The sequence below is a fragment of the Streptomyces sp. NPDC044003 genome (assembly GCF_056435185.1).
The window spans coordinates 737366-795036 of record NZ_JBWKFA010000003.1 but is presented as its reverse complement, the minus strand read 5'-3'; the positions used below and the strand labels follow the sequence as shown (position 1 = coordinate 795036).

Sequence of the window (57671 nt, the reverse complement as noted above, 5' to 3'; positions counted from 1 at the left end):
GGGGCTTCCGACCTGTTCGTCGAGGCACTGGGCGAGCGAGGCAGGCACGCCCGCTCCGCCGTCGGCGTCGCCGCACTGCCGATGCGGGCCCCGGTCGAGATCGAGGCCGTCATCTCCCTCGCCTGACACGACCCGCGCGCCCGTGGCCTGGCCACGGGCGTCAGCCGCCGCAGTACGCCCACACGGCAATCCCGTACCTGGATGCGCCCCTTCGTCAGAGCAACACCCCCTTCGTTCAAGGGAGTAGTGACATGACCGCAGGCACCGCGAAGGACTACGAGAGAGAAGATCTCAAGCGGGATCTCAAGAGTCGGCACATCCAGATGATCGCCATCGGCGGCGCCATCGGAACCGGCCTGTTCTACGGCTCCGGGTGGGCGGTCGCGACCGCCGGCCCCTCCATCATCGCGACGTACGCCGTCGCCTCCGTGGCGATCTACTTCATCATGCGGGCCCTGGGCGAGATGTCGGTCGAAGAACCGGTGTCCGGCGCCTACATCTCCTACGCGAACCGCTACATCCACCGATTCGCCGGCTTCCTCAACGGGTGGAACGCGTTCATCTTCCTCCTCGCCACCACCGCGGCGGAGCTCAACGTACTGGGCCACTACGTCCAGTACTGGTTCCCCCACGTGCCGATCTGGGCGACCGCAGCAGTAGCGGTCGCGGTGATGTTCACCGTCAACGTGATCGGGGTGAAGTTCTACGGCGAAGCGGAGTTCTGGTTCGCCATCGTCAAGGTGGCGGCGATCGTCGCCCTGATCGTCTTCGGCTTCGCCATGATCTTCTTCGGAGTCGGCAACGGCGGTGAGGCCGTCGGCTTCGGCAATCTCCACGATCACGGCGGCTTCTTCCCCAACGGAGTCAGCGCCGCCTTCCTCGCCATCGTCATGGTCGCCTTCTCCTTCGGCGGCGTGGAGAACCTGGGCATCGCCGCGGGGGAGGCAAAAAACGTCGGCACAACGATGCCCAAGGCCGTCAACGCGACCTTCTGGCGACTCATGATCTTCTACGTCGGCGCCATCACCGTGCTCGTCACCCTCTTCCCGTGGACCTCGCTGACTGGGTCGGGAAGCCCCTTCGTGACGGTGTTCACCAGGATCGGGATTCCGGCCGCGGCGACGGTCATGAACGTCGTCGTCATCACCGCCGTCCTGTCAGCGGTGAACTCAGCCGTCTTCACCAACAGCCGCACCTTCTACAACCTGTCCCTCCAGGGCAACGCGCCGAAGTTCCTCTCCACCGTCAACAACCGGAACGTGCCGTCCAGGGCGGTCATGGCGGTCTTCGTGACGATGGCCGCCGGAGTACTGCTCAACATCCTGATGCCCGATCAGGTCTTCACGGTCTTCTCCTCCGTCACCGTCTTCGGCCTGATATGCGCCTGGGGATCGATCCTGATCAGCCACCTCAGGTTCCGGAAGGCCAAGAGGCGCAACGGCCAGGAGGACCAGATCCGCTACAAGATGCCGCTCCACCCCTACAGCAACTACCTCGCCCTGGCGTTCGTCGCCGCGGTCCTGGTCTGCATCGCCCTCCTGCCTGAGACCCGCATATCACTGCTCGTCTCAGGCGCCTGGGTCCTGGTGGTGTTCGCCGCCTACACCTTCTACACCAGGACCCAGAAGCGGCGTTCCGATGCAGACTCCCCAGTGCGGCAGCCGAACGGCCCCGGAGAGGCCGACCCGCTCAGCCACACCGTCCCTGGCGTGTAGCGACCGGATGCGGGGGCCCCGCGCCGGCTTCGGACCTCGTAACTGGAGCCGGCGCGGGGCCGAAGGGGCTGCCACCCAGCTCCCAGCCCCCGGCGAGCCCACTGCACCCCGTCGGACGCCACCCGCAGATCGCCCTTACCCACGAACAACTCGCCGCCCTCACCGGCACCTCCCGCGAGACCTGCACCAAGGCGCTACGTGAATACGCCGACCACGGCCTCCTCCGCCTCCCCTGCGGACGCATCACCGTCCTCGAACCCGGACGGCTCCAAGACGCCGCCGCCTGAACCCGCCCGAGCCGCCGCAGTGGCGCTCGGCACTCGAGAGGATGGAATGGCGCGCCGGCTACCCAGATCACGGACATGTCCACTATGTTCAACCGCAGGTGAACGTCACCGTGAACATTCTCACGGCTGGAAACTCGACTGTTTTCGACACCGTTCTGGAGAAGCTGCGGGTGTCTCGGGTCGGCGCCGGACGGCCCCGCCGCAGGCCTGGCGCGGACAGACCCACCAGCGTTCGACCACGAGCTCTACAAGGCCCACGACGTGATCGAGCCCTGCTTCGGCCGCCTGAAACAGTTCCGTGCGATCGCCACCCGCTTCGACGAACTCGCCGCCCGACACACGGCCGCTATCAGCCTCGCCGCATTCATCCCCTGGCTCCGCGAGCGCCTCCAATTTCCTTTGCCAGAATGCGGCCCGAACACCGACGGATGCTCAGGGGCGACGATAGAACAGGTACAGCTTGTCCCTGAAGGTCGCCAAGGCGGGGTCACTGCCCACCGCACCTCCGCCGGGAAGCGGCACTTCGGACCGCGACCGCATCCTGTAACACGCCGTCAAGTCGACATGCTCCTCTTCGCCCAGTTCATCCCACCCATATCCCAATCCCGACCAGCAGTTCCGGGCCATACACGGACCGGCTTGCGGCTCAGCCCTTGAGGCTGCTGTCCGCCGGGGCCCGCGGCGAGGAGTCCGGTTACGTCCTGGGGCTGCGGGCGTGTAGGACGTAGGCCGACGGTGAGTTCCGCCAGACGGTGCGACCGGGCACGACTTCTTCGATGGTCAGTAAGCGACCCACGCCGCTCTGACGGTCAGCGCGCGCCGCGCTTCGGCCCCCGGCGTCCCGGGGATCAGCGGTTGATCAGCAGGGCCGCACCGATGTCGGCGAGCCGGTCGGCGACGTCGGGTCGGGCGGCGAGCCGGCCGGTGCGGGCGACATTGTCAATCACGGTGAATGCGGCGCGGACCCGGAGCTTGGACTCCATGGGGTCCAAGCCGGGCACGGCCTGGACGAGGATCTTCTGCCAGAGGTCGAGATAGTCGCGCTGCGCCTGCACACTCTGCTTGCGGGCTCCTCGGGCAGCTGGTCCAGCTCACTGATCAGCAGTCCGATGAGGTGGCTGTTCTCGAGCGCGAAGGCCGGGCGCCCCTACGCTCTCGGCCGCGCCATGGACGAATCGGCTGCCATCATCCAGGCCTTCTTCCCTGGGGAGGAAGGAACGGCCGCAATCGCCTCCGTACTCAGCGGACGGACCGACCCCAGCGGACGGCTGCCCGTGAGCGTCCCCCGACACCCTGGCGCCCAGCCGTCCACCTACCTCGCTGCTCGCCTCGGTCACGCCAGCGACGTATCGACCATCGATCCGACCCCTGCGTTCGGCTTCGGGCACGGACTGACTTACACCACCTTCACTTGGAGCGACCTCGCCGTCGACCAAGCCGAGGCGACCACGAACGGCGAGTTCCGGCTCTCCCTCACCGTCCGGAACACCGGCGGGCGCACGGGCAGCGAACTGGTGCAGCTCTATCTGCACGACCCTGTCGCATCGGTGGTCCAGCCCGTGCAGAGGCTCATCGGCTACTACCGCCTCGACCTGGCCGCCGGCGAAAAGACGCGGGTCGCGGTGACCGTTCCCCCGGACCTCGCGTCGTTCACCGGGCGGGACGGGACACGCAGGGTCGAACCGGGAGAGCTCGAACTGAGGCTCAGCTCATCGAGTACCGAGCCCCGGCTGACGGCGCGGGTGGCTCTCACCGGCCCGGTGCGGCTGCTGGACCATCATCGGCGCCTGCACGCCGACTTCACGGAGATCCCCTACTCCGTGCAGAGTGATCTGGGATGAGAGCCAGTTCGATCACCCCGGCCCGGCGGTCCCGCATGCGCACCGGCACCTTCCCGACAGAAGCGAGGGATTCCGGGCCGCGCAACCGGGGTCGCGGGCTTCGCAGATGCCCGCGTGCGCGTGCGCATACAGCGGGTACGGCCGCCCCTTAAAAGCAGGGAGGCCGTACCCGTTGTGGTTCAGCTGTACCGTGATCACGCCCAGCGGCCAGCCGCGCTGGTCGGTGGATCATGATCGGAGCGTCCGCTTCCACGGCGTCCCGCGCGTCGTTGCCCGCCGCCACCTGCGAGGGGCTGCTGGGCTTGCCGGCGTTGACGAGGGCCGCCGCGATCACGAACGCAAGGGCGAGGAAGGCCGTTGCCCACCAGAAGGCGGTGGTGTAGCCGTGGGTCATGCTCGCGAGGGCCACCGCTTCCCGCCCGCCGGTGAGGTGGCCGGCCGCGTACGCGGCCGTGGCGGAGGCCGCGACCGTGTTCAGCAGGGCGGCGCCCACCGCGCCACCGATCTGCTGCGAGGCGTTGACGGTGGCCGAGGCCACGCCCGCGTCCGTGGGCTCGACGCCGTGGGTGCCCATCTGAATGGACGTCATGATGGCCGTGCCCAGTCCGAAGCCGAGCAGGATCAGCGCGGGCAGTACGTGGGTGGCGTAGCCACTGTCGGTGTCGAGCAGGGCGAGCAGCACCATGCCGACGGTGGCGGCGATCAGGCCGGGCAGGATCAGCGTGCGGGGCCGTACGTACGGCAGCAGGCGTGCGGAGATCTGCGTCGAGCTGACCATCAGGCCGACGAGCATAGGGAAGATGGCGAAGCCGGTCAGCATCGGCGAGTAGCCCTTGACGGACTGCAGGAAGTACGTCAGGAACAGGAAGACGCTGAGCATCGCGCTACCGGCGAGGGCGACGACGAGGTAGGCGCCGGCGCGGTTGCGTTCGGTGACGACTCGGAGGGGGAGCAGAGGAGCCTGCTTCTTCGCCTGGACCAGGACGAACACGGCGAGCAGCACGGCCGCGGCGACGAACATGCCGACCGTGACGGAGTCCGACCAGCCAGCGGTCTCGGCGTGGCTGAAGCCGTACACGAGGGCGATCAGGCCGGTGGTGGCCAGGATCGTGCCGGGGATGTCGAGTCGGGCGCTGTTGCGGGACTCGGCCGGCTCGCGGATGGTGGCCGCGCCGCCTATGGCGCCGACGACGGCGAAGGGGACGATGACGAAGAACGTCCAGCGCCAGTTCATGTACTCGGTGAGCACGCCGCCGAGCAGCAGACCGACGCCGCCGCCGGCACCGGCGATGGCGGCGAAGATGCCGAACGCCTTGGCGCGTTCCTTGGCGTCGGTGAACATCACCGTGAGCAGGGACATCGCGGAGGGAGCGAGCAGAGCGGCGAACAGACCCTGCAGGGCCCGGCCGGCGAACAGCATCGTCTCGTTGACGGCGGCGCCACCGAGTACAGAGGCCACCGCGAAGCCGGCCAGACCGATGACGAACGTCGGCTTGCGGCCCCACAGGTCGGCGAGACGACCGCACAAGAGCAGCAGGCCGCCGAAGGCAAGGGCGTAGGCGGTGATCACCCAGTGCCGGTTGGCGACGGATATGCCCAGGTCGTCCTGAAGTGAGGGCAGCGCGATGTTGGTGATGGTCACATCCAGGACCACCAGCAGCTGCGCGAGCGAGATGAAGATCAGAGCCTTCCACCGACGTGGATCGGGCAGGCTGACAGGGAGTGACATGGTGGGGAGACCTTGGTTCTCTCATGGGGACGGCAGGCGCCTTCCGACGCCTCGACCGCGCCGGTGACGACCCTGAATTCCGTGGGCGGCCGGAGGCGGTTACGTCAACGACCCTCGCACCTGCTTCGAGCGGGGTGAAGAGAAGAGATCTTCCCGGGAGTGAGGGTCCAGGGAGGGCTGTGCAGGGGTGCGGCACACCCCCTCACGGCTGACACTGCTCCACTGTGGACAGGCCGTGACCTGCACGAAAGGCGGCTGAGGGGCCCTGCCACACCCCTGAACGACGCTCCCTGGCACAGCGCGGCCTGCCGCTGGAGGCCAACGTGCCCGGACAGTGGAGATGGCGGAACTCGCGGATTCCGGCACTCGGCCTTCTTCCCGCTCCCGCCTCCCCCTCCCGAATGGAGTCACCACCATGCAGCACATCAAGCTCGGCGAGCTGGACGTCTCCCGCATCGGTCTGGGCGCGATGCCCATGAACGCGTTCTACACCGGCAAGGACACCGATGAAGCGGAGGGCATCCGCACCATCCATCGGGCGATCGACCTGGGTATCACCCACATCGACACCGCCGAGGTGTACGGGCCCTTCACCAACGAGGAGCTGGTCGGCAAGGCGCTCCGGGGCCGCCGCGACCAGGTGGTGCTTGCGTCGAAGTTCGGCTTCGTCTCGCACACCGGCCGAGAGGACGGCCTCGACAGCAGCCCCGCCAGCATCCGTGTCGCCGTCGAGGGCTCTCTGAAGCGGCTGGGCACGGACTACATCGACCTGTACTACCAGCACCGCGTCGACCCGCGGACCCCGATCGAGGAGACCGTGGGCGCGCTGGCCGAGCTGGTGGCCGAAGGCAAGATCCGGTACATCGGCCTGTCGGAGGCCGCGCCGGCCACGATCCGCAGGGCGCACGCCGTCCACCCGATCACCGCTCTCCAGACGGAGTACTCGCTGTGGTCGCGCGACCCCGAGGCCGAGATCCTTCCGACGACCCGGGAACTGGGCATCGGATTCGTGCCCTGGTCGCCGCTCGGCCATGGCTTCCTGACCGGCGCGATCCGCTCGACCGACTGGTTCGACGACGACGACTTCCGCAAGAACAACCCCCGCTTCCTGCCGGGCAACTTCGAGCAGAACCTCCGCATCGCCGACGAGGTCAAGGCCGTCGCCGACGAGGCCGGCGCCAGCCCGGCTCAGGTGGCCCTGGCCTGGCTGATGGCCCAGGGCGACGACATCGCCCCGATCCCCGGCACCAAGCGGGTCGTCCACCTGGAGGACAATGCGGCCGCCGACGCCGTCGAGCTGACCTCGGAACAGATCGAGAAGCTGAACAGCCTCACCCCGGCTACCGGAGAGCGCCTCGACGAGGCGGCCATGCAGCTGTCCAACCGCTGACCCCGAGGCCGTGCCAGGGGCCGACCACGCCGCGCTGATGGTCGGCCCCCGGCATTCAGTCATCCCCAGCGCACCTGAGGAATCCCCATGAGCACTCCCCTGCTGAAGCTCAACAACGGTGTCGAGATACCCTCCCTCGGGCTCGGCGTCTACCAGAGCAGTCCTGAGGAGACTGTCCCCGCTGTCGCGACCGCTCTCGAGTCCGGCTACCGCCTCATCGACACGGCCGCCGCCTACGGCAATGAGAAGGAGGTGGGCGAGGGTATCCGTCGCTCCGGCATCGACCGCGCGGACGTCTTCGTGACGACCAAGCTGTGGCTCACCGATTACGGCTACGACTCCGCCCTGCGCGCCTTCGACACCAGCCTCGCCAACCTGGGCCTGGAGTACCTCGATCTGTACCTGCTGCACCAGCCGGTCCCGCTGGAGCCGGAACCGTGGGTCGCCGCGTACAGGGCTGCCGAGAAGCTGCTCGCCGACGGCCGAGTGCGGGCGATCGGGGTCTCCAACCACACGCCCGGACTGCTGCGCACGCTGATGGACCGTACGGACGTCGTTCCGGCGGTCAACCAGGTCGAGCTGCATCCGTACTTCGTCCAGCGCGAGCTGCGGGCGATGCACCAGGAGTTCGGCATCGTCACCGAGTCCTGGTCGCCGATCGGCGGGATCACCCGCTACTGGCCGCACGCCCCGAACGGCGGCCGGAGCACTCTGGAGGAGCCGCTGGTCGTCGAACTCGCCGCGAAGTACGGCAGGACGCCCGCCCAGATCGTGCTGCGCTGGCACATCGAGCACGGCCTGTGCGCGATCCCCAAGTCGGTCACGCCCCATCGCATCAAGGAGAACCTCGGCGTCTTCGACTTCTCCCTGACCCCGGAGGAGGTCGCTGCCGTCGACGCGCTCGACACGGGGCTCCGCAGCGGGCCCGACCCCGAGAGCCTGCGCCTGGATTCGTTCAGTCGCCGCTGAGCCGGCCACTGACCGTTGTGTCCTGAGGGCTCGTCATGTCCAGGAGAACCAGCTTGTCGTGGTCGGTGGTGCCCGGTTCGGCGTAGTAGGCGATGAAGCGCTGGCCCGGAGTGCCCTCGATCTGCATGGACTGGTAGCCCGGGGTGATGTCACCGACCTCCGGGTGGTGGAAGGTCTTGCTGCCGTGGGTGTGCCAGCGCACGTCGTACCGCTCCCACAGATCGGTGAACTCCGGGCTCTTGGCATGGAGTTCACCGACCAGCCGAGTCAGGTCCGGGGCCTCGGGACGGATGCCGGCCAAGGCGCGCAGGCGGCCCACGCAGGCGCGGATCTGGTCGTCCCAGTCGTCGAAGAGGTCACGGGCCTGCGGGTGGAGGAAGACGTAACGCACCACGTTGCGCCCGTCCTCGGGCCAGTCGGCCATGCCCGCGAACAGCCGCAGCCCGCTCGGGTTGCAGGCGATGACGTCCATCGTCCGGCTGACCACGTACGCGGGGCAGGGACGCAGGTTGTCCAGCAACAGCTGCACCCCGGGTCGGACGGTTTCGTCGAGCTCGCCCGGGGGTTGCGGCACGAGGCTGCGGCCGGCACGGGCGACGAGCTCGCGCAGGTGCGCGTACTCCGCCTCGTCCAGCATCAGGGCCCGGGCCAGGGCGTCGACCACGGACGCGCTGGGGTTCGTCTCCTTGCCGCGCTCCAGGCGGGTGTAGTAGTCGATGCTGACGCCGGCGAGGGTGGCCAGTTCCTCCCGGCGCAGTCCTGGCGTGCGCCGCAGGCCGGAGCCGACCGGCAGCCCCGCCGCCTCAGGTGTCACACGAGCCCGGTGGGCGCGCAGGAAGCGCCCCAGTTCCGTGCCGCTACTGCCGCCCTGCTGCTCACGTGCCATGACTCCAGTGTGACAGGCTCCCTGCCTTACGTCTCTGACCAGCACGAATGCAGCATAGGGGTCCTGTCACACCCCGGAACACCGCTCCCTGGCACAGCCCGCCCTGCCACGCGAGGCTCGCGGCGAGCAGGCTGGATGTCGCTGGGAACCCCCCCCCATCCGCAGGAGAGAAACCGTGTCCAGTCCCCTCGCCTCCACCCGGCGCACAGCCGGCCTGGACATGGACCGCGCAGGCGGTACCGGTGCCCGCTGGGCACTGGCGGCCGCGCTGCTCGGCTTCTTCGTGATGACGCTCGACGCCCTGATCGTCAACGTCGCGCTCCCCGAGATCGGCCGCGGCTTCGACACGGGCATCACCGGTCTGCAGTGGGTGGTGGACGGCTACACCCTGATGTTCGCCGCGCTGCTTCTGTCCGCCGGGTCGATCGCCGACCGCATCGGAGCCCGGCAGGCGTTCGGCAGCGGGCTGGCCCTGTTCACCGCGGCCTCGGTGATCTGTGGTCTCGCCCCGAACCTGGGCGTGCTCGTCGGGGCGCGTCTGGTGCAGGGCGCGGGTGCCGCGGTGATCGTGCCGGCCTCGCTGGCGCTGATCCGCGAGGCGTTCCCGGACTCCGCCCAGCGGGCGCGGGCGATCTCGCTGTGGGCGCTGGGCGGCTCGGTGGGCTCGGCCGCCGGTCCTGTGGCCGGTGGCGTTCTGAGCCTGGTCAGCTGGCGGATGATCTTCTTCGTCAACCTGCCGGTGGGTCTCCTCGCGCTGTATCTGCTCACTCGGGCGCCCCGCTCCCCGCGACGCGCGGACACTCCGTTCGACTGGACCGGGCAGATCGCCGCCGTGGCCGCCATGGGCGGTCTGACGTTCGCGGCGATCGAGGCCGGCGCCCTCGGCCTCACGGCCCCTCGGGTCCTGCTCGCGCTGGCCGTCGCCGTGATCGCGGGCACGGTGTTCGTGGCCGCCCAGGCACGCGGCCGGCATCCGATGGTGCCGCTGTCACTGCTGCGCGAGCGCACGATGGCGGTCTCCGCGTCGGTCGGCTTCGCCCTGAACGTCGGTTTCTACGGCATGATCTTCCTCCTCAGCCTCTACCTCCAGCAGGAGCACGGGCTGTCACCGCTGGCCACCGGACTCGCGTTCCTGCCGATGACCCTGCTGACTGCCGTCGCCAGCCCCACGGCCGCCTGGTGCGCCCAGAGGTTCGGCCCGCGCATGCCCATCATCACCGGGCAGCTCGCCATGGCCGCCGGCCTCGTACTTCTGTGCATCCCGCACGCATCGGCACCCGCCTGGCTGATCGTGCTGCTGATGGTCCCGGTCGGGACCGGCGGGGCCCTCGCCGTCCCGGCGCTCACCTCGCTGCTGCTCGACCGCGTGCCGGCCGAGCGGGCGGGCACCGCCAGCGGCGTCCTGAACACCTCACGCCAGGTCGGCGGGGCCCTCGCCGTAGCCATCTTCGGTGCCCTGGTGGCCCAGCACACCACCTTCCTCCACGGGCTGCGCACCAGCCTCCTGACCGCGGCCCTCCTGGTCCTGCTCACCGCCGCCGCGAGCCTGCTGCTCAGGCCCGCCCCACAGCGCTGACCGACCGCACAGCACCCCTGCAAGGAGCACCACCCATGACCACCACGACCACCTGGACGGACGACGAGCTCGACACCATCGAGCACGCCGAGGAACTCGACGTCGCCTCCCTGCGCCGCGACGGTGCACTGAGCAGCCCGCGGACCATCTGGGTCGTCCTCGTCGATGACGACATCTACGTCCGTTCCGTGTACGGCCCCGGATCCGACTGGTACCGCGGCACCCGCGCCCTCCAAGAGGGACACGTCGAGGCCGACGGCGTGACCAAGGACGTCACCTTCGTCGACGCCGACGAGGAGATCAACGACGCCGTCGACGGCGCCTATCGCGCCAAGTACGGGCACTACGCCGCGTACATCGTCCAGGCCATCACCAGCGAAGAGGCGAGCTCGACGACCATGCGACTCGATCCCCGCTGACCCCACCTCTGCTCTCCCAGACCATGGCGGCCAGCCACCGGCCGCCAGCCATCCCCCACACGATCACCAGGAGTACGGTGCTCACCGCACGCGCCTACGCAGCCACATCCGCGACCGAACCGCTCTCACCGATGACGATCGAGCGCCGCGAGGTCGGCCCGCGTGACGTCCTCATCGACATCAAGTACTGCGGCATCTGCCACTCCGACATCCACCACGCCCGCAGCGAGTGGGCCGACCAGACCTACCCCGTCGTGCCCGGCCACGAGATCGCCGGCGTCGTCGCCGAGGTCGGCTCCGAAGTCACCAAGTACGCCGTCGGCGACAAGGTCGGAGTCGGGTGCCTGGTCGACTCCTGCCGCGAGTGTGACTACTGCAAGGCCGGCCGTGAGCAGTACTGCGTCCAGGGCGGCGGCACCCTCACTTTCGGCTCCGTCGACAAGTACGGCCAGTTCACCCAGGGCGGCTACTCCACCGGCGTCACCGTGGACGAGGGCTTCGTCCTCAGGCTGCCGGAGAGCATCGACCTGGCGAGCGCCGCCCCGCTGCTGTGCGCGGGCATCACCACGTACTCGCCACTCAAGCGCTTCGGCGCGGGCCCCGGCAAAAAGGTCGCCGTCATCGGCTTCGGCGGTCTCGGTCACATGGCCGTCAAGTTCGCCCACGCCATGGGCGCCGAAGTCACCGTGCTGTCGCAGTCACTGAAGAAGCAGGAGGACGGCAGGAAGCTCGGAGCCGACCACTACCACGCCACCAGCGACCCCGAGACATTCGAGAAGCTGGCCGACACCTTCGACCTGATCATCAACACGGTAAGCGCCAAACTCGATCTGGACGCCTTCCTCGGCCTGCTGGCGGTCGACGGCGCCCTGGTCAACGTCGGAGCCCCGGCCGAGCCACTGTCCGTCAACGTCTTCTCGCTCCTCATGAAGGGCCGCGCGTTCGCCGGCTCGCTCATCGGTGGCCTGCCGGAGACCCAGGAGATGCTCGACTTCGCCGGCGAACACGGCGTCGGCGCAGAGGTAGAGGTCATCCCGGCTGAGAAGATCAACGAGGCATACGACCGCGTCCTCGCCTCTGACGTGCGCTACCGATTCGTCATCGACACCACGACGCTGGCCTGACCAGGCCCGTTCCTGAAAGCACCCCGTACGGGGGCGTCTCCCCCATGACACCCCCGTACGGGGCACCAGTACCAGTTGATTCCAGACCCGACGGGAGACTCCACATGCTCGGCCTTGAACTCGTCGTGGTCCTCGGCCTGGCTCTCCTCCTCGGGGAGGGCATCGGACACCGCCTGAGGGTGGCACCGCCCGTACTGCTGCTCGTCATCGGTGCGCTGCTGGGCTTCATCCCCGCACTCCGGGCGGTCCACCTGCCGCCGGAGGCCATGCTGCTGCTGTTCCTCCCCGCGCTGCTGTACTGGGAGAGCCTGAACACCTCGCTGCGGGAGATCCGCCGCGACCTGCGCGGCATCATTCTGCTGAGCACGACCCTGGTGATCGCCACCGCCGGAGCGGTCGCCGTCGTGGCCCACGCATTGGGGCTCGGCTGGGGCCCGGCCTGGGTGCTTGGCGCGGCCGTCGCCCCGACCGACGCCACCGCCGTCGGCGTCCTCGCCAAGGCACTCCCGCGCCGCAATGTCACGCTGCTGCGCGCCGAGAGCCTCATCAATGACGGCACCGCCCTGGTCATCTACGGTCTCGCCGTGGGCATCACGGTCGGCGAGGAGCACTTCACCGTCCCGCACGTCAGCTGGTTGTTCCTGGTCTCGTACGTCGGCGGCGCCGCGGCCGGCGCGCTCACGGCATGGCTCGGCATCCGCATCCGTCGCGTGTTCGGCAACCCCCTGCTGGGGAACGTGGCCGCGCTCATGACGCCCTTCACGGCGTTCCTCCTCGCCGAACTGATCCACGCCTCCGGCGTGCTCGCCGTCGTGGTGGCCGGGCTGATCATGAGTCAGGCAGGGCCTCGCCTGGTCGGAGCGGCGACCCGACGCCAGGGCGAGGAATTCTGGTCGCTGGCCACGTTCGTACTCAACGGAGCCCTCTTCGTCCTCGTCGGCCTGGAGGCGCAGTCGGCCGCGCGAGACCTGAACGGCACTGACCTCACCCACGCGCTGATCGCGGTCGGAGCGATCTCCGCGGTGGTCGTCGCGGCGCGCTTCGTCTTCCTCTTCGCCGTCGTGTACCTGATCCGCCTGGTGGACCGCCGCCCGCAGCAGCGGCTGCGCCGGATGGACTACCGCGCCCGTGTGGTCAGCGCCCTGTCCGGCTTCCGTGGGGCCGTATCGCTGGCGGTCGCCCTGTCCGTACCGACCATGCTGGACTCGGGCGCGCCCTTCCCGGACCGCGACACGATCATCTTCGTCACCTCGGGGGTCATCGTCGTGACCCTCGTCGTACAGGGTCTGCTCCTGCCGCGCGTGGTCCGCTGGGCACGTATGCCCCACGACACCTCGGTGGAGGAGGAGCGCCTCCTCGCCGAGACGACGGCCACCGAAGAAGCCCTCGACGCGCTTCCGCGGGTCGCCGCCGATCTCGGCACCGACCCGGCGGTCGTGGACCGCCTGCGCCAGGAGTACGAGATCCGCCTGCAGTTCCTGCGGGCGAGCGGCGGCGAGGCCGACGACGAGGACGTGCTGCGCCATGACCAGCACTACACGGCGCTGCGTCTGGAGCTCCTGGCCCGCAAGCGGGCCACGGTGGTGCGGCTGCGCGACGAGCACGCGATCGACGACACCGTTCTGCGTCAGGTGCAGCGGCGCCTCGACATCGAAGAGGTCCGCCTGTCCCGTCGCCAGCCGGCCGAGTAACTCCATCGGCTCACCCGGCCGATCGCCTTCCCGGTTCTCACCTTCGAGGCCGGTCAGACTGTGCTCGCAACGGCGCGACAGGAAGGGTGTCATCAGTGGTGGACGCAGGAAGCGCGGACCGGCGATCGAAACACGAGCCCACGACGGGTGGCCACGCCCTGGTACTGGGTAGTCGCGTGACCACGTTCGAGCTCTTCTTCGACCTCGTCTACGTCATCACGCTCACCCAGGTCACCGCCTTCATGGCCCGCGAGCACAGCGGTATCGGCATCCTCCACGGGGTGCTGCTGCTCGCCCTGGTGTGGTTCTCCTGGTCCGCCTACGCGTGGCTGGGCAACCAGGCCCAGGCCGACCTGGGCTCCGTGCGCCTGGGCATGACGGTGGCCATGGCCGGCGTCTTCGTCGTGGCGCTGACCGTCCCCGAGGCTTGGGACGACACCCCCGGCGGGCTCTACGGGCCGCTGGTCCTGCCCTGCGCCTATCTGGTGGTGCGCTGCGTGCACCTCGTGATCTACGCGCACCTGGCACGGGGCGACCGGGGTCTCCTGCGTCAGATCGCGGTGTCCTGGCCTCCGGTGCTGGGCGGCTCGGCCCTCCTGATCGTAGGCGCGATCATCGGCGGACGGTGACAGACGGCGCTGTACGCGGCGGCCATCGTGGTGGACTGGGGCGGTGTCTACCTCACCTCGCGCAGAGGCAGCTGGCGCATCCACAGCGCCGCCTACTTCACCGAACGCCACCAGCTGTTCGTGATCATCGCGATCGGCGAGTCGCTCATCGCGATGGGGCTCGGCGCCGTGGACCGCCCGGTCAGTACCGCGTTGCTGGCCGCTGCCGTCATGGGGCTCGCCGCCGCGGGGCTGTGGTGGCTGTACTTCGACGTGGTGAGCCTGCTCGTGGAACACCGGCTCTACCAGACCCGGGGTCAGGCCCGCCTCACTCTGGCGGTCAACGCGTACGGCTACGCCCACTTCCCCATCGTCGCGGGCATCGTCATGACCGCTCTCGGCGTCGAGGGTGTCGTGGCGTACGCCGACAGCGGCAAGGGCCTGGGCGGCTTCTACGCCGGCGCGCTGTGTGGCGGCGCCGCGACCTACCTGGCCGGCCTGTTGCTCTTCGGCCGCCTGTCCGCAGGTGTGTGGGGGCCGTTCCGGCTGGCCGCCGTGTGCCTGCTTCTCGCTTGGATCCCGGCAGCCATCGTGCTGCCGCCGCTGGCCTCGCTGGCGGGGTCGTCGTCGTGCTCGGAGCCGTGGCCGCCGTTGAGACCCGGTGGTACGCGGAACTGCGCCGGAGCGTGCAGCCGGAGCCGAAGTGACTCCCTCCGTGACCTGCGGTTGATCAGGAAGAGCCGCCCCGGGTCGGACCGTCATGGGCGGCCTTGTCGTGGGGCTGCAGGTCACCGGCCGACCAGGACGCGAGCAGGCGCAGTCCATCGTGGGAGGGAGTGCCGACCTCGGCGGTCCAGACAACCAGCTGCTGGTCGGGGTCGATACTGGCCGTGAGAGTGTCCCAGTCGAGAGTGAGTTCACCCACGACAGGGTGGTGCAGGGTCTTGGTGCCCACGTTGAGGGCGGCTACGTGGTGGGCTGCCCACCACGTGCGGAAGTCCTCATCGCGTACCGATAGCTCCCCGACCAGGGTGGTGAGCTGCGAAGGTTTCGCCCTCGGCGCGGCAGTCGCGGTCGTGTCTTGGCGCCAGACCCGCCCGCGCCCGCAGCCCGAACAACGGAGCGGCGGATGCGGATGTGCAGGATCGTTGCCCGCCAGCCGAGCGGGACATGCGCCAGTCGGCGCAGCAAGCTGTCGCCCGGCACCCCCAGACAGCCGCAGGCATGGCACCAGTCATCCGGGTCGACCACTCGACAGAGCCACACCGATGATCGTCCGGTGGCGGTTGGTCGATCAAGCGCGGTCGTGGAGCGTGACCTGGTAGCCGTCGGGGTCGGCGAAGGTGCAGGTCCGACCGAAGGGGCCGTCGATCGGTGCGGAGACGATGGTGTGACCGTCGGCGACGAGCGCATCGTGGATGGCTTGGACGCCGGTGGCGTGGAGCCAGATCGCGACACCGATGCCGGGCTGGGCGACGGATGCGAGGTCGGTGCCGGGAACGACGTCGCGGAGTGCGAACGCGATCGGCTTCGTCTCGAAGACGACGGCGTGCGGAGGTCCGGCCGGTGAGCGGACGAGTCCCAGGTACTGCTCGTAGAACGCCTGCGAAGCGTCGAGGTCTCGCACTTGGAGCGAGATGAAGTCGGGGCCGGTGGCGGGCATGGTGACGCTCCTTGGTTTCGTGTCAGCTTTCTGACACGCTCAACCTATGTCAGAATACTGACATGAGTCAAGAAGGTGTCGGCGTCGACCTGAAGACGTCACTGGGCTACCTGCTCAAGGAAACGTCGAGCGCCCTCCGCGCGGCCATGGAAGAAGTACTGCGGCCGCTCGGGATGAGCGTGACCCACTACTCCTGCCTCGAGCTGCTGGCACAACGACCGGGCTTGTCGAACTCCGAGCTCGCGCGGGGCGCGTTCGTGACACGGCAGACGATGAACGTGCTACTCCAGGCCCTGGAACGAGACGGCTACGTGACCAGGCCCGCGGAGGCACGCGTCGGGAAGGTGCTTCCCGCGCGGCTCACGCCTCTCGGCCGACGAAGCCTCGAGGAGGCGAGCGCAGCCGTCCGGTCCGTCGAGGCCAGAATGCTGGCCGGCCTGACCAAGAGCGAGCAGTCAGACGCGTTCCGGATCCTGCAGAGCATGATCCATTCCCTGCGCGACGACAACAAGGGTGTATAGCTCGTTCCGCTGCGCACGTCTCGTCGCGCTCGGACAGAAGTGCAGCCCTCTACTGCGATTGAGCCTCTTAAGCCCAGGGCGGCATCTCCTTGTTCGGCACTTCGAACGCCGCGGTGTCTCCGGCGTGAATTCACCGGGCAGTTCGTTCCGTTGTGTGTCGCGCTCGTGATTGCGAACACGTTCGACCATACGGTCCGCTGTGATCACCAGAGGCTGCCGAGGAGGTGTGGCGTGAACGAACAGTGCTGGAGGGAAGCGTGGGGATGATCCGGAATCCGGTCCTGGCGGCCTCGCACCCGGATGCGTCGATCCTGCGGGTCGGATCCGACTACAAGCCGACCACCTCGACGGTCGAGTGGTCGCCGGGGTACGACTGCGCCACTCGACGGACCTGGCTCACTGGCGGCCGCTCGGCGGCGCCCTCGCGGAGAAGCGGCTGCTGGACCTGTCCGGGTATCCGGACTCGGGCGGGTCATGGGCACCCAACGTCTGCAACGCTGACGGCCTCTTCCCTCTCATCTACAGCAATGTGTCCGCGTACAGGGACGGTTTCACCGACTGCCCCAACTACGTCGTCACGGCACCGTCGATCCACGGTCACCGTGCGGTCCGACGATCACGCCCAGCAGGTCGACGACGGTCTGATCAACGCACTGGGATTCACTCGCACCTTCCTCGGGCTGTGGGTCTGGAACCAGAGCGGAGACGGTCGGCCCACCGACTTCGACGAAGCGACCTACCGCGCGATGCGGTGACAATCGCCGCTCGTCCGTATCGATCACCAGGTTGTCGCCACGGCCCTCAGCGCGGTCCAGATGTCACCCTCGCGGACGTAGTCCATGGTCAGCCGCAGTCGCCAGTCGGCGTGCGTGCCGTAGACCGTCGCGTCGGTGACGATCCGGCCGACGAGGTGGATGGTGTCGCCTTCGGCGCGGACGGTCAGACCCCTCTCGTCGATGTCGTGATAGACGAATCGTCCGCCACGCATCTGCGCGAGCCACTCGGCCTTCGGCTGCTCGTAGCCGGTGATGTGTGTGAGGGTGAATCCGTCATCGAGCAGGTCGTCGAGGACGGCCGTGTCGCCGTCGGCCATCGCCTGAAGGAAGGCGTGGTAGGCCGTGACGACGTGGTCGAGGTCAGCTGGGGCGTCGGGTATGGGCACGGGTTTCTCCGTGAATGGGGTGAAGGCCCGGGACGGTGTCCTCGGGAGTCAGGAGGAGGATGCCGGGGCGTCGTCCTGAGCAGTGGCCGACGCTCTGGTCCGCGTCCCCTCAACGGGTGACGGCTGGGATCCAAGCATGTCCAGCAGGACGAGGGCGTCGTACTCGGGTGTGCCCTGCTCCGCGTAGTACGTGATCAGACGGTGGCCGGGCGTACCCTCCAGCTCCATCGACTGGTAGCCGAGGGTGAGGTCGCCGACCTCGGGGTGGTGGAAGGTCTTGCGGCCGTGACTGCGGCCCTTGACGTCGTAGCGCTCCCACAGTCGGGCGAAGTCCGGGCTCTTGACAAGGAGTTCGCCGGCCAGCCGGGTCAAGTCGGGGGCGTCCGGATCGGTACCCGCGAGCGCCCTGAGCCGTGCAACGCATCCGCGGACTTGGTTGCTCCAGTCGTCGAACAGGTCACGCGCGCCGGGGTGGAGGAAGACGTAGCGGGCGACGTTGCGTTCCTTGGCCGACCAGTCCTCCATCCCCACGAGCAGACGCAGCCCTCCCGGGTTGTACGCGAGTACGTCGGTGGTGCGGCTGACCACATGGGCGGGGAACGGGCGGAGGCCCTCCAGAAGCAGCTTCACTCCGGGCCGCACCGTCCGCGACGGGGCCGCCGGCTGCTCGGGCACACTGCGGGCGGCACGCGCGGCCAGGGTGCGCAGGTGCTCGTGTTCGTCGTCCTCCAGCTGAAGGGCTCGGGCCAGAGAGTCGACGACGGACGCGCTCGGGCGGGTCTCCTTGCCGCGTTCCAGGCGTGTGTAGTAGTCGATGCTGATGCCCGCGAGGGTGGCCAGCTCCTCGCGGCGCAGCCCGGGAGTGCGCCGCAGCCCGGAGCCGGCCACGAGCCCGGCTTCGGCGGGGGTCAGCCGAGCGCGGCGGGCGCGCAGGAAACGTCCCAGCTCGGAACCGCCGCCGGCGGTGTGCTCTCGTGTCATGGCTGTCATGCCTCCAGTGTGGCCACCTCGTGACCTGCGCGGGAGGCATCTGAGGGGCCCTGTCACTCCCCCGAACGGCGCTCCCCTGCACGGCACGGCCTGCCGCCTCGCGGGTGGCTGCCGCAGGCTGGATTCGCGTGGCGCAGTCGCCCTTCGGGCTCGCCGACCACGGCCCTCAAGCGATCGCGAGAGCGTGGAGGAAGGAATCAAGGCATGAGCATGCATGCGAAGGATGTCGTCGTCATCATCGGCTCGGGCAGCATCGGTCTGGCGATCGCCCGCCGCGTCGGGGCCGGCCGCTCGGTGCTTCTCGCTGATTCGAGCGACAAGGCGGCCGAGACGGCCGCGGACCGCCTGCGTGGCGAGGGGTACGACGTGACGACGCGCGTCGCCGACGTCTCCGACCTCGAAGCGGTCGAGGCATTGGCCGCCGCGGCCGCCGCTCTGGGCCCGGTCACCCAGGTCGTACACACAGCTGGTGTCTCCCCCACGCAGGCAACCACGGAACGCGTGCTGGAGGTCGACCTCCTCGGTACGGCGATGGTCCTCGACGCATTCGGCCGGGTCGTCGCCCCCGGCGGAGCCGGCCTCGTGATCGCCAGCATGGCCGGACACCGGGAGAGCCCGTACGCGCCCGAGATCGAGCACGCACTCGCCACGACCGATACGGCCAAGCTGCTTGCTCTGCCGTTCCTCCAGCCCGAGCACGTCGGCTCGTCCGTCCACGCCTACGCGCTCGCCAAACGGGCCAACTCCTTGCGGGTCCAGACGGCCGCCGCCGTATGGGGCAAGCGCAAGGCCCGGATCAACGCCGTGAGCCCCGGCGTGATCATCACCCCGCTGGCTCTGGACGAGCTGTCCGGTCCTCGCCGCGAGTGGTTCGACCACGTACGGGAAGTGTCGGCGGCGGGACGCTTCGGCACTCCGGACGAGGTCGCCGATGCCGCCGCCTTCCTCCTCGGCCGTCAAGCCGGATTCATCACAGGTGCCGACCTCCTGATGGACGGGGGCGTGACCGCGGCACTGCGCGCCGGAGAACTGACCACCCCCTGATCTCCCCATCCCCTTCCCCACCCCCAGTTTGATCACCGACCAAGGGCCGCCGTTCGCGGCAGCAGAAGGAGGACTCATGTCCACCACCCCCATGACCGTTCTGGTAGTTGGCGCGACGGGCAGTATCGGACGCCTCGTCGTCGCCGAGTCGATCGCGCGCGGACACACGACCCGCGCGCTGGTACGTGATGCCGCGAGGGCCAAGCGGCAGCTTCCCTCCGAGGCTCAGGTCACGGTCGCCGACGTCACTCGGCCGGAGACTCTGGCCCGGGCCGTGGCCGACGTCGACGCCGTAGTACTGACCCTGGGATCCGACGGCACGGGCCACTCGTCACCCGAGAACGTCGACTACGCCGGCGTCCGCAACATCCTGGCCGCCTTGGAGGGCCAGAAGCCGCGCATCGTGCTGATGACCTCCATCGGGGTCACCTCCCGAGGCAGCGCGTACAACCATCTCCTCGACTGGAAGCGCCGCTCCGAGCGACTCGTCCGCGCCAGTGGCCTCTCGTACACGATCGTGCGGCCGGGCTGGTTCGACATGAACGACCGCGACGAGCACCGGCTCGTCTTCCTGCAGGGAGACAAGCGGCGTTCCGGCTCGCCCGCCGACGGTGTCATCGCCCGGGAGCAGATCGCCCAGGTGCTGGTAGAGGCCCTCACCGCTCCTGAGGCGGTGGGCCGGACCTTCGAACTGGTCGCTGAAAGCGGCCCTGCACAGAGCGACATGGGCCCGCTGTTCGCCGCACTGGTCCAGGACGCGCCGGGTGCCCTGGACGCAGCCGGGAACGAGGCCAACATGCCACTGGCGAAGGAGCCGCAGAAGGTACGCGACGACCTCGACGCCGTCAGGTCACGGGCCGGCGCCTGAGGGCGACCGGCTGCGAGGGCGGCCTGGCTGTAGCGCCGGTTCATTCGATCCCGTGGCGGTGGGCGTAGGCGATGGCTTGGCCGCGGTCGCGGCTGCCGGTCTTGGCGAAGACACGGTTGACGTGGGTTTTGACGGTGGCTTCGCTGACGAACAGGGTCCGGGCGATCTCGCGGTTGGACAGACCCCGGGCCATGCAGCGGAGGACCTCCGCCTCTCGGGCGGTGAGCCCGTCGGGCAGCTGCTCTGAAGAGGCGGCGGGTTGCCGGCGAACGAGCGCGACGAGGCGGGCGTGGACGGCGGGCACCTCGGCGATGAGTTCAGCAAACATCGGCAGACAGGCCCGTGATCCGGCGGTTGCTGATGATCACTCCGCGAGACGCATTCCCCACCACCCGACCATGATCAACCATCCCGGCCTCGACGTCGCACCGCCTACCGTGCACGAGCTCGCCAGTAGCACTTCGTTGGGTTCTGGGTCTGCTTTTGGCGAGGGGCGGCCGCAGGTGGTGCAGGTGCCGGTCCAGCACCGCAGCAGGTCCTGGAGAGCGTCGAGGGCCTGATAGGGGGTCAGGCCGTCGCGTGCGCTCTTGGGTCGAGCCGCCGCAGAGTGAGGAAGGCCTGGGCGGCGGTGACGAGGATGACGTGGTGGTGCCAGCCGCGCCAGGTGCGGCCTTCGAAGTGGTCCAGGCCCAGGCCGTGCCTGAGCTCGCGGTAGTCGTGCTCGATCCGCCAGCGCATCTTCGCCCAGCGGACCAGGTCGCTGACCAGGGTGGACGCGGGCAGGTTGGAGATCCAGTACCCGGTCGGGGTGCTCGCCCCGGCGGGCCATTCCACCAGCACCGCCCGCACCGGGAGCACCCCGTCCCACCGGTAGTGGCCGCCGCCGGCCTGCTGGGCGGCCGCGGGCGCTGCGTGCCCGCGGCCGCACCCGCAGACCGCGAACCGCGACGTCATCGCCCCCCTTGCCTCCCCGGCGCCAGGTGACGTCCGTGAAGCAGGACACCGGCGCCTTGCCGGCCGGCAGCGGCAGTGACCGGGCCTGGCCGCGATAACGCGCCAGTGCCGGCGGCCCCGAACCGCCATGGGCAGGCCGATACGACCCGGCGGACTTTGGATGGGTGACCTCTGTGCCCGCCAGGGCCGACACACAGGCCAGGCCCCGTTCCTCCAGGGCCAGACGGAACGGCGTGCTGATCCCGTATCCGGCGTCGGCCACGATCACGGGAGGAGGCAGCGGCCGGTCGGCGAGCGCATCGAGCAGGTACAGGGCCAGACGCCGCTTCTCCTGGTAGCCGGCCTCCCCGGGCACCCCGGCCGTCCGGCGGCGACCAGGATCGCCGGTCCACTCCCTGAGCAAATACACCTGCCGGTTCAGCGGGCACGACGCGCTGTCGGTCGCCGCGTGAACGCTGCCCGCGACCTGGCAGTTCGCCCGTTTGCCCAGCGCACCACAGTACTGCCGGGCCACTCCCACCGACCGTGTCCCGCACCTGGGAAACGACACATCGTCGATCACCCACGCCTCAGGCCGGACCGCTTCGGTCAGGCGCTGGGCGATCCGCCGCCGCACCGGCAGGGGATCCCACGGTGACTGGTTCACGAACTGCTGCAGGGCCTGCATGTTCCCGTCCGGCAGCCGCTCGGTCATCGGTTGGATCGACTTACGCCGCCCGTCCAGCATCGAGCTCCGCAGACGACACCCACCCCACCGATGCCGATCCCGCCGCGGAAGCGAGGCGAACACATCGGCAACGAACTCCGACAGCTCACCCCGGAGCCGTTCCACCTCCCCAAGCCTCCTGCCTCCAACATGCCCACACCGGGCGAGATCACCAAAGGTTCGGACCATCTGGCGTGCCTGCGCGACTGCGGGGTCGCGGTGGGCGCCCCGGACGGGGGCGGCAAAGGTTCGCATCGACGGCGAGCAGGCAGCCCTTGCCGACATGGCGAAGGCGCCGCTGGGCGACCGCGAAGGGCGCCGCCGGCAATGGTCGCGGATCAGGGGATGGCCGATGACCTCGCCGTGGGTGCCGTGCACTCTCGGATCACTGACAGACGCATGTACGTAACAGGCGTTACATCTAGCCATGACAAACATTGATGTGTAACTTCTGAGACGTCGGCGGAGAAGATTCCGCTCGCTTCGGACGTCCGAGAGGGAACGACGTTGATGTACATCTCTGCGCCCCGCCGCGGGGCGACTGCCGTGCTCGCCTGCACGGCTCTGGCGGTGGTCTCCGGCTGCGGCGCGAGCGGTGCCGGCGGTGGTGAGCCCGCAGCCGTGGGCAAGATCGCCGGGGTCACGGTCACGCGGGACGCGGCCCTCCACGAGGCCCTGCCCGAGCAGATCAGGAAGGCGGGCACCGTGCGTGTGGCCACGGACGTCCCGTACCCCCCGTTCGCGATGTTCGTCACCGAGGGGAAGAGCGACCTGACCGGCCTGGACTACGACCTCGGCCAGGCCCTGGGCGCGAAACTCGGCGTCAGGTTCGCCTTCACCCCGACGAAGTTCGACGGCATCGTGCCCGCCCTCCAGGCCGGCAAGTTCGACGCCGCGATGTCCGCACTGACCGACAACAAGGAGCGGCAGAAGGTCGTCGACTTCGTCGACTACTCGCGCTCCGGCTCGGGCATCCTGGTGGCCGAGGGCAACCCGGCGAAGATCAGCACGCTGGACGATCTCTGCGGCCGGAAGGTCGGCGTCCAGGCGGCGACCAACCAGTACAAGCTGCTCACGGCCCACCAGGCCACATGCCGGGCCGCCGGCCGGAAGGCGGCCGACATCCAGACCTTCCCCAAGGACTCCGACGCCCAGCTCGCCCTGCGCTCCGGCAAGGTGATCGCCGAGGTCGTCACCAAGCCCGCCGCCGGCTGGTCGGCCAAGACCGCCGACGGCGGCAAGGCCTTCGACCTGGCCGAGGACCCCGAGGCACCGGCCGGCTACCGTGCCTCGCCCAACGGCATCGCGGTCAGCAGACGGCTCCCGCAACTGACCGAGGCGATCAGGCGTGCGCTCCAGGCGCTGATCAACGACGGCACCCTCACCAAGATCTGCGACAAGTACGGCGTCGCCTCCATCGCCGTGAAGGAAGCCACCAAGAACGCGGCGGTGGACTAGAGATGACCACCACCACCACCCACGTGGGCACACCGCACACCGGCGAGAACCTCGCACCCGACATCTTCGAGATCGTCCCCGTCCGCCACTGGGGGCGTTGGATCTCCGCGGTGGCCGCCGTCGCCGCGCTGGCCGGCCTCATCGGTTCGCTCGCGAAGAACGGCAACCTGCACTGGGACGTCGTCGGCCACTACCTGTTCGCCGGGCTCATCTTCGACGGCCTGGCCACCACCCTGTGGCTGACCGCCGCCGCGATGACCCTCGGCCTGGTCCTCGGCACCCTCGTCGCCGTCATGCGGCTCTCCGACAACCCGGTCCTGTACGGCCTCTCGTCGCTGTTCGTCTGGGTCTTCCGCGGCACCCCGCTGCTCGTACAGATCATCTTCTGGGGCTACGCCGGAGCCCTCTACCAGCATGTGATGATCGGCGTCCCGTTCACCGGCGTCACCTTCTTCCAGGCCGACACCAACACCTTGCTCACCCCGTCCGTCGCGGCCCTTCTCGCGCTCGGCCTGAACGAGGCCGCGTACGCTTCCGAGATCGTCCGCGCCGGGATCCGGTCCGTCGACCCCGGGCAGACCGAGGCGGCCCACTCGCTCGGCATGCGCCCGGCGCTCACCATGCGGCGGATCGTGTTGCCCCAGGCGATGCGGGTGATCATCCCGCCGCTGGGCAACGAGACGATCAACATGCTCAAGATGACCGCCCTCGTGTCGGTGATCGCGGCGCACGACCTGATGTCCAACATCCAGGACGTGTACGGACAGAACTACCAGGTCATCCCGATGCTCGTGGTGGCGTCGCTCTGGTACCTGGCCCTGGTCAGCGCCCTGAGCGTCCCGCAGGCGTGGCTCGAACGCCGGTACGGGCGCGGCACGGCCCGCGGCGCCGAGGTCTCCCCCCTGCGACGCCTCTGCGCCGGACCCCTTACCGCCCTGCGCGGCCGCACACAGAAGGAGGCGGGCCGTTGAACGCGCCCATGGTGCACGCCGAGGGCGTGCGCAAGCACTTCGGGAAGCTCCAGGTCCTCAAGGGCATCGACCTGACGGTCGAACGCGGCCAGGTGTGCTGCCTCCTCGGGCCCTCCGGGTCCGGCAAGTCCACGTTCCTGCGGTGCATCAACCATCTGGAGAAGATCGACGGAGGACGGCTCTCCGTCGACGGCGAACCGGTCGGCTACCGGCCGCAGGGCACCCGCCTCCACGAGTTGCGTGAGCGCGAGGTCGCCGCCCGGCGGCGCGACATCGGCATGGTGTTCCAGCGGTTCAACCTCTTCCCGCACATGACCGCCCTGGAGAACGTCATGGAGGCCCCTGTCAAGGTCGCCGGCGCCACCAGGGACCGGGCCCGCGACGAGGCGAGGGCCCTCCTTGACCAGGTGGGGCTCGCCGACCGGGAGGGCCACTACCCGGCCGAGCTCTCGGGCGGTCAGCAGCAGCGCGTCGCCATCGCCCGCGCCCTCGCCATGAAACCGAAACTGATGCTGTTCGACGAACCGACGTCGGCGCTCGACCCCGAACTCGTCGGCGACGTCCTCGACGTCATGCGCCGGCTCGCGGACGAGGGCATGACCATGGTCGTCGTCACGCACGAGATCGGCTTCGCCCGCGAAGTCGGTGACCTCGCGGTCTTCATGGACGAAGGCGTCGTCGTCGAATCCGGTGACCCGCGGCGGGTCCTGGCCGAACCGGAGCAGGAGCGCACCCGCGCCTTCCTGTCGAAGGTCCTGTGAGCGCCCCGCTCCGGCAGCAGCCCCTCGACGACGTGCTGCTGTCCCTGTCCCACGCACATCTGGCGCGGTACCTGGAAGACCTGGCCGAACTCGTCGCGATCGACTCCGGCTCGCACAGCGCCGACGGCGTCGACCGGGTCGCCGACCTGGTCCGGGCCCACCTCGAGCGTCTGGACTTCTCCGTGGAACGCGTCCCGCTGCCGGCGGTCCAAGGACACCGCACCGGAGATGTGCTCATCGGCCGCAAGGAAGGTCGCCTCGCCGTCGCCGACGGAGGCCGCAGAATCCTCCTCGCCGCGCACATGGACACCGTCTTCGACGACGGGGCCGCCGCCGAACGCCCGTTCTCCCTCAGCGGATCCCTCGCCCACGGACCCGGCGTCAGCGACGACAAGGGAGGTCTGGTGGCAGGCCTCGCAGCCCTTGAGATCCTCGCCTCGGCAGGCATCGAGGAGTACGCGGAACTCGTCTTCCTCGCCACACCCGACGAGGAGATCGGCTCACCCGCCAGCAGACCGGTCACTCGGTGGGCGGCCGACGGGGCGCACTACGCCCTCGCCCTCGAATGCGCCCGGGAGAACGGCGATCTGGTCATCGCACGCAAGGGCGTGGCCGACTTCAGGCTCACCGTCACCGGCCGCGCCGCGCACGCGGGCATCGAACCCGAACGCGGAGCGAACGCGGCGCTGGCCGCCGCCCACCTCGTCATCGCGATCCAAGCGCTGAACGGCACGTGGGAGGGCGTCACCCTCAACGTCGGCGTCGTGCGCGCGGGCAGCCGCTTCAACATCGTCTGCCCCGAAGCGGAACTCCTCGTCGAGATCCGCTCGGCCACGGACAGCGGCATGCGCGCGGCCATCGCCGCTCTGGAGGAGGCTGCCACACGGCCCGTCGTCCCCGGCACCCGTGCCACCGTCGAGGAAGTCGCGTCCTGCCCGCCGATGGAGGACACGGCCGCCTCCCGCCGGATGCTCGACCGGGCCCAGGACATCGGCGCACGCCTGGGCCTGACCTTCGGCGGCACGGCGACGGGCGGCGTGGGAGACGCCAACACCATCGCCGGCACAGGGGTCCCGACGCTGGACGGTCTGGGACCGGTCGGCGGCGCCGACCACACCCCCGAGGAGTGGCTCGACGTCAGTACGGTCCCGGCCAGGGTCGCCCTGCTCGCCTCCCTCATCGCCGACCTCGGCGACAGCCGCAGCGACTGACGCTGCCCCCGACGCTCCCGCACCGGTTTACCGCGCCGTTGCCCGGTGCGGGAGCACCCACCGCCGCCATCGGGGCGCGGCGGCCGTGATCGCGGCTCGGACGAGCGGCATTAGGCTCGGCACGCGGGCCGCATGCCCGCCGACGACCGAGAAAGGAACCCGCGATGGCCTCCGGCGCACTCGCCGACGTGATCCGGCACAAGCTGGGCGACCTCAGCCCGGCCGAACGCAAGGTCGCCCGCGTCCTCCTGGCCAACTACCCCTCCGCCGGCTTCGAGACCGTCGCCGTCCTCGCCGAACGGGCGGGAGTCAGCGCCCCCACCGTCATCCGCTTCGCCAACCGGCTCGGCTACCGGGGCTTCCCCGACTTCCAGACCGCCCTGCGCGGGGAACTCGACGAACGCAACGCCTCGCCCCTGTCCCTGTACGAATCCGCCGACCGCACCCGCACCGACACGGCGACGGGCGGCGAAGCATCCCTGCTCGAACAGGGCAGCAGACTGCTCAGCGGCGCCGTCGCGCAGACCCTCGCCGAACTCCCGCCGCACGACCTGGAACACGCCGTCGCACTCCTGGCCGACGGCAAACGGCGCATCACCCTGGCCGGCGGCCGCTTCACGCATCTCCTCGCCCAGTACCTCGGACTGCACCTCATGCAGTTGCGCGGCGACATCCGGCTCCTGCCCGCGGGCGATGTCGAGCGGACCGCGGCACTCGGTACGCTCACCCGCCGCGACGTCCTGGTCGTCTTCGACTACCGCCGCTACGAGCAGGACAAGGTCACCATGGCCCGACTCGCCCTCGAACAAGGCGCGAAGGTCATCCTGTTCACCGACCGATGGCTCTCCCCGGTCTCCGCGCACGCCGAGGTCGTCCTTCCCAGCCTGGTCACGACCCCCTCACCGTACGACAGCTTCGTCCCCACCCTCGCCATGGTCGAGACCGTCGTCGCCGGAGTCGTCACGGCCCTCGGCGAGGACGCCCCCGCACGCCTGCGGCACACCGAAGAGATCGCCCGGCGCCTCGGACTGCAGTGACCCGCGGCACCGACCTGCGGTGCCCCGGACCGCCGGATCACCCCTTCGAATACCGGCTTCAGTGCGGGATGCCGTCGATCAGTTCGCGGGCAGCATGTCGTCCACGACGTACAGGGCGCCGGGCTTGAGCAGTGCCAGGAGGTCCGGCAGCCGGAGGTACTTCCGGGCCGGCAGTCGACGTACGCGAAGTCGAACAGCTCGGATGCCTGGGTGAGCCAGTCGTCCGCGTCTGCGTGGACGAATTCGATCCGGAAGTCGCTGCCCAGGTGGCGCCGGGCGATGGCCTGGGCGACGCGTCTGCCTCCACGGTGACCAGGCGGGCCTCGGCGGTCATGCCGGAGGTCAGCCACCCGGCGCCGACCCCGACGCCGGTCCCGAGCCCCAGGAAGCCGCCGCTCGGCTTGGACGCGGCGAGGGTGGCCAGGTGGCTTCCGGTACGGGTCTCGCAGGACATGGCGAAGTCGGCGCGGGCGGCGTCCGCGAGGATCGCGTCGAGCTGCGCCGGGCGCTCGTAGGGTTCGTCGCGTCGAGCGCCTGGCGGACGGCGTGGATCGAGCCGTCGAGCATGGCCGTCGGGGACACGCAGTCGGCGCCGGCCTCGGCGTGCATCACGGCCACGGTGCCCATGAGAGAAACGGCAGGTCTCCGACGTACGTGACACCCCGTGGGCGGCGGCACCGGAGAACTCGGGGTGACGCGGTACGTGACCGTTCCGGGCGCCGGTACGGAGGTAAGGCACCGGGCTCGGCAGGGCGGCCAGACCCTGGTTGGCGAGGCCGTCGTCGGCCGCGACGGCCGGCGCCGCGGCGACGGGGCCGATGCCGGTGGCGACGGCCCCGCCCCCGAGGAGCAGGCCCGGCTAGGTGAGCGCGGCGGTCGCGCGGTGCGACCACGGGGAGCTGCGGGCGGTGCGCACGGAATCCTCCAGGGATCGATGACGTTCCGAAGAGTTCGGTAGGGAGGGACGGTGGCGCGCGATCAGGGCAGGATCCAGCGCTGGTTCGCGTCGGCGGCGCAGTCCCAGATCCTCAGCTGGTCGCTCGTGCCGGAGGTCGGCGCGTCCAGGCAGCGGCCCGACTGGGCGCTCTTCAGGGTGCCGTCGGGCTGCGGTGCCCATTGCTGGTTGGGGCCGCCGTTGCACTGCCACTGGATGACCGGGGTGCCGTTGGCCGTGCCTTGACCGGCGACGTCCATGCACTTGCCGTTGTGTGTGAGCAGGCCGTTCGCCCAGGTCCATGTCTGTGCGGGCCGGCCGTCGCAGGTGGCGACGCGGACCGCGGCTCCGTCGGCGGAGGAGTCGTCCTGGACCTCGGCGCACTTGCCGGGCAGGGCCGATGTGACCGCTCCGGTCCGGGCGGTGCCGGGCGTGCCGGGGGTGACGGAGAAGTCGTCGAACTGGTCGGTCCGATAGCCGGTGACGCCGAGACCGGGCTGCCCGTTGGTGAACGAGGAGTCCGTGGCGCTGCCGACCTCGACACCGTCGATCGAGGCGGTGAGGGTGGCGTCCTGGAGGGTGAACGACACCGTGTGCCAACTGCCCGTGCCGGGCGCGGTGGTCGTTCCGGAGGCCAGCGTGGTGAAGTTCCAGGCCGTGTCGCTCTTGTCGATGGACCAGGCGCCGGTGTCGCTGTAGCGCAGGTGGTAGGCGTTCAGACCGTTGTTGTTGCGGCCCTGCTGGTTGACCCGGCCGAGCAGTTCGACGGAGCCTGCCTGCTCGAACAGGACGTCGGCGGAGACGGTGTAGTTGCTCCAGCTACCGTCGCCCATGATGGTGTACGGGGCGCTGTACGGCTCGTCGGTCCACCGGATCGGCGACGTCGGGGCCATCTGGCGCAGGCAGGTGCCGACCCGTCCGCCGCCGCAGGGCACGGTCTGGAACGCGCCGTTCATGTCGGAGAAGTACTTCGGCGAGGTGGTGGTGGCCGGGGCCTCGAAGGAGTCCGCGTACGGAAGGCCGAGCGCCGTGCGGGCCGGCGGGGTCGCCGTGCCCTTGCCCTGGCCGGAGGTGGTGGTCACGGTGTAGACGTGCCCGGGCTGGAGGGTGAGGGAGTACTTGCCGCCCGCCGGGGTGATGTCCTGCTGGTGGACGAACCAACGGGTGGAGTCCGCCGACCTGACGTCGGTGTCCCAGACGTGCACCTGGCCCGTCGACAGGCCGCCGGAGACGCTGAAAGAGGCGGTCTGCGCGGCAGTGGCGTCCATCGTCTCGATGACGGTGCTGTAGTCGGCGTTGTTCGGCGACTTCATCGTCACGTAGCTGCCGTTGGCGCGCTTGCCGCCGAGGTAGCCGCCCGCGGAGTCGATGTAGCGCCAGCCCGGGTGGGTGAACTGCGTGGTGTGCGCCGTCACCCACGTCGTCTTGCCGATGCTGTAGTTGCCGGACCAGGGCTGGTTGGCGATCGACATGCCGTCGGTGGAGAAGAAGAGGTTCGGGTAGAGCGCGGCGATGACCGGCCAGTTGAAGTAGGCGGTCATCTTCCCGTCGAGGTAACCCCGGTTGATCGACCGCGCGACGGCGGCCGCGCCGGTGTCGGCGTCCTGGGATCCGTTCTCGCTGGCCCACAACGGCTTGCCGAGACGTTGGGCGGTGACGGTGCTGGGGCAGTCGGTGTAGGCACCGAGGTAGCCGCACGGGTAGTGCACGCCGACGACGTCCACGGCGTCGGCGAACGCCTGGTCCTGCGCCATGGCGTCGGCCACGCCCCAGTCGCTGTCCGCCGCGACGACCTTGGTCGCGTACCCGTGCGAGACCAGCGCGGCCTTGAGGTTCCGGTACCAGGTCTTGTCGTAGCCGCGTTCGTTCCAGCCGCCGAGGTAGTCGATGGTCAGGCCGTGCCGGTCGGCGCAGCCCATCCAGGACATCAGGTAGTCGATGGTGTCCTGGGACCAGAAGTTGCCGCCGCCGATCCAGCCGGGGGCGCCCCAGGACAGTGCGGCGAGCTTGATGCCGGGGTTGCGGGCCTTGGCCTGCTCGGCCATCCACCACTCGTAGCCCTGGTCACAGTCGACACTGCCGGCTTCGTGCATGTGGCTGGGTTCGGCGCCGTCGGTGGAGTTGGTGTCGCCGCCGATCTCCAGCTTCAGCAGCTGCAGGGAGGCGCCGTAACCGGGCTTGAAGAGGTAGTCGAGCAGCTGGCCGCGCTGCGGCTCCGGATAATCGGCCAGCAGTCGCGAGTTGCCGCCGCCGCCGGATATCGCGCCGACGCCGTCGAAGGTCAGCCCCGGCTTGGCGCCGTTGACCGTGATCGACGTCGAGGACGCGGTCGGGGGCGCCGCCTCCGCGACGGTGGGAGCGGCCAGGCCGCTGAGCAAGCCCATCGACAGGCCGAGGAACGCGGCGAGTGTGCGCCGTAGGCGCACGGGTGCCCGGGTCATGTGGACTCCTTCTGGGTGGGGGCGCCTGGAGGGGGTCGCCAGGCGCCGGAAAGACCTGTGGAGAACCGGAAGGGGTGGGCCCTTGGGACGGCCCAAGGGCCCACGCGTCAGGTGGTCGGCGCGAACGTGCCCATCCGCAGCGACACCGTGCCCGTCGTACCGTCGGTGACGCGGACCGTGGGCCGGTAGTAGTCCCCGCCGCCGTACCCGAAGTCGGGGTAGTTCCACTGCGTGTCGACGAACAGGGACCGCTCCGCCCCGGTCGTGGCCGACAGTGCACGGAAAGCGTCCACGAGCGGGAGGATGTTAGAGGACGAGGGGTTCTTCCCGCCGGTGACGACCAGCCGGATGGTGTGCCGGCCCTCGGCGAGTCCGGTCTTGCGGTACACGACCTGCTGGTACTGCTTGGCAGGCGCGTACTGGTCGACGGTGGCGTCGAGCTTGCCGTCGATGAGCACGTCGATCAGGCCGAGGTTGGAGCCGTGGCCGCCCAGCCACTCGACGCCCGTGCCGGTGAAGGCGAACTCGCACCAGTCGCCCGCGGTGAACGAGAAGGACTCGGTGTCGCCGTAGTCGTCGTGCGTCCACCCCTCGCCCCGCGCGTGCGTCCACGCACCCTGGTACGTGATGCTCGGGTCGCCGTCGTCGATCCACTGGGGCGGGGTCCGGTCGACCCGGGCCGCCACGCTCCCGTCGGACTCCACGCGCACGCCGGTGCCGTCCGGGCGGGTCAGCGCGTAGGTGTGGACGGCGGAACGCAGGGCGCGGAAGTCGTTGCTCTCCCGGCCCGCGTCGTCCTTCCCGTACAGGAAGTACGAGTGCGTGTCCTGCGACCAGCTCCATCCAGGCCGCTCGCGGTAGACGGACGCCGCGTGCTGCGGCACCGCGAGCGCGGTGCCCGAGGGCCGACCGATGTGGTCCTCGGGGTACACCGACCAGAGGGAGCCGGTGCGCCAGGCGATCCGGTCGGCTTCCTCTGGGGCGTCGAAGCGCACCCCCAGCTCCTTGTAGCCGCTTCCCGGCTGCTCGGCCGGGGCCTGGGCGATGGTGTACGTCGTGGTGAGCAGTCCGGTGCCGTCGACCGCGACGTCGAAGACGACCGGGCTCGTGCCGTAGCTGCCCGCGATGGTGACGACGGTGGTGCTCGCGTCCCTCTGCTTCGCACTGATCGACCCGAAGGTCCATGAGGGCAGGGATCCGCCACGGACGTGCAGGTGCGGGCCGTCGGTGAGCACGGTCGTGCCGCCGTACTCGGCCCTGGTGATCAGGCCGGTCGTCTTGCTGAAGGCGATGGAGAAGCCGGCGCCGGTCAGTGTGAGGCTCCTGTCGCTCTCCTCGACAGTGGGCGCGGAGCCGGCCGGGCGGGGCGGAGCCGGTGCAGCAACGGGGCCAATGGGCAGGGCGTAGGAGTCGATCAGTCGGTCCCGGTCGTCGACGAAGTCGAGTTCGAGCACCTCGCCCTCGGACCAGGCGCGGTACGGGATGCTCAGCTTGCCGCTCGCTCCCGGTTTGAGGGCGATGCCGGGCATCTCGCCCTGGGCGGCACCCACCCGCCAGCGGACGGTCAGTTCGGACAGGTCGGTGAAGTCGAACCAGTTGGCGACCGGCACGGTGAGAGGGGTACGGGCCTTCTGTCCGAGCAGCGGCGCGTCCGGCACCCGTACGGGCGAGTACGCCTTCTTCGCCAGCCAGTACTCCGGCTTCTGCCGCCGCCAGATGTCGACGAGTCCCCATTCGGCGGTGCCGGAGACCTCACCGGGCAGCGGGAACACCTCGTCGACACCGCCCCAGATCGCGCCGCCGACGACCCCGGCCGTGCCGTGGCACTTGGGCCAGAACCGGGAGATCGTCTCGCCCCAGAAGTTGCGGACGCCCGGGTCGTTCCTCAGGTCTTCGACGTTGTACGCGGGCAGGTGGGCGTACTCGTCATAGAGCGACGGCTTCGCGGTCTCGCCGCCCAACTGGCCCTTCACGTCCGGGTAGTGGGCGGTGAAGATGTCGTACTGGGCGCCGGTGCTGTACGTCTCGGCGTGGCTGTAGACGGCGGGCCGCGAGGGGTCTGCGGCCTTCAGGTAATCCCACTGGGCCTGCGGGTTGGCGCCCCAGCCGATGTTCTCGTTGCCCATGGACCAGATCAGCACACACGGATGGTTCCGGTCGCGCTCCACCATCTCGGCGAGCTGACCGAGCCAGTCGGGCTTGAACGCCGGGTCGTCGAGGAGGTTGTCGTGGCCCTGCTGGTTCACCCAGCAGACCGCGGTCTCCTCCTCCACGTACATCCCGTACCGGTCGGCGGCCTCCAGGAGGGCCTCGGTGGGCGGGTAGTGGGAGGTACGGATGAGGTTGATGTTGGCTTCCTTGAACAGGCGGACGTCCTGCTCGTCCCAGCGGCCGGTGGCGCCGCGCCCCATGGTCGGGCTGACCTGGTGGTGGGCGACACCGCGCAGCTTCACCTCGCGCCCGTTGACCAGCAGTTGCTTGCCGTTGACCTTGACCTGCCGGAATCCGACCTTGCAGGTCACGGTGGACCGGGCGTCAGCCGGCCCCGCCGTCAGCTCCAGAGTGTAGAGGCGAGGGTGTTCGGCGTCCCACTTGAGCGGGGCCGTGACGCCGACGTCGTACTGCGTGGGTCCGTCGAGGGTGAGCGACCGGCTGAGCACCTCGGCTCCCGCGGGGTCCCGCAGGACCAGACCCACCGGCAGCGCGCCGGCACCAGCCGGAGTCAGCCGCAGCCCCAGCACCGCGTCGCGGTACCTGGTGTCGAAGGTGGTCGACATGTGGACGCTCGTCAGGTGTCCGGTAGGCACGGCGATCAGGCGTACGTCGCCGAGGATGCCGCCGATGCGGTGGCGGGCGTAGTAGGTCTCGTACGACAGGTCCTGCCAGCGGTCGGTGACGCCCACGGTCACCCACGCGTCCGTGCCCGGGGTGACGTGGTCGGTGATGTCCGCCTGCCAGCTGGTGAATCCACCGCGGTGGTCGCGGACGTGCGCTCCGTTCACCCAGAGCCGCGCGTCGCTGTACACGCCGTCGAAGCGCAGGATGATCCTCTGCCCGGCGAAGTCGGCGGGCACCGCGACCTTGGTCCGGTACGCGAACTCCTGGTCCTGCGGCACGTCCACGCCCTGCATGGCGGGCTCTCCCGGCACCTCGATCCGCGGCCAGCCCGAGGTGTCGACGTCGTCCCGCCAGAACTCGGCGGGTGGGTCGACCGAGAGGGACCAGCTGCCGTTGAGGCTCAGCACGGGCTCGCGTACCCCCGCGACGGTGTCGGGTACGGGCGTCAGGGTGACCGTGGGCTGCGGCAGGGCGCCGGCCGGGGTCGGGGCTGCCACCCCGTCGATGGTCCCAGGGGCGGCCGCCGCGGTCACGGAGCCCAGCGGGCCGGCCACGGCCCCCGCCACGACGGCGGTTCCGGCCATGAGGAAGGTACGTCTGCGCGTCAAATCTCCACTCCTTGTGAGATGAGGGTGTTCCTGCCGGGTCGTGGTCTTCTCAGGTGGGGAGACCGATGCGGCGCTCCTTGTTGCGGCGCTGCTGGATGACAACGGCGATGACCAGGAGGGCGCCCTGGGCGACGTTCTGCCAGAAGGTGTTGATGCCCTGGACGGTGAGCCCGTTCTCGAGGGCACCGAGCAGGGCGACCGCGAGGAGGGTGCCGCCGATGCCGCCCTTGCCGCCCTTGAGGGCGCAGCCGCCCAGCGCGGCGGCGGTGATGGCCTTGAGTTCCAGGCCCTCGCTGCCGGACACGGGCTGTCCCGAGCCGGTGCGCGCGGTCAGCAGAACACCGGCGACGGCGGCGACCACGCCGCAGAGGGAGTAGGCGGCGATGAGGTACTTGTTGATGGAGATGCCGGCGAGGCGGGCCGCGGTGTCGTTGCCGCCGATGGCGTAGAGGTTCCGACCGATGTCGGTGTACGTGAGGAGGACGTGCACCGCGAGCGCGACGACGGCCAGGATCCAGATCATCACGGGCAGTCCGGCGATCTTCCCGCGGCCGAGGAAGACGAAGACGCTGTCGTTGAGGACGTAGCCCTGGGCTCGACCGTCCGAGACGAGCTGGGCGATGCCCTTGTACGCGGCGAGTCCGGCGAGCGTCGCGATGGTCGGGTTGACCCGCCCGTAGACGATGATCACGCCGTTCAGTACGCCGGCGAGGGCGCCGAGGCCGAGGGCCGCGGCGATGCCGACGACGGCGCTGGAGCCCGTGGAGGTGAAGACCATGGCGCTGACGACGGACGCGAGACCGGCCTGGGAGCCGACGGATATGTCCAGCGCGCCGCAGATGATGACGACGGTCTGGACGACGGCGAGGAGCCCGACGATGGTCGCGGCCTCGCCGATGACCTGCATGTTCGACCAGCTGAGGTAGTTGTCGTTGAGCGAGCCGAAGAGGGCGAGCACCACGACGAGGGCGCCGATCAGGCTGAGGTTCTGTCCGCCGACCGCGGCGATCCGGAACCGCCGGCCGGCTGTGGCGGGCGCCGGGGCGCCCTCCGTCCGGTCGGGGGCGCCCTCCGTCAGGTCCGGGGTGCGCGGGACGGTGGTGTCGGTCATCGGGGAGCTCCAGGGGCGGTGACAGGGGTGGTGAGGTCGTCGGCCATGGCAAGGCTGAGGATGGCCTCCTCGGTGGCCTCTGTCCGGCTCAGTTCGCCGGTGATCCGGCCGTTCTGCATGACGGCGACGCGGTCCGCGAGGCCGAGCACCTCGGGGAGTTCGGAGGAGATCACCAGGAGGGCGACGCCGTTGCGGGCGAGGTCCGCGATGATCTGGTAGATCTCGGCCTTGGCTCCGATGTCGATGCCGCGGGTGGGCTCGTCGAGGATCAGCAGCCGGGGTGCGCCGGCCAGCCAGCGGGCGAGGACCACCTTTTGCTGGTTTCCGCCCGAGAGTTTGCCGGTCTCGTGCTCGATGGAGGGCGTGCGGACCCGCAGTCGGTCGGTGTACTCCTGTGCGACGGCCCGCTCTTGGCTCCGCTTCACGAACCTGAGGCGGCGCAGCCTTTCGAGGCTGACGAGTGAGGTGTTGTCCCGGATGGACCGCTGGAGGAACAGCGCCTGGGCCTTGCGTTCCTCGGGGGCGAGCCCGATGCCGGCCCTGATGGCGTCCTTCGGGCCGCGCAGGGTGAGGCGGCGGCCGTTCATGCTGATGCCGCCGGAGCGGATCGGGAGGTCTCCGGCGATCGCGCCTGCCAGTTCCGAGCGTCCGGCGCCGATCAGTCCGGCGAGGGCGACGACCTCACCGGCCCGGATCCGCAGGTTGATCCCGGTCACCTCGTCGGTGGTGACGTCGTGCAGTTCGAGGACGGCCTCGTCCCGGGCGACGTCCTGGCGGACGAAGAGCGAGGACAGGTCGCGGCCCACCATGAGCCGTACGACCTCCTCCTCGTTCGTCGCCGTGGCGTCCAGCACCCCGGCCACCGTGCCGTCGCGCAGGACGGCGACCCGGTCGGCGAGCCGGAAGATCTCCTTCATCCGGTGCGAGACGTAGATGACGACGATGCCCTGGGCGCGGAGGCGGCCGATGAGCGCGAAGAGCGCCTCCACCTCGTGCTCGGACAGCGAGGAGGTGGGCTCGTCGAAGGCGATGATCCTGGCCTCGCCGGTCAGTGCGCGCAGGATCTCGACCAGCTGACGCTGGGCGGCGGTGAGTTCGGAGCCGAGTGCGTCGGGGTCGATGACCTTGTCGAAGCCCAGGCGTACCAGGTCGGCCTCGACGCGGCGACGGAGCTCCGCGCGGTCGAGGAGGCGTCCGTGCTTGCGGGGCAGGGAGCCCGCGTAGACGTTCTCCGCGACCGAGACGTGCGGGATGATCTCCGGTTCCTGCGGGATGATCCGGATGCCGGCCCTGATGGCGTCCTGCGGGGCGGCGAACGCCACCGGGGCGCCGTCGAGGAGGACCCGGCCCTCGGTGGGCTGGTGGTCGCCGGTGAGGATCTTGAGCAGGGTCGACTTGCCCGCGCCGTTCTCTCCCATCAGCGCGGTGACCTGCCCCGCGCGGAAGTCGAGCGTGACGCCGTCGAGCGCCTGGACGGTCCCGAACCGCTTGACGATGTTCTGGACGGTGATCACCGCGCCGGGGCGGTCGAGGGGTGGAGTGGGCTCCGGTGGTTCGGCGCCGGGTTGGTTCATGGGGGCCTCACAGGCTGGCAGCAGGGTCGTTCAGCGGTGTCGACAGAGGTGGCGGGGGCTGCCCGGGACGGCGCAGCCGGGCGGCAGCGGTACGAGGGCACGACTCCGGCGCGGCGGTCACGGTGACCGGCCGCGCCGGACGGACGCGGAGCGTCCGGTCAGCCCGTCGGCGCGAGGCGCCGGGTCAGCCGCACGTGAGCCCGGATGTCTTCCAGTCGGAGGCGTCGACCATCTTGGTCGGCGCGAATGCCTCCTTCGGGAACCCCTTGCCGTTCTTGAGCTTGTCGTACATGGTCTGGACGGCGAGGGCACCGACGTCGGCCCCGTTGATGAAGAGGGCGGCCTTCATCCCGGACGGCCTTCCGGAGCTCCAGTTCTTGCAGGCCAGGTAGGCGCCGAGGCCGACGCCGATGACGTCGGAAGCCTTGAAGCCGGCGTTCTCCAGGGCGGTGACACCGCCCTGGACGTTCTCGTCGTTGCAGCCCCACACGATCCAGTGCTTGACGCCGGGGTTGGCGGTGACGGTCGCCGCGATCTTGTCCTGGGCACCGGTCGGCGTGTTGTCCGTCGGGACCGCGATGTTCTTCACGTCCGCGCCAGCGCCGTCCTGGAAGGCCTTCTCGGCGGCCTTCACCCGGTCGGTGCAGACGGTGACGTCCTGCTTCCAGGCGGACACGGTCCGGGTGTCGGCGGCGCTCCAGCCGGACTTCTTGAACTCCTCGGCGGCGCGCTTGCCGACCTCGCCGCCCATCTGGGCGCCGCTGAACCCGATGCGCGGCACCAGGGCGTCGGGAGCGCAGGCGGCCGGGTCCGGGCCGGTGGTGCAGATCTGGTCGTCGGAGGTGAGCAGCGCGACCTTGCCGTCCCTGGCGGTCTGGACGAGCTGGGGGCCGACCGCGGGATCGGGGACGACGACGATGAGGCCGTTCGTCTTCTGCGCGATGGCGGACTGCACCTCGCTGATCGTCTTGTTGGCGTCGTTGCCCAGGTTGACCACTCTCAGGTCGATGCCGAGCTCCTGGGCCTTCGCCTTGGCTCCTGCTGCCTCACCGATGAAGTACTCCTGGTCGCCCTGCTTCTGCAGATACGTCAGAGAGATCTTGCCCTCGACCTTCGCGGTGTCGTCGCCTCCGGGCTTCACGGTGTCCTGACCACTGGAACAGGCCCCGAGCGTCAGGGTGACGGCCGTTCCCAGAGCGACGGCTGCGGCACGTCGGCGGCTGCGACGAGTGGACATGTGCATTACTCCTTGAATAGACGGCTCGAAAGACGTGCGGTGGTGCGCGAGCGGCGACACATCGCCGCGAAGTCACGCGAAATCAAAAGGCTCGTGTCATCCCTGCACGCGCTTTCCGAGTCCGGGAAGCGACAGCGGCCTCGTCAGCAGGCCCGAGCCTCACCGACGAGAACTTCGAACATGGTCGAACAGAACAGCTCAAGAGTCAACGCATGTGCACCCAACAAACTTATGTGCAGCTGGAGTTGATGGAACCGCGCACAACTCGATCTCGGGCGCCGGACAGCACGAAACAACCCGCTCGGAGCCACAGCCGCACGGGCATACATGACACCGCCCGCTCAGGGAGCCTCATGTGCGGAAATGTTCAGCAGAGCGAGGCGGGACGGTCGGTCGTGCCGTAGGCAGAGTGTGCGAGTAATCGGCTTACGACGAAAGAGATCACGGTGTCGGATTCCGGCGTGGCGGAAAGAGGACAGGCCCCGTCCAGGGAGAGATCGCGGACGCGGACACCGGCCATGCAATAGTCGGAATGTGTATTCACTTCAAGGCATTGGGGTCAGCGCGACGGCCGAGGACGTCTACCTCTCCCTCGTCGAGCGTGGCCCGATGACGCCTGCCGAGCTGGCGGACGTCCTGCACGTGACAACGCCCGCCATGAGCGCGGCGGTCGGCGAACTCACCGCCCTCGGCCTGGTGGACCCGGACGGCGCGGGGCTCGTGGCCCAGCCGCCGCGTACCGCGCTCGACGCCTTGATGGAGAGCCGGACCAGGGAGCTCGCCACGCTGCGCGACGGCGTCGAGGAGCTGACCCGGTTCTGGCACGACCATCACGCCCAAGGCGCCGGCTACATCGAGATCGTCCGCACGGAGAAGGCCCGCACCGCGATCGGCCGACGGCTGTACGACGAGGCAACCGAGCAGATCCGCGCCCTCACGATCGGGTACACCGGCCGGTCGGCGCGCCCCAACATGCTGGCCCCGGGCTGCGAGGAAGCGCTGTCACGCGGCGTCAGGACCTCCGTCGTCTACGGCTCCCAGGTCCTGCGTGACCGGAACGCCCGAGAGGCTGTCCAGACCTCCGTCGACCTCGGTGAACAGGCGCGTGTCCTGACCGAAGTCCCGCTGAACATGGGCATCTGCGACGCCCGCTTCGCCCTCGTCGCTCCCCCCGCGAGCGACTGGTCCCGCCGTCACCACATCATCGTGCGGCGATCGGACCTCCTGAACGCGCTGATCGGCGTCTTCGAGTCGTACTGGCAGATCGCCGTCCCGCTGCCCAACGCCGTCGACACAGCGGACGACACCGGTACGGCCCCCAGCGCCGAGACCCGGCAGCTCCTCACGTGTCTCAGCGCCGGCCTGACGGACGAGTCGATAGCCCGCGAACTCGGCGTCAGCGAACGGACGGTGGGCCGCCGCATCAACCGCCTCCAGGAACTCCTCGGCGCACGGACCCGCTTCCAGCTCGGCGTCCAGGCGAGCCGCCGCGGCTGGCTCTGAGACAGGGATCCCCCTGCCTGCCCCCGCTCGGCCGCCTGCCGCTATCTCGGGCCGAAGGTGTTGAGGAACACCACGGGTTCACCGCCGAAGCGTCCGGCCGCGTCGATGGCGAGGGGCCGGGACTTCCCCGCCAGAATGACGAGCGCCGAACCGTCCAGGCGGAGAGTGTCCGGACCATTCACGGACCAGCGCACCAAGATCGCGTGCCACGGAACCCAGCGCGGCGCTGAAACGGAAGGCGCGTGACGACCAGGCGTAGGGGCCGACGCACACGCGCCAGAGCGTGAAGCCTCCCTCGACAGCGCAGTCGGCACCGGAGCCGGATATCCGAGGTCACTTCCTCGCGGCGCCGAACCGGCCAAGCGGAACGTTCGCGGTCACCGCCTCGATGCGGACCGGGCGTTCTTCCGCGCAGGTCGGCGCAGGGGGTGCCGTTGCCTCAGCGGAGTGTGCAGAGACGCCGGTGATGCGACTGGGGACCATTCGACCCCAGCGGGATGCCCGTCATGTGGACCAGACTGGTGGTGTCGGATCCGGGAGGTCCACATGAACACCCAGCCGAACGCCAACGCGGCAGCCGAGCCGCTCCTGCTCGACTCGGCTCTGCCCGGGTTCCGATTCTCCCGCCTTGAGTGCGCCGTGATCACCGCCGCGCCGGACGTCGTGTACGGCGCAGCCCGTGATCTGGACATGCTGTCCATACATTCACCGCTGTTCGACGCGGTCATGTGGGCGCGTGGCGTGCCGGACCGAGTGCGCCGTCGGCCCGTTGCCACACCGCCTTCGATGCGGGTATCCGATCTGTTCGAAACCGCCGCAGCCGGTGATCGAGCCGACGTGGAGGCCCAACCATGGGTTGCTCTGGGCGAGCGCGCGGGGCACGAGATCGTCTTCGGGGCGGTCGGCAAGGTGTGGAAGCCCACCATCGAGTGGCGCCGTGTCGAACCTGATGACTACCCGGACTTCGAGGAGCCCGGCTGGGCGAAGATGGCCGCCGCCTTCGTCGTCCACCCCTACGGGGTACGGCGGTCCCTCCTGACCTACGAAGCGCGTACCGCTTGCACCGACCCGGTCTCCACCACACGGTTCGGCCGCTACTGGACGCTAGTTTCTCCGGGCGTCGGCATCGTCCTGCGCAACGCACTGCAGGCGATCGAAGCGGCGGCGGAGACCGGAGAAGGAAGCACCTGAGGAGATGAGTCGTGATGCGTGCCGTGATCGTGTACGAGAGCCTGTTCGGCAACACGCGCGAGATCGCTGACGCGATCGGAGAGGGCGTGCAGCAAGCACACCCGGACGCCGACGTCGAGTGCGTGGCAGTGGCCGACGCCCTGCCCGAGCGCATCGGCCCCACCGACCTGCTGGTCGTCGGCGGGCCGACCCACATGCGGGGCATGACCACGGGGATGAGCCGGAAGATGGGGCTGAAGACCGAGGAGAAAGAAGCCGAAAAGGCAGAGCGTCCCTTCACCCCCGAGGAGGGCGCCGAGGGCCCTGGCGTCCGCAGCTGGTTCCACGACACGCTCCCGAAGGCCCACACCGGCACCCACGCCGCTGCGGCCTTCGACACCAGGGCGGACATGCGCCTGGCCGGCGCCGCCGCTGGCGGCATCGCACGTCGACTGCGCGGCCACGGTTATGAACTCGTCGCGGAACCGGAGGGATTCATCATCGAGGACACCGAAGGCCCGTTGCGCGAGGGCGAACTGGATCGCGCGAGGGCGTGGGGAGCGGCCCTCCAGATCGCTTGACTGACCCACAAAAGAGCCCCGGGCAGCACCCGGCGGTGAGCAGGGCGCCTCGACCGTCTTGCCTGGACGACATCGGCGTCCTCTTGGTCGCCCTGCGGGTGTTGCACGCGGCGATCTCCGGGAGCGAGGCGGATCCCAGGGGGCTCCCCGAGGGTTCGAAGGCCTCGGGGAGCGGTCCGGCGGCGTTGTCGCAGCCTCGGTGAGAGGGCTGGTGAGGGTAGGTGCGGCTGGCCACTCCCTGTGTGGCTCGGGATCGTGCGATGCACCGCCCGTACGGTTCCGTCCCGCTCCGGCTCGTCCGGTGACCGTCCCAGCGCCTCCGGTGGTCTTGGCGTCAGCGTTCCAGCCGTCCTCAGGAGGGCAGGTTCTGTTCCGCCCACACCACCTTGCCGGTCACGGTACGACAGGAACCCCATCGGCGGCACAACATGTTGATGAGCTGGAGACCTCGGCCGCCCTCGTCGCTGAGATCCGCGTGCTGGATCTGGGGCAGGTCGGGGCCTGTGTCCGAGACCTCCACGACAAGTCGGTCGCCGCGCAGCAGCCGGAGTCTGCCGGGCCCGTTGCCATAGCGCAGGGCGTTGCCGACGAGTTCGGAGACGACGAGTTCGAAGACGTCGGCGAGCTCCGTCAGATCCCACTCGGCGAGCTGGTCCGTGACCAGGCTCCGGGCGACGGACGCCGCTCGCCCTTCCTGCGGCAACTGCCACTCGCACAGATCGGCCGGGACATCCGAAACGGCCGTCGCGACGATGAGTACAGCCTCGTCAAAACGTGTGGCGTCAGCAGGGGCGCGCTCGATCAAGCCGCCGGCTTCGAGAGCCTCGGATGCCAGACCGCACGCCGTGGAGCGCAGACGCTCCATCTGGTGGTCGATGTCCGCTCGCCGGGACTTGACGAGCCCATCCGTGTACATGACCAGGTTGCCGCCCCTCGGCACTTTGACACGGATCGGGTCGTACGGGATCACTCCGGCCCCGAGCGGCGCGCCGACGGGTACGTCCACGAACTCGGCGGAGCCGTGTCCGTCAAGGAACAGCGGCGGGAGGTGCCCGGCGCTGGCCAGCGTGTAGGTGGAGTCGGCCGGGTCGAACACAGCGCAGAGGAACGTGGCTACCTGCTCGTCCTCCAGATCACGCGTGGCGAGGTCGAGCCGGGCCAGGACGCGCTCCGGAGCCATGTCCAGGGTCATCAGGGTGCGCGCCACCGTCCGCAGACGCCCCATGGTGGCGGCGGCCGGCAGACCGTGGCCCATGACGTCGCCCACCATCAGGGCCGTACGTCCGCCGGGCAGAGCCATGATGTCGTACCAGTCCCCACCCACGCCGTGGTGCGCCGTCGAGGGTGCATACTCGGAGTGCACGCGCAGCCCGGGCGTCACCGGGGTCGCGCGCGGCAGCAGTGCGCGTTGCAAGGAGATGACGTGCTCGCGCTCGCGCCCGTACAGCCGGGCGTTGTCGATGTAGACGGCGGCCTGGGAGGCCAGCTGTTCCGCCAGTGCGAGGTCGGTGGAGGAGAACGGTGGTGCTCCGCGGCCGCGGACGAAGTCCGCGCTGCCGAGCAACAGCCCGCGGGCGATCAGCGGCACGGCGAGATAGCTGTGCACCCCGGCGGCCCGCATCTTCGCCGCGGCGCTCTCCGTCGGCGCGACCTTGATGAAGTCGTCGCTCCGCATACGGCTCACCAGCACCGGCCTGCCCTGTCGCAGACAGTAGCGGTGGAGCAGCGTCTCGTGCGCCTCTTCGGCGCGGACGAAGGTCTCACCCACCGGAGTGGGCTCCAGGGAGGACAGCTCCTCGACGCAGCACAGCGCGGTGGCCCGCATGAGCGGGACACCCGTACCGGTCCACCGTGCGCCCTCGTCGCCCCGCAGGACACTCTCCAGGATGTCGACGGCAGCACCGTCGGCGAAGCGGGGCACGGTGAACTCGGCCAGCTCTTGGGCCGTGCGTTCCAGGTCGAGGGTGGTGCCGATGCTGGAACCGGCGGAGTTCAGCCAAGCGAGCCGACCTCGCGTCGTGAGCCGGTCGAGCGGAACCTCGCCGCCGCCCCGGGCCACTCGTCTGCGGGCTCCGGCCGAGCGGTGCCCCGCGGCACCCTTTCCGGCCGAAGCTCGGGCGGCCAGGCGCCGCCTCCCCTCGCCGCCGTTCATTCTTTCGACCTCCAGAACAGGAACTCGACCGCTGTTGATGCTCAGCATGCACCCTTTTTCGGCCGATCGGCCGACTTCCGGCCGGGGACTCGGCCGGTACGGCGCGGAGAGAGGAAGCGGCCCTCGGGTAGCAGGCGCGCCTCCTGGAGCGGGACCTCCGGTCCTCAGGCTTCCGCTCGCGGTACCAAGCAAGATCCGAACGCCCCATTCCTCGCATCCGTGGAAATCGACTTCATTTGATCTGCCAGGCCGCGGGCAGCCGTGAAGGAGAAGCCGGTGGACATAAACCGCAGCCCGCCGGCCCCCAGAGAGCGGTTGCCTGAATAACGGCGCTCCAGACGGGTTCCCCCGGTCGGTAACGCCGTCGCCCTCAGTCGAGCTTTTCCTTTTCGTCACCTACGGCAGGGCATGCGCACCTGCTGTAGGCCCCCCTCGTTGGACGGACCGGGAAACGCATACCGCCTTCGGAGTCATTTCCCCGAGCTACCGGGACCCGGCTCCCCGGGCCCCTGACACCTGACACCTGACACCTGACGAGCTCGCTCCGGCCTGTGCGGGCCTTCCACCCACCGCCGGGCAGGCGAGTGAGCGGCGCCCCTCCTGATGGCGCCAGGCCGGCTGTCAGGGCCGGCGCTCCCCCACCGATTCAGGAAAGTGATCGGGGCCAGCGCTGGTTCGCCGGCCAGCCCGGCCCCGGGGGCGGCGCGTGCCTAAGATCACCGGGACGGGGGACTGCGGACGAGGCACAAAGAGGCGGCTGACATGGCGGACGAGCGCGTGTACCTGGTGACCGGGGGCGGAACGGGGATCGGGGCCGCGACCGCGCAGTCGCTGTCCCGGGCCGGACACAAGGTGGCGGTGTCCGGGCGCCGGCCCGAGCCGCTGCGGCTGGTCGCCGAGGAGACCGGCGCTCTGCCCGTACCGTCGGACATCGGGGACCCCGCCGCGGTGGCCTCGCTCGTCGAAACAGTGGTCGCCACGTACGGGCGGCTCGACGGTCTGGTGCTCAACGCCGGCATCGGGCGGGGCGGCGGCGTGGGCGAGGTGACCCTGGAGGACTGGGACGAGGTCATGCGGACCAACCTCACCGGCCCTTTCCTGCTGACATGGCGGACCGCCGAATGAACCGTTTCGCCGACGAGGCGGGCCTGAAGGGGGACACTCTGGAGGCAGCGTACGAGGAGGTGACCCGGATCCTGCCCGCCGCGCGGCCCGGCGAACCGCAGGAGGTCGCGGAGGCGATCACCTGGCTGCTGTCGCCCGTCGCCTCGTTCGTGAACGGTGCGGTGCTCACCGTCGACGGCGGCGCGACCGCGCTCGACCCGGGCACCCTTGGCTTCGAGTTCCCGGGCACCCTTGGCTTCGAGTTCCGGATGGAGCCCCGCGCCCCGCGGGCCTGCCTGACCGACGGTTACGGCCGAGGTCGCCCGGCGCGTTCAACAGACCGGCCACCCCGCACGGTCGGGGGCAGTCGCGGTCATCCCGCACGGTCGGGACGACCATCGGCGCGTCGCTGAGTCGTCGTCCCGGCCGGGCAACAGTCCTCCCTCGCCAGGGTGAGGTTTCCCTCCCCTGAGACGGTGAGGATGCGAGAGTCCGGCGTCCCGGCCCGCGAGCTGCGTTCGACGGCGCTTCCGTTGCCGCGCATGGTGATCTCGCTGGTGACCGACGGCAGGCCGCCGGCCTCGTTTCCGCTGTCCGGTGCTGTGAGGACGTAGGTGCACCCGCAGGCCAAGTAGACAGATCGGCGGCGGAGCCGACCTCGTAAAGACCGGGACGCACGCATTGGGCGAATCGACTCGGTGGTGGCGTGATCCGAGTCCATGGCACCGGTCACGGCGCGGTCTGGCCGCCCTACTCGGCGATCTCCGTACGCTCCCACCATTCGTACACCCGCAGGGTTCCCTCCACGGTGTCGTGCCGGCGTTCGGTCTCTCTGAAGTGCTCGTATCCGCCGAGGTGCGGGATCTTCACGTCCTCGCCGTGAGTCTCGACCGTGACGATCCGCTCGGGGAGGTCGTCCGGCCCGCCTTCCAGCAATACCTTGTGCGCCATGGCACCAGTGTCACCACCCTCGGTGCGCATCGCATCCAGGAGACGTCCGCCGGGCCTACACCTCTGACGCAGGTGCCTGGAATCACCGGCCGAGCGCACCCCACCGGCGGTCGCACCCCCAGCGGCGCCGGCTTCTCGGCGACCAGGGTGGTGATCTCGGTGGCGCGTGACGGCGGCCGGTCCGGCGGCCGCCGGCTGCATCAGGCCGGCGCAGTGGGCTTCCGTGGCGTCGAACTCCTCGCCGATGAGGAGCCGGCAAGCGTTGCCCTTGGCGGGGCGGGTCAGGCCGATCAACAGAACGTGCCCTTGGGTCGGTCCGTTCCATGCCCGGCCGCCTGCTCGCCCGTCATTCGGGCCGGTGCTAAACATGGACTATGGCCGGATTCCTCGGCCGCCTGCGCTCCGCGTTGAGCGTCCACACCGTCGCCCGCCAGGTCTTCTCCCTCCAGGCGGCGATCGTGGTGCTCCTCGTCGTCGCCGCCGTGGTCGCTCTCGTACTGCAGTCCCGGGCGGACAGCGAGCGGGAAGCGCGCAACCGGTCCCTCGCCGTGGCCGAGACCTTCGCCAGCGCGCCGGGCATCGAGGAGGCCCTGGCCGGTCCCGACCCGACCGCGGTGCTCCAGCCACGCGCCGAGGAAGCGCGAAAGGCGTCCGGCGTCGACTTCCTCGTGGTGATGACCAAGGACGGGATCCGCATCACCCACCCGGATCCGGCACAGATCGGAAGGCACTACATCGGCACGATCGGCCCTGCGGCAGCAGGCGGGATCGTCAGGGAGACCGTGACCGGCACCCTCGGCCCGTCCACCCGCGCCGTGGTCCCCGTGACCGACGCCGAGGGCCATGTGATCGCTCTGGTGTCCGCCGGGGTCACGCTCGAAGCCGTGAGCGGAGTCGTCGATCATCAGCTGCCCCTGCTGCTCGGTGCCGCGGCGGCCGCGCTGGCAGTCGCCACCTTCGGTACCGCTCTGGTCGGCAGGCGGCTGCGTCGCCAGACCCGCGGCCTGGGGCCCGCCGAGATGACCCGCATGTACGAGCACCACGACGCGGTGCTGCACGCCGTGCGCGAGGGCGTTCTGATCCTCGACGGCGACGGTCGGCTGGTGCTGGCCAACGACGAGGCACGCAGGCTGCTCGGTCTGAGCCCGGACGCTGAGGGCCTGCTTGCCCGTGAGCTGGGCCTCGCCCCGGACATCGCCCGGCTGTTGGCTTCCGGGCGCTCGGCCACCGACGAGGTGCACCTGGCCGGGGACCGGCTGCTGGCCGTCAACCAACGGCCGACCGACCCGGGGGGCGGGCCGTCCGGCTGTGTCGCGACGCTGCGGGACACCACCGAGCTGCAGACCGTCACCGGCCGGGCCGATGTGGCGCAGGAACGCCTGAAGCTGCTGTACGACGCCGGAGGGGAGATCGGCACCAGCCTCGACGTCGAGCGGACCTCCCAGGAGCTGGCGGACTTCGCCGTCCCCCGGTTCGCCGATTTCGTCACCGTCGACCTGGCCGACCCCGTCCTGCGGGGCGAGGAGCCGTCGGAGGGCCGGGCGGCGATGCGCCGTGTCGCGTTCCGGGGTATCCGGGACGACACACCGCTGTACCCACCCGGCAGACTGATCCATTTCGTCCCGGCCTCCCCGCAGAGCCTCGGCTACGGCTCGGGCGAGACGGTCCTGGAGGCGGACATGACCGCCTTCTCCGGCTGGCAGGCTCAAGACCCCGAACGGGCCCGGGGACTTGTCGAGGCCGGCATCCATTCGATGATCGCGGCTCCGCTGCGCGCCCGCGGGGTCATCCTGGGTGTCGTCACGTTCTGGCGGTCGCGCAAGCCCGAGCCGTTCGAGCACGACGACGTGACACTCGCCGAGGAACTGGCCGCCCGTGCGGCTGTCACCATCGACAACGCCCGGCGCTTCACGCGCGAGCACACCATGGCGGTCACCCTGCAGCGCAGCCTGCTCCCTCGCGCCCTGCCGGAGCAGAACGCGCTCGACGTGGCCCACCGTTACCTGCCCGCGGAAGCGGGCAGCGGCGGTGTCGGCGGGGACTGGTTCGACGTCATCCCGCTACCCGGCGCCCGCGTGGCCCTCGTCGTGGGGGACGTGGTCGGCCACGGGCTGCACGCCGCCGCCACCATGGGCCGGCTGCGCACCGCGGTCCACAACTTCTCCTCCCTGGACATGGCGCCCGACGAACTCCTGTGGCACCTCGACGAACTGGTCACTCGGATCGACCAGGACGAGAGCGGCGACAGCGACGTCGCGCCAGTCACGGGCGCCACCTGCCTGTACGCGCTCTACGACCCTGGCTCCCAGCTGTGCACGATGGCCCGCGCCGGCCACCACGAGCCCGCCATCGTGCGCCCCGACGGCAGCGCGACGTTTGCCGCCGTACCGGGCGGCCCGCCCCTCGGGCTCTCCGAACTCCCCTTCGAGACCGCCGAGATACGACTCCCTGAGGGCAGCAGCCTCGTCCTCTACACCGACGGTCTCATAGAGGACCGCACCCGCGACATCGACGAGGGGCTGGAACTGCTGCGGCGTACTCTGGCTCACCCCGGCCGCACGCCCGAGCAGACCTGCAACGCGGTTCTGGACGCGTTGCTGCCCGAGCAACCCTCGGACGACGTCGCACTGGTGGTCGCCCGCACGCGCGCGCTCGACAGCGCCCGTACAGCCGCCTGGGACGTCGCGTCCGATCCGTCGGCCGTCGGCCAGGTTCGAGCCGCCGTCGCCCGCACGCTAGCCGAATGGGGTCTGAAGGAGGAGTCGTTCACCACCGAGCTGATCCTCAGCGAGCTTGTCACCAACGCCATCCGCTACGCCGCCGAACCCGTCCGCGTACGCCTGATCAGCGACCGCGCCCTGATCTGCGAGGTCTCGGACGGCAGCAGTACCGCTCCACACCTGCGGCGCGCGGCGACCACCGACGAGGGCGGACGGGGCCTGTTCCTGGTGGCCCAGTTCGCCGACCGCTGGGGCACCCGCTACACGGCGGACGGCAAGGTCATCTGGACCGAACAGCCACTTCTCACGGACACATCGGGCAACGACCGGTGATGATCGGTGACGACTACGGCCGTCGGCCGCTCCGCTCCCCACGTCGGCCTACGGGCATCCGCGTCAGCTGACGATCTTGATCGTCTTCATGGTGATGTGGGATTCGAGGCGCAGGACGGCGGGCAGGCCCCTGAGCTTGCCGATGAGAAGGGCTTCGTAGGCGGCGTACAGGGGGAACTCGGGAAGTGGGTGGCAGGCGCCGGTTTCGGAACCGAGTGAGTCCCCTGCACCCTCGCCGCACCGCGTGCTCGGCCGGTCATCGCTCTGCCCGGCCTCACGGGATCTCGTGGCCCCCCCGTCTACCCCCACTCGGTAGAGCCGGCCCGCCGAGAAGCCGCCGTCGCCCTGCCCGTACGTGATCTGGGTGGACAGGAGCGGTCCCGACGCAACAGCGGAGAAGGTGCCGCCCTCGGCCCGCCAGATCTGGCCCGCCGTGTGCGTGGCGATCAGAGGCCGGCCGCGGGCGTCGAGGGTTAGGCCGTCGGGGAGGGCGAGGGTGTCGGTCCCCTCGGTGGAGATCCAGCGCAGCGGGTGCCCGGGATCGGTCACGGGGATGCGGTAGAGGCCCGGGGCGACGGTGGTCTGGACGACGTACACCTGGCTCCCGTCAGGTACGACGGCGATGCCGCTGGGCTGCGCCACGCGCGCCCAGTCGTGTTCGACCCGGCGGTCAGGCGTGACGCGGCCGATGGTCCGGCCGCCCAGCGTCGTCGTGTACACCGTGCCGTCGGGCGCGAGAGCGACGTCGTCGATGCCCCCGAGCCCCGAGGCGTACGTGCTCACCGCGCCTGAATCCGGGTCCACCAGCAGAAGCTTCGACACCGGGAGGATGTCTCCCGTGAGCGAGCGGAGGAGGTCGTTGCCGGTGCCCACGAGCAGGCGCCCGTCCTCGCGTACGACGATCCCGCCGTTGAAGCCCCGGCTGAGGTCGCTCACAAGCGTCTGTCGCACCACGAGTTCGGCTGTGCGGGCCTTCTTCTCGGCCGCTGCACTGGCCCACTGTGCTGGGATGCGAGCCCGCTGCGGCTCGGCTGATGCCGGGGAACGACTTCCGACTCCGGACGATCTTGGACCAGCCCGTGGGTCCACCACACCCTCGATCCCAGATAGCCGGCGTCCGGGCAGCCAGCCATCTGCCCGTCCGGTCCCACCCCCAATCACTCACACTGCAGCCGCAGCATGACCCGAACCGGCGCCGGCAGACCCAGATCCGGACCATTTCCGGACCAGCCCCCGACAGAGGGCTGCGCCAACTATCGTTTCGCCTGGTCAGCGTGGGCGCAGCTGCTGTACCACCAGCAGACGAAGAACCTGCTGGTGTCCTACTCCCCGAAGAAGCTGGGCTTCTTCTAGCGACACGAAAGAAGGCGCCTGACCCGGGGTTTTCCCCGGGTCAGGCGCCTTCTGGGAGCGCCCGGCCCTTCCCATGGGGGAGGCGTCGAAATACTCCTCTTCCCCCAGTTCATCCCGCCCATGTCCCAGTCCTGACCAGGAGTTCCGGGCCATACACGGGCCAGTTTGCGGCTCAGCCCTTGGGGCTGCTGTCCTCGCTGCGCCGGCTCCACTCCTGCATCGACTCCTCGATGAGCCGGTTGGAATGCTCCTGAAGACCGTCCAGGAACTTGGCGTAGTACTGGAAGAGCACGTGGATGCTCTGGCCGGCCTGGCGCGCGCATTCGGCAGGATCCACGCCGGAGTGCAGCCAGAACGAGATCCCGGCGCGCCGGAGGTCATAGGGCCTCTTGGCGAGGAGCGTCGGCTGCTCATGGGGAGTCAGGACCTTCTTACGGGCCCGCTCCCACGTCTTGCCGTAGGCCGCTGCATCAACGTAGCCGCCGGCCTCATTGCGAAACACTCGGCCATCGGGCGCAACGCCGAAGCGATCGACGTGTTTTCGCAGTGTGTGCACGAACGACGGCGGTATCGGCACGGGACGTGTGGCCTTGACGGCTCGCCGCTTCAAGGAGTGCACTTCGTGGACCGCACCATCGTCCGTCCACTCCTTGCCGGCCGTGACGACACCTCCGCTCAGGTTGAGCATGCCCCAGCCGCTCTTCGGCAGATGGCACTGTGAGATCTGCAGGTGGATGACCTCCGCCGGACGCATGGCCGCGTAGTACATACAGCCGAAGAACGCCTCAAGGTGCGGGCCGCGGCCTTGTTGTTCGCCAACAGCGGTCAGCAGGCGAGCAACCTGGGTCGGGTTCGGCACGCAGGCCGGGTCCACTTCCTCGCTCACCCCAGGAACCTGCCACTTGACCCTTGCGAGCGGATTCTCCGCGAAGTATCCCTTGTCGACGGCAGTTCCGAGGACCTCGCTGAAGGCCGATCGCTTCCGCAGGGCGGTCTTCGCCGCGGCGGACTCTCCGTCGATCTTCCGGCCGAGCGCGTCCAACGCCCTGCGCACGACATCTGGTTCCATCAGCTCACTGACGGGCAGGGAGTGCCGCTTCATCCAGTCGATGGCATCCTGCCATTCAGCAGACGGCTCACTCTCCCAGGCTCGCTTGTTGAACGCCCATGAATACAGCGCGGCCGCAGAACCCTCGGCTCCGAGTAGCGCGCCCGGTGGATCAGAACAGCGAGTTGTCACCCCGCAGCCGGCGTCGCAGGAACGTGGCGAAGGTCTGGTCCTCCAGGCAGGTGAGGGCCGAGGCGTCCGGCTCGATGTAGGCGACGCGCCACTCCTCGGGGGCACCCTTGGCGGTGAGCCAGCCGAACGCCCGGCCCCCGACCTCTCCCCACTGCAGGAACAGCCCGTCCTCGTCCAGCCGGCGCAGTCCCGGGGTCCCCGGACCGCCCGAGATGGGGAAGATCCGTACGCCGGCGACGACGCCACCGGGGAACTCCCTCATGATCGCCAGGTAGTCCTCCGGGAGCGCGCCGAACGACTCACCCGCCCGGTCGAGCAGCTCCTCCGCGTACTGCCGGACGCCGGGAACGCCGATGCTCCGCACGCGGGTGACGATCTCCTCGACCGCCCCGATGTCACGGTTCGCCAGCACCATGGCCGTCACACGCTTGTCGTCGGCGACCTTCCAGAAGGTGCCCGCCTCGTACTCCTGGTACGTCTCGAAAGCGGGCGTTCCCTCGGAGCGTCCCGTGACGGCCCGCGCGACGAACTCCGAGGCGGAGAAGGGAAGGTCCAGCCAGAACTGGAAGTCGGTGTCCGTGAGGACGGTCGTCCAGTCCGCGGTGTCGGCGGCGGTGGTGTCCCACAGCAGCACGCCGTCGTTGGCGGTGCGCCCCCAGGGCACCATGCCGTGGGGCCGCGGGTGCAGCGGCAACCAGAGCTCCTGCTCGCGGCTTTCCAGGGCCTCCTTCATGTCCGCGATGCGCAGCGCGGTGTCCCGCGTGAAGTCCTCCAGGGAGCGCACGGGGACATCGGTCCCGCCGAGCAGCACGGAAGCCGCGATCACCCCCTGCGGCAGGACCTGGACCAGCAGCTCAAAGTCCTCGGGGACGACCTGGCCATACCCCTCTCCCTCCGGCCGCACCGGGGCGTCGAGACCCAGCAGCCGGACGACGTCGAGATGATTCATGTGTTCCTTCCTTGAGGCAGCGGCAATGGGGCGGCGGCCGCGACGCCGCTCACCCCACCGCCTCTTCTGCGCCGGATCAGTCCCTCGGGGGACTGACGGCTTCAGTGAGCCTTTTCCAAGCTGGCGGTGCTGGCGGCGAGTTGGACAGTCCTACACAACGACGAAGCTCCTGGTAGACGGGTTCTCGACCAAGATCACCCGTGTCTGCCAGGAGCTTCGCGTGCTTGTCTACCCCTCCTCGATCGATCTGTCCAGCCGCACGTTGCACATTAGGAATCACTGCTCGGCCGTGATCCATTGCGCCAAGTAGTCGATACGGCCGTTCAGCCTTCGTCTCCGGACCGGTCGCGGACCGGATTCCCGCCCAGGTGAGCCAGGCGGCAACCTCGTGAGCACGCCGAACCGGTCCGCCTCGCGCACCAGGGTGGCGGCGGCGTCAGGGAGCGGTGACGACGATCTCACGCTTGAGGATCTTGCCCGTGGGGCCTTTGGGGAGCTCGGCGGTGAAGGTCACGATCCGCGGGTACTTGTACGCCGCCACCCGCTCCTTGACGTAGTCGCGGATCTGGTCGGTCGTGACGTCCACGCCGTCGCGGAGGGCGATGACCGCCGCGATCTCCTCGCCGTGCACCTCGTGCGGCACGCCGATGACCGCCGCCTCGGCGACGGCGGGGTGCTCGTACAGGACCTCCTCGATTTCCCGTGGGTACACGTTGTATCCGCTGCGGATGATCAGGTCCTTCTTGCGGTCGACGATGAAGTAGAGCCCTTCCTCGTCGACGCGGGCCAGATCGCCGCTGTGGAACCAGCCGTCGCGGACCGCCTCGGAGGTCTCCTCCGGGCGTCCGAAGTAGCCCTTCATCACGTTCTCGCCGCGAATGACGATCTCACCGACCTCGCCCGGTCTCACCTCGGAGCCGTTCTCGGCGACGAGTCTCATCTCGACTCCGCGGATCGGTATCCCGATCGAGCCGGCCTTGCGTGTGCGGTCCGGGTGGTTGAAGGAGGCCACCGGTGAGGTCTCGGAGAGACCGTAACCCTCGAGCACGGTGGCGCCGAAGCGCCGCTCGAATCCGCGCAGCACCTCGACAGGGATCGCGGCGCCGCCCGAGACGGCTGTGCGCAGCCGGGAGGCGTCGAAGCCGTCGGGGAGCTCGGTGTGCAGCAGCGCCGAGTACATCGTCGGGACGCCGAGGAAGACGGTGACCCCGTCGCGGTGCATGATCTCCAGCGCCCGCCGCGGGTCGAACCGCGGCAGCAGGGTCAGCGTCGCGCCCGCGGCCACGGCCGTGTTGAGCGCACAGGTCTGCCCGAACGCGTGGAAGAGCGGCAGGCCGCCGAACAGGACGTCCTCGGGGCCGACACGCACCAGCGTCTCGGCGGTGGTGGCCGTGTTCGAGACCAGGTTGCGGTGCGTCAGCTCGGCTCCCTTGGGCGTGCCGGTGGTGCCCGAGGTGTAGAGGATCACGGCGGAGTCGTCGTCCGCCCGGTCGACTACGCCGGAGAGCGGTACGGCGGCGGTCAGCAGGTCGTGGAACGGCGAGGGGTCCGTCACCAGGCACTCGACCCCGACCTCGGCGGCGGCCTTCGTGACCTCCTCGGCGAACAGCGGGAACGCCACCGCGAGGCGGGCCCCGCAGTCGCGCAGGACGTATGCCACCTCACGGGCCTTGAGCAGGGGGTTCGTCGGCACGACCACGCATCCGGCCCTGAGGATTCCGTAATACACGACGGGGAACAATGGCGCATTTGGCATGCTCATGGCGATGCGGTCACCCGGCCGCAGACCACGCTCCCGCAGCACCGCGGCGAACCCGGCACTGGCGGCGTCCAGTTCGGCGTAGGTCAGGGTCGTGTCGTCGTGGCGTACGGCGACCTGATCGCGGCGGGCCGCCGCGGAGTTCACCAGGAATGCGGCGAGGTTGGTCATGTCGGCGGTCTCCTTCGGTTCGGCTCAGCCGTCGGCACGGTGCCGTCCGGTGACGGTCGCGGCAGCCGGCAATGAGGGGATGCTAGGGTCCGCGCCCTCTCCCTGCTTGACGTCGCGGGACGGGAAACTTAACTTCTCGGGACCGAGTACCTGGAGTACGCCATGAGGCCCCTTGTCCGTACCGCAGCACTGAACGGCTACGTCGAACTGAGCCGCTCCCTCGGCGTCGACCCTCACATGCTGATGAAGCGCGTGGGTCTGGACACCGCGGACCTCGCCGTCCAGGACCGATGGATCTCCGGCACGGCCGCGGTCCAGCTCCTGGAGCTCTCCGCGGCCGCGTCGCACCACGACGACTTCGGCCTGCGCATGGCCGAGCTCCGCCGCTTCTCCAACCTCGGCCCCATCAGCCTGGTCGTCCGCGAGGAGCCCGACGTACGCAGTGCGCTGGGACTGCTGCTCCGGCACGAGCACATGTACAACGAGCTCCTGCACGCGCGACTGTCCGAGCGGAACGGTCTGGCCACCCTCAAGGTCGACCTGAGACTCGGCGACACGATGCCGGCCCGGCAGGCGACGGAGCTGGTCGTGGGCGCCTTCACCCGCATTCTCCGGGGATTCCGTGACGCGCGGTGGCAGCCGCTCTCCGTCTGGTTCGCCCACCGGGCTCCGGCGGACCCCGGCAGACATCGCCGCCTGTTCGGCCCCGGCCTCGAGTTCGACCGCGAGTTCAACGGCATGGTCTTCTACGCCGACGACCTCGACGCCCCCAACGCCATGGCGGACCCGCAGCTCCGGACCTACGCCCGGCAGTACTTCGACACCATCGCCGCCGCTCCCCAGGACACCTCGATGGTGGACCGGGTGCGCGAGCTCATCGAGGCCCTGCTGCCGACCGGCAGATGCTCGATCGAGCAGGTCGCCCGCAGCCTCGGTGTCGACCGGCGCACCGTCCACCGTCATCTGGCCGCCTCGGGAGAGACGTTCTCGTCACTGCTCAACGCCACACGGATGCAGCTCGCGCAGCAGATCGTGGCCGGTCCCCGCCGTTCACTCACGGAGGTCTCCGACCTTCTGGGCTTCTCGTCTCTGAGCGCGTTCTCCCGGTGGTTCCGCGAACAGTTCGGGCGCAGCCCGAGGGAGTGGCGCAAAGAGAAGGGACAGGAGCAGGAGCAGGACTCCGGCCGGGGCTGACGCCCACGGAAGGACGACGGATGGTCGGTGCCTCGCCGCAGGGCCTGCTGTCCCCAAATGACAAGTCACCCGTCACCACGGGTCAAGCAGCCGCGTTCACCTGCCTCTACCTTGGCTGCACCGCACACAAGGTGGTCGCCCCCCCCGGAGGGAAGCCGGGCCGCTCCCCCGCAGCACGCTCCCCTCCGGGCCGGTCGATCGCCGCCAGGCCTGTGCGCCCGACGCTCTCGACGTTCGTCCCGATCCACTCCAGCCCCTGCCGCCCGAATGCTCCGGCATCGCGGCATCGACGGTCACGGTGGGTCACCACTCGCACACGAAGGAGAAGGACCGTGCACTTCCACGACGACTCGCTCTTCCCCGAGAACCAGGAGAAGCTGGTCATCCAGGCCGCCCCCTACGGGCCGGAGTGGCTGCCCGGCGACGCCGACGACCTGCCCCTGACCATGGACGAGCACGTCCAGGTGGCCGTCGACTGCTACAACGCCGGCGCCACGGTGCTCCACATCCATGTGCGCGAGCTCGACGGCAAGGGCTCCAAGCGGATGTCGATGTTCAACGAGCTGCTCGGCCGGCTGCGCGAGGCCGTGCCGGACATGGTGCTCCAGATCGGCGGGTCGATCTCCTTCGCCCCCGAGGGCGAGGGCGCCGACGCGAAGTGGCTGAGCTACGACACCCGCCACATGCTGGCCGACCTCACGCCCGCGCCGGACCAGGTGACCATCGCGATCAACACCAGCCAGATGAACATCGTCGAGATCATGACGGACGACGATCTGGAGGGCACCTCGATCGCGAAGCCGGAGTACTACCGGGCCTACCGGGACATGGTCGTCGAGGCCGGCCCCGAATTCTACCTCGAACACCTCAAGCGCCTGAAGCAGAACGGGATCCAGCCGCACTTCCAACTCGCCACCATGGCCCAGCTGGAGACCGTCGAGCGGCTCATCCGCACCGGCGTCCACACCGGCCCCCTCGTCCTCAACTACGTCGCGATCGGCGGCGGTTTCGCCGGACGGCACCCCGCCGACCTGATCGAGTTCATCCGCCGCGTCCCGGACGGTGCGGTCCTCACCATCGAGAGCTCCATGCGCGCCGTGGCGCCGATGAACGCGATCGCCATCGCCCTCGGCGTGCACGTCCGGGTGGGCAACGAGGACAACCTGTGGCGGCGCAAGGGCGAGCGGATGTCGTCCGTCGAGCAGGTCGAGCAGATGGTCCGGATCGCGAACGCCGTCGGACGCGACATCGCGACAGGTCCGGAGGCCAGGCAGATCTACAAGATCGGCGAGTACTACGTCGACACCGACGAGACGCTCAGCCGTCTCGGCATGGTCCCGAACCGCGTGCCCGGCCGGCGCGGCTTCATGCTGCGCGACCTCACGAGCTGAGCCGGCCACCGCCGCCGTACCCGAGAGTCCTCACCCACACCACCCACGAGCATCCGGAGCAGCCCCGTGGCACACGCCGTCCGCTTCTACGAGACCGGTGGCCCTGACGTCCTGACCTGGGAGGAGGTCACCGTCGGCGACCCCGGTCCGGGCGAGGTGCGTATCCGGCACGTCGCCGTCGGCCTCAACTTCGCCGACACGTACTTCCGTACCGGTCTCTACCCGGTCCGGCTGCCCGACGGCATCGGCGTCGAGGCGTCCGGCGTCGTCGAAGCGGTCGGCGAGGGCGTCACCCATGTCGCCGAGGGCGATCGCGTGACCTACACCGGCAGCCCGCTGGGCGCCTACTCGACCGAGCGGGTCATGCCCGCCTCGCACCTGATCAAGCTGCCTGACGAGATCAGCTGCGAGACCGCCGCCGCGATGACCATGCGCGGGCTCACCTCGGCTTACCTGCTGCGCCGGATCCACCCGCTGAAGGCGGGGGACACGGTGCTGATCCACGCGGCGGCGGGGGGCGTCGGCCTGATCGTCTCCCAGTGGGCCCGGCTGCTCGGCATCCGCGTGATCGGAACGGTCTCCAGCGAGGAGAAGGCGGAGATCGCCCGGGCCCACGGATGCGAGCACATCGTCTACTACCGGCGCGAGAACGTGGCCGAACGGGTGCGGGAGCTGACCGACGGCGCCGGAGTGCCGGTGGTGTTCGACAGCGTCGGCCAGGACACCTTCGACGGCTCGCTGGCCTCGCTCGCGCGCCGCGGCCTGCTGGTCTGCTT

The 57671-nt window shown here is 69.6% G+C and carries 45 protein-coding genes and 8 pseudogenes (2 of these 53 running past the window's edge); 30 read left to right on the top strand and 23 right to left on the bottom strand.

Annotated elements, in window-relative coordinates; genetic code table 11:
* From AC07AW_RS15460 to AC07AW_RS15445, 4 genes and pseudogenes are all read left to right on the top strand, one after another.
* A protein-coding gene (locus tag AC07AW_RS15460) for a RidA family protein (RefSeq protein WP_478815932.1) crosses the window boundary here: on the top strand, nucleotides 1–126 show its final stretch. Its footprint begins 339 nt before the window's first position; 126 of the gene's 465 nt are visible here — the last part of the coding sequence; the start codon falls outside the window, past its left edge; its stop codon occupies nucleotides 124–126.
* 125 nt (nucleotides 127–251) lie between these two features.
* Nucleotides 252–1715: an amino acid permease gene (locus AC07AW_RS15455; protein ID WP_478815931.1), complete on the top strand. Its 1464-nt coding sequence runs from the start codon at nucleotides 252–254 to the stop codon at nucleotides 1713–1715.
* Between the two features lie 68 nt (nucleotides 1716–1783).
* Nucleotides 1784–2002 carry a helix-turn-helix domain-containing protein gene (locus AC07AW_RS15450; RefSeq protein WP_478816257.1) on the top strand — a complete coding sequence of 73 codons (219 nt, stop codon included), beginning with the start codon at nucleotides 1784–1786 and terminating at the stop codon, nucleotides 2000–2002.
* A 116-nt stretch (nucleotides 2003–2118) separates the two neighbouring features.
* Nucleotides 2119–2410, top strand: a pseudogene (locus AC07AW_RS15445) (IS5/IS1182 family transposase); the annotation flags it as partial.
* Nucleotides 2411–2850: 440 nt separating this feature from the next.
* Here the strand turns inward: AC07AW_RS15445 and AC07AW_RS15440 are convergent.
* Entirely contained in the window at nucleotides 2851–3057 is a 207-nt protein-coding gene (locus AC07AW_RS15440) for a hypothetical protein (RefSeq protein WP_478815930.1), read from the bottom strand.
* 81 nt (nucleotides 3058–3138) lie between these two features.
* On the opposite strand from AC07AW_RS15440, the pseudogene AC07AW_RS15435 reads away from it, so the two are divergent.
* Nucleotides 3139–3843: pseudogene (locus tag AC07AW_RS15435) on the top strand (fibronectin type III-like domain-contianing protein); the annotation flags it as partial.
* A gap of 148 nt (nucleotides 3844–3991) precedes the next feature.
* Here the strand turns inward: AC07AW_RS15435 and AC07AW_RS15430 are convergent.
* Nucleotides 3992–5572, bottom strand: a complete 1581-nt coding sequence (locus AC07AW_RS15430; RefSeq protein ID WP_478815929.1) for an MFS transporter — start codon at nucleotides 5570–5572, stop codon at nucleotides 3992–3994.
* Between the two features lie 415 nt (nucleotides 5573–5987).
* Here AC07AW_RS15430 and AC07AW_RS15425 point away from each other — a divergent pair, with 415 nt between their 5' ends.
* Nucleotides 5988–6962, top strand: a complete 975-nt coding sequence (locus tag AC07AW_RS15425) for an aldo/keto reductase (RefSeq protein ID WP_478815928.1) — start codon at nucleotides 5988–5990, stop codon at nucleotides 6960–6962.
* A gap of 87 nt (nucleotides 6963–7049) precedes the next feature.
* Complete coding sequence (locus AC07AW_RS15420) at nucleotides 7050–7931, top strand: aldo/keto reductase (protein ID WP_478815927.1); 882 nt, start codon at nucleotides 7050–7052, stop codon at nucleotides 7929–7931.
* Here the strand turns inward: AC07AW_RS15420 and AC07AW_RS15415 are convergent.
* Complete coding sequence (locus AC07AW_RS15415) at nucleotides 7918–8817, bottom strand: helix-turn-helix transcriptional regulator (protein ID WP_478815926.1); 900 nt, start codon at nucleotides 8815–8817, stop codon at nucleotides 7918–7920. The two genes, AC07AW_RS15420 and AC07AW_RS15415, sit on opposite strands and share 14 nt — an antisense overlap.
* A 175-nt stretch (nucleotides 8818–8992) precedes the next feature.
* Between AC07AW_RS15415 and AC07AW_RS15410 the strand changes: the two genes are divergently transcribed.
* From AC07AW_RS15410 to AC07AW_RS15390, 5 genes and pseudogenes are all read left to right on the top strand, one after another.
* Entirely contained in the window at nucleotides 8993–10393 is a 1401-nt protein-coding gene (locus AC07AW_RS15410) for an MFS transporter (RefSeq protein ID WP_478815925.1), read from the top strand.
* Nucleotides 10394–10428: 35 nt separating this feature from the next.
* Nucleotides 10429–10812, top strand: coding sequence for a DUF2255 family protein (locus AC07AW_RS15405; protein WP_478815924.1), 384 nt, complete (start codon nucleotides 10429–10431; stop codon nucleotides 10810–10812).
* A 77-nt stretch (nucleotides 10813–10889) separates the two neighbouring features.
* Nucleotides 10890–11936 (top strand): NAD(P)-dependent alcohol dehydrogenase, encoded by a 1047-nt coding sequence (locus AC07AW_RS15400; protein ID WP_478815923.1) that lies wholly within the window; start codon nucleotides 10890–10892, stop codon nucleotides 11934–11936.
* A 104-nt stretch (nucleotides 11937–12040) separates the two neighbouring features.
* Nucleotides 12041–13627 carry a Na+/H+ antiporter gene (locus tag AC07AW_RS15395; protein WP_478815922.1) on the top strand — a complete coding sequence of 529 codons (1587 nt, stop codon included), beginning with the start codon at nucleotides 12041–12043 and terminating at the stop codon, nucleotides 13625–13627.
* A gap of 86 nt (nucleotides 13628–13713) precedes the next feature.
* A pseudogene (locus tag AC07AW_RS15390) lies at nucleotides 13714–15129 on the top strand (low temperature requirement protein A).
* On the opposite strand, the pseudogene AC07AW_RS15385 reads toward AC07AW_RS15390, so the two are convergent.
* The 3 genes and pseudogenes from AC07AW_RS15385 to AC07AW_RS15375 form a co-directional block, all read right to left on the bottom strand.
* Nucleotides 15029–15274, bottom strand: a pseudogene (locus tag AC07AW_RS15385) (MmyB family transcriptional regulator); the annotation flags it as partial. The pseudogenes AC07AW_RS15390 and AC07AW_RS15385 overlap by 101 nt on opposite strands.
* Nucleotides 15275–15492: pseudogene (locus tag AC07AW_RS15380) on the bottom strand (ISL3 family transposase); the annotation flags it as partial. It lies immediately after the preceding pseudogene.
* A 37-nt stretch (nucleotides 15493–15529) separates the two neighbouring features.
* On the bottom strand, nucleotides 15530–15898 hold the full coding sequence (locus AC07AW_RS15375; RefSeq protein WP_478815921.1) for a VOC family protein: 369 nt from the start codon (nucleotides 15896–15898) through the stop codon (nucleotides 15530–15532).
* A gap of 62 nt (nucleotides 15899–15960) precedes the next feature.
* On the opposite strand from AC07AW_RS15375, the gene AC07AW_RS15370 reads away from it, so the two are divergent.
* The 3 genes and pseudogenes from AC07AW_RS15370 (at nucleotide 15961) to AC07AW_RS15360 (ending at nucleotide 17174) form a co-directional block, all read left to right on the top strand.
* Nucleotides 15961–16419 carry a MarR family winged helix-turn-helix transcriptional regulator gene (locus AC07AW_RS15370; RefSeq protein ID WP_478815920.1) on the top strand — a complete coding sequence of 153 codons (459 nt, stop codon included), beginning with the start codon at nucleotides 15961–15963 and terminating at the stop codon, nucleotides 16417–16419.
* Between the two features lie 355 nt (nucleotides 16420–16774).
* Nucleotides 16775–16957, top strand: a pseudogene (locus AC07AW_RS15365) (family 43 glycosylhydrolase); the annotation flags it as partial.
* A 64-nt stretch (nucleotides 16958–17021) separates the two neighbouring features.
* Nucleotides 17022–17174, top strand: a complete 153-nt coding sequence (locus tag AC07AW_RS15360; RefSeq protein WP_478815919.1) for a hypothetical protein — start codon at nucleotides 17022–17024, stop codon at nucleotides 17172–17174.
* 23 nt (nucleotides 17175–17197) lie between these two features.
* Here AC07AW_RS15360 and AC07AW_RS15355 read toward each other — a convergent pair whose 3' ends face one another.
* Complete coding sequence (locus AC07AW_RS15355; protein WP_478815918.1) at nucleotides 17198–17581, bottom strand: nuclear transport factor 2 family protein; 384 nt, start codon at nucleotides 17579–17581, stop codon at nucleotides 17198–17200.
* Between the two features lie 48 nt (nucleotides 17582–17629).
* Nucleotides 17630–18571, bottom strand: a complete 942-nt coding sequence (locus AC07AW_RS15350) for a helix-turn-helix transcriptional regulator (RefSeq protein WP_478815917.1) — start codon at nucleotides 18569–18571, stop codon at nucleotides 17630–17632.
* A 210-nt stretch (nucleotides 18572–18781) separates the two neighbouring features.
* On the opposite strand from AC07AW_RS15350, the gene AC07AW_RS15345 reads away from it, so the two are divergent.
* Entirely contained in the window at nucleotides 18782–19615 is an 834-nt protein-coding gene (locus AC07AW_RS15345) for an SDR family oxidoreductase (protein WP_478816256.1), read from the top strand.
* 76 nt (nucleotides 19616–19691) lie between these two features.
* Entirely contained in the window at nucleotides 19692–20483 is a 792-nt protein-coding gene (locus AC07AW_RS15340; protein WP_478815916.1) for an SDR family oxidoreductase, read from the top strand.
* A 40-nt stretch (nucleotides 20484–20523) separates the two neighbouring features.
* On the opposite strand, the gene AC07AW_RS15335 is transcribed toward AC07AW_RS15340, so the two are convergent.
* Complete coding sequence (locus tag AC07AW_RS15335; RefSeq protein ID WP_478815915.1) at nucleotides 20524–20811, bottom strand: response regulator transcription factor; 288 nt, start codon at nucleotides 20809–20811, stop codon at nucleotides 20524–20526.
* A gap of 239 nt (nucleotides 20812–21050) precedes the next feature.
* Nucleotides 21051–22332, bottom strand: a pseudogene (locus tag AC07AW_RS15330) (IS701 family transposase).
* Between the two features lie 321 nt (nucleotides 22333–22653).
* Here AC07AW_RS15330 and AC07AW_RS15325 point away from each other — a divergent pair.
* From AC07AW_RS15325 to AC07AW_RS15305, 5 genes are all read left to right on the top strand, one after another.
* Nucleotides 22654–23601, top strand: a complete 948-nt coding sequence (locus tag AC07AW_RS15325; RefSeq protein WP_478815914.1) for an ABC transporter substrate-binding protein — start codon at nucleotides 22654–22656, stop codon at nucleotides 23599–23601.
* 2 nt (nucleotides 23602–23603) lie between these two features.
* Entirely contained in the window at nucleotides 23604–24572 is a 969-nt protein-coding gene (locus AC07AW_RS15320; protein ID WP_478815913.1) for an amino acid ABC transporter permease, read from the top strand.
* An 8-nt stretch (nucleotides 24573–24580) separates the two neighbouring features.
* Nucleotides 24581–25333: an amino acid ABC transporter ATP-binding protein gene (locus AC07AW_RS15315; protein WP_478816255.1), complete on the top strand. Its 753-nt coding sequence runs from the start codon at nucleotides 24581–24583 to the stop codon at nucleotides 25331–25333.
* Nucleotides 25330–26544, top strand: coding sequence for a M20 family metallopeptidase (locus AC07AW_RS15310; RefSeq protein WP_478815912.1), 1215 nt, complete (start codon nucleotides 25330–25332; stop codon nucleotides 26542–26544). The genes AC07AW_RS15315 and AC07AW_RS15310 overlap by 4 nt, the downstream gene beginning before the upstream one ends.
* A 164-nt stretch (nucleotides 26545–26708) precedes the next feature.
* Nucleotides 26709–27581 (top strand): MurR/RpiR family transcriptional regulator, encoded by an 873-nt coding sequence (locus AC07AW_RS15305; protein ID WP_478815911.1) that lies wholly within the window; start codon nucleotides 26709–26711, stop codon nucleotides 27579–27581.
* A 342-nt stretch (nucleotides 27582–27923) separates the two neighbouring features.
* Here the strand turns inward: AC07AW_RS15305 and AC07AW_RS15300 are convergent, their stop codons facing one another.
* The 6 genes from AC07AW_RS15300 to AC07AW_RS15275 form a co-directional block, all read right to left on the bottom strand.
* Entirely contained in the window at nucleotides 27924–28190 is a 267-nt protein-coding gene (locus AC07AW_RS15300) for a hypothetical protein (protein ID WP_478816254.1), read from the bottom strand.
* Between the two features lie 369 nt (nucleotides 28191–28559).
* A complete protein-coding gene (locus AC07AW_RS15295; protein WP_478815910.1) occupies nucleotides 28560–30956 on the bottom strand; it encodes a ricin-type beta-trefoil lectin domain protein in 2397 nt (798 codons plus the stop codon).
* Between the two features lie 107 nt (nucleotides 30957–31063).
* Complete coding sequence (locus tag AC07AW_RS15290; protein WP_478815909.1) at nucleotides 31064–34402, bottom strand: glycoside hydrolase family 2 TIM barrel-domain containing protein; 3339 nt, start codon at nucleotides 34400–34402, stop codon at nucleotides 31064–31066.
* Between the two features lie 49 nt (nucleotides 34403–34451).
* Nucleotides 34452–35513 (bottom strand): ABC transporter permease, encoded by a 1062-nt coding sequence (locus AC07AW_RS15285; RefSeq protein ID WP_478815908.1) that lies wholly within the window; start codon nucleotides 35511–35513, stop codon nucleotides 34452–34454.
* Complete coding sequence (locus AC07AW_RS15280) at nucleotides 35510–37087, bottom strand: sugar ABC transporter ATP-binding protein (protein WP_478815907.1); 1578 nt, start codon at nucleotides 37085–37087, stop codon at nucleotides 35510–35512. Before AC07AW_RS15280 ends, AC07AW_RS15285 begins: the two co-directional genes overlap by 4 nt.
* 184 nt (nucleotides 37088–37271) lie before the next feature.
* Entirely contained in the window at nucleotides 37272–38324 is a 1053-nt protein-coding gene (locus AC07AW_RS15275; protein WP_478815906.1) for a substrate-binding domain-containing protein, read from the bottom strand.
* Between the two features lie 534 nt (nucleotides 38325–38858).
* On the opposite strand from AC07AW_RS15275, the gene AC07AW_RS15270 reads away from it, so the two are divergent.
* Nucleotides 38859–39827: a helix-turn-helix transcriptional regulator gene (locus AC07AW_RS15270; protein WP_478815905.1), complete on the top strand. Its 969-nt coding sequence runs from the start codon at nucleotides 38859–38861 to the stop codon at nucleotides 39825–39827.
* 41 nt (nucleotides 39828–39868) lie between these two features.
* Here the strand turns inward: AC07AW_RS15270 and AC07AW_RS15265 are convergent, their stop codons facing one another.
* A complete protein-coding gene (locus AC07AW_RS15265; protein WP_478815904.1) occupies nucleotides 39869–40009 on the bottom strand; it encodes a hypothetical protein in 141 nt (46 codons plus the stop codon).
* Between the two features lie 364 nt (nucleotides 40010–40373).
* On the opposite strand from AC07AW_RS15265, the gene AC07AW_RS15260 reads away from it, so the two are divergent.
* Entirely contained in the window at nucleotides 40374–41018 is a 645-nt protein-coding gene (locus tag AC07AW_RS15260; RefSeq protein WP_478815903.1) for a hypothetical protein, read from the top strand.
* 14 nt (nucleotides 41019–41032) lie between these two features.
* A complete protein-coding gene (locus tag AC07AW_RS15255; RefSeq protein WP_478816253.1) occupies nucleotides 41033–41578 on the top strand; it encodes a flavodoxin family protein in 546 nt (181 codons plus the stop codon).
* Between the two features lie 352 nt (nucleotides 41579–41930).
* On the opposite strand, the gene AC07AW_RS15250 is transcribed toward AC07AW_RS15255, so the two are convergent.
* On the bottom strand, nucleotides 41931–43730 hold the full coding sequence (locus AC07AW_RS15250; RefSeq protein WP_478815902.1) for an ATP-binding SpoIIE family protein phosphatase: 1800 nt from the start codon (nucleotides 43728–43730) through the stop codon (nucleotides 41931–41933).
* A 762-nt stretch (nucleotides 43731–44492) separates the two neighbouring features.
* On the opposite strand from AC07AW_RS15250, the pseudogene AC07AW_RS15245 reads away from it, so the two are divergent.
* A pseudogene (locus AC07AW_RS15245) lies at nucleotides 44493–45076 on the top strand (SDR family NAD(P)-dependent oxidoreductase); the annotation flags it as partial.
* A 508-nt stretch (nucleotides 45077–45584) separates the two neighbouring features.
* Here the strand turns inward: AC07AW_RS15245 and AC07AW_RS15240 are convergent.
* On the bottom strand, nucleotides 45585–45785 hold the full coding sequence (locus AC07AW_RS15240; RefSeq protein ID WP_478815901.1) for a DUF5988 family protein: 201 nt from the start codon (nucleotides 45783–45785) through the stop codon (nucleotides 45585–45587).
* Between the two features lie 374 nt (nucleotides 45786–46159).
* Here AC07AW_RS15240 and AC07AW_RS15235 point away from each other — a divergent pair, with 374 nt between their 5' ends.
* Nucleotides 46160–48838 (top strand): SpoIIE family protein phosphatase, encoded by a 2679-nt coding sequence (locus AC07AW_RS15235; RefSeq protein WP_478815900.1) that lies wholly within the window; start codon nucleotides 46160–46162, stop codon nucleotides 48836–48838.
* Between the two features lie 63 nt (nucleotides 48839–48901).
* Here the strand turns inward: AC07AW_RS15235 and AC07AW_RS15230 are convergent, their stop codons facing one another.
* The 4 genes from AC07AW_RS15230 to AC07AW_RS15215 all read right to left on the bottom strand — a co-directional run bounded on the left by AC07AW_RS15230 (nucleotide 48902) and on the right by AC07AW_RS15215 (nucleotide 54310).
* Nucleotides 48902–49774, bottom strand: a complete 873-nt coding sequence (locus AC07AW_RS15230; RefSeq protein ID WP_478815899.1) for an SMP-30/gluconolactonase/LRE family protein — start codon at nucleotides 49772–49774, stop codon at nucleotides 48902–48904.
* Between the two features lie 589 nt (nucleotides 49775–50363).
* On the bottom strand, nucleotides 50364–51293 hold the full coding sequence (locus AC07AW_RS15225; RefSeq protein ID WP_478815898.1) for a tyrosine-type recombinase/integrase: 930 nt from the start codon (nucleotides 51291–51293) through the stop codon (nucleotides 50364–50366).
* 118 nt (nucleotides 51294–51411) lie between these two features.
* Nucleotides 51412–52380, bottom strand: a complete 969-nt coding sequence (locus AC07AW_RS15220) for a hypothetical protein (RefSeq protein ID WP_478815897.1) — start codon at nucleotides 52378–52380, stop codon at nucleotides 51412–51414.
* A gap of 436 nt (nucleotides 52381–52816) precedes the next feature.
* Nucleotides 52817–54310, bottom strand: coding sequence for a long-chain-fatty-acid--CoA ligase (locus AC07AW_RS15215; RefSeq protein WP_478815896.1), 1494 nt, complete (start codon nucleotides 54308–54310; stop codon nucleotides 52817–52819).
* A gap of 162 nt (nucleotides 54311–54472) precedes the next feature.
* Between AC07AW_RS15215 and AC07AW_RS15210 the strand changes: the two genes are divergently transcribed.
* The 3 genes from AC07AW_RS15210 to AC07AW_RS15200 form a co-directional block, all read left to right on the top strand.
* Nucleotides 54473–55504 carry an AraC family transcriptional regulator gene (locus AC07AW_RS15210; protein WP_478815895.1) on the top strand — a complete coding sequence of 344 codons (1032 nt, stop codon included), beginning with the start codon at nucleotides 54473–54475 and terminating at the stop codon, nucleotides 55502–55504.
* Between the two features lie 332 nt (nucleotides 55505–55836).
* A complete protein-coding gene (locus AC07AW_RS15205) occupies nucleotides 55837–56895 on the top strand; it encodes a beta-keto acid cleavage family enzyme (protein ID WP_478815894.1) in 1059 nt (352 codons plus the stop codon).
* Nucleotides 56896–56961: 66 nt separating this feature from the next.
* Nucleotides 56962–57671, top strand: the 5' portion of a protein-coding gene (locus AC07AW_RS15200) for a quinone oxidoreductase family protein (protein ID WP_478815893.1). Its footprint extends 265 nt past the window's final position; 710 of the gene's 975 nt are visible here — the first part of the coding sequence; it begins with the start codon at nucleotides 56962–56964; its stop codon lies beyond the right edge, outside the window.

Excerpts from the sequence above, each read along its gene's own strand:
- AC07AW_RS15455 (WP_478815931.1), top strand. The coding sequence starts at position 252 with ATGACCGCAGGCACCGCGAAGGACTACGAGAGAGAAGATCTCAAGCGG.
- AC07AW_RS15430 (WP_478815929.1), bottom strand. The coding sequence starts at position 5,572 with ATGTCACTCCCTGTCAGCCTGCCCGATCCACGTCGGTGGAAGGCTCTG.
- AC07AW_RS15425 (WP_478815928.1), top strand. The coding sequence starts at position 5,988 with ATGCAGCACATCAAGCTCGGCGAGCTGGACGTCTCCCGCATCGGTCTG.
- AC07AW_RS15420 (WP_478815927.1), top strand. The coding sequence starts at position 7,050 with ATGAGCACTCCCCTGCTGAAGCTCAACAACGGTGTCGAGATACCCTCC.
- AC07AW_RS15415 (WP_478815926.1), bottom strand. The coding sequence starts at position 8,817 with ATGGCACGTGAGCAGCAGGGCGGCAGTAGCGGCACGGAACTGGGGCGC.
- AC07AW_RS15405 (WP_478815924.1), top strand. The coding sequence starts at position 10,429 with ATGACCACCACGACCACCTGGACGGACGACGAGCTCGACACCATCGAG.
- AC07AW_RS15395 (WP_478815922.1), top strand. The coding sequence starts at position 12,041 with ATGCTCGGCCTTGAACTCGTCGTGGTCCTCGGCCTGGCTCTCCTCCTC.
- AC07AW_RS15375 (WP_478815921.1), bottom strand. The coding sequence starts at position 15,898 with ATGCCCGCCACCGGCCCCGACTTCATCTCGCTCCAAGTGCGAGACCTC.
- AC07AW_RS15370 (WP_478815920.1), top strand. The coding sequence starts at position 15,961 with ATGAGTCAAGAAGGTGTCGGCGTCGACCTGAAGACGTCACTGGGCTAC.
- AC07AW_RS15350 (WP_478815917.1), bottom strand. The coding sequence starts at position 18,571 with ATGACAGCCATGACACGAGAGCACACCGCCGGCGGCGGTTCCGAGCTG.
- AC07AW_RS15345 (WP_478816256.1), top strand. The coding sequence starts at position 18,782 with ATGCATGCGAAGGATGTCGTCGTCATCATCGGCTCGGGCAGCATCGGT.
- AC07AW_RS15340 (WP_478815916.1), top strand. The coding sequence starts at position 19,692 with ATGTCCACCACCCCCATGACCGTTCTGGTAGTTGGCGCGACGGGCAGT.
- AC07AW_RS15335 (WP_478815915.1), bottom strand. The coding sequence starts at position 20,811 with ATGTTTGCTGAACTCATCGCCGAGGTGCCCGCCGTCCACGCCCGCCTC.
- AC07AW_RS15325 (WP_478815914.1), top strand. The coding sequence starts at position 22,654 with ATGTACATCTCTGCGCCCCGCCGCGGGGCGACTGCCGTGCTCGCCTGC.
- AC07AW_RS15320 (WP_478815913.1), top strand. The coding sequence starts at position 23,604 with ATGACCACCACCACCACCCACGTGGGCACACCGCACACCGGCGAGAAC.
- AC07AW_RS15315 (WP_478816255.1), top strand. The coding sequence starts at position 24,581 with ATGGTGCACGCCGAGGGCGTGCGCAAGCACTTCGGGAAGCTCCAGGTC.
- AC07AW_RS15305 (WP_478815911.1), top strand. The coding sequence starts at position 26,709 with ATGGCCTCCGGCGCACTCGCCGACGTGATCCGGCACAAGCTGGGCGAC.
- AC07AW_RS15300 (WP_478816254.1), bottom strand. The coding sequence starts at position 28,190 with ATGCACGCCGAGGCCGGCGCCGACTGCGTGTCCCCGACGGCCATGCTC.
- AC07AW_RS15295 (WP_478815910.1), bottom strand. The coding sequence starts at position 30,956 with ATGACCCGGGCACCCGTGCGCCTACGGCGCACACTCGCCGCGTTCCTC.
- AC07AW_RS15285 (WP_478815908.1), bottom strand. The coding sequence starts at position 35,513 with ATGACCGACACCACCGTCCCGCGCACCCCGGACCTGACGGAGGGCGCC.
- AC07AW_RS15280 (WP_478815907.1), bottom strand. The coding sequence starts at position 37,087 with ATGAACCAACCCGGCGCCGAACCACCGGAGCCCACTCCACCCCTCGAC.
- AC07AW_RS15275 (WP_478815906.1), bottom strand. The coding sequence starts at position 38,324 with ATGTCCACTCGTCGCAGCCGCCGACGTGCCGCAGCCGTCGCTCTGGGA.
- AC07AW_RS15260 (WP_478815903.1), top strand. The coding sequence starts at position 40,374 with ATGAACACCCAGCCGAACGCCAACGCGGCAGCCGAGCCGCTCCTGCTC.
- AC07AW_RS15255 (WP_478816253.1), top strand. The coding sequence starts at position 41,033 with ATGCGTGCCGTGATCGTGTACGAGAGCCTGTTCGGCAACACGCGCGAG.
- AC07AW_RS15250 (WP_478815902.1), bottom strand. The coding sequence starts at position 43,730 with ATGAACGGCGGCGAGGGGAGGCGGCGCCTGGCCGCCCGAGCTTCGGCC.
- AC07AW_RS15240 (WP_478815901.1), bottom strand. The coding sequence starts at position 45,785 with ATGGCGCACAAGGTATTGCTGGAAGGCGGGCCGGACGACCTCCCCGAG.
- AC07AW_RS15235 (WP_478815900.1), top strand. The coding sequence starts at position 46,160 with ATGGCCGGATTCCTCGGCCGCCTGCGCTCCGCGTTGAGCGTCCACACC.
- AC07AW_RS15225 (WP_478815898.1), bottom strand. The coding sequence starts at position 51,293 with ATGAAGCGGCACTCCCTGCCCGTCAGTGAGCTGATGGAACCAGATGTC.
- AC07AW_RS15220 (WP_478815897.1), bottom strand. The coding sequence starts at position 52,380 with ATGAATCATCTCGACGTCGTCCGGCTGCTGGGTCTCGACGCCCCGGTG.
- AC07AW_RS15215 (WP_478815896.1), bottom strand. The coding sequence starts at position 54,310 with ATGACCAACCTCGCCGCATTCCTGGTGAACTCCGCGGCGGCCCGCCGC.
- AC07AW_RS15210 (WP_478815895.1), top strand. The coding sequence starts at position 54,473 with ATGAGGCCCCTTGTCCGTACCGCAGCACTGAACGGCTACGTCGAACTG.